General features: G+C 72.6%; 33 protein-coding genes (2 of these 33 cut by a window edge). 22 read left to right on the top strand and 11 right to left on the bottom strand.

Annotated elements, in window-relative coordinates; all coding sequences use genetic code 11:
• Positions 1-188: the beginning of an alpha/beta hydrolase gene (locus tag BJY18_RS06510; protein WP_184778574.1), read on the bottom strand. The gene continues 679 nt to the left of window position 1, outside the view; only the first 188 of its 867 coding nucleotides appear in the window; its start codon is at positions 186-188; its stop codon lies off the left edge, out of view.
• Positions 189-356: 168 nt separating this feature from the next.
• Between BJY18_RS06510 and BJY18_RS06505 the strand changes: the two genes are divergently transcribed.
• From BJY18_RS06505 to BJY18_RS06460, 10 genes are read left to right on the top strand one after another with little or no spacing between them, the layout of a single operon-like run.
• Entirely contained in the window at positions 357-968 is a 612-nt protein-coding gene (locus tag BJY18_RS06505) for a VOC family protein (protein WP_184778572.1), read from the top strand.
• Positions 965-1222: an LSm family protein gene (locus BJY18_RS06500; protein WP_184778571.1), complete on the top strand. Its 258-nt coding sequence runs from the start codon at positions 965-967 to the stop codon at positions 1220-1222. Before BJY18_RS06505 ends, BJY18_RS06500 begins: the two co-directional genes overlap by 4 nt.
• Positions 1219-2481, top strand: coding sequence for an alpha/beta hydrolase (locus tag BJY18_RS06495; protein ID WP_184778569.1), 1263 nt, complete (start codon positions 1219-1221; stop codon positions 2479-2481). Before BJY18_RS06500 ends, BJY18_RS06495 begins: the two co-directional genes overlap by 4 nt.
• 5 nt (positions 2482-2486) lie before the next feature.
• The gene (locus BJY18_RS36700) at positions 2487-3059 is read left to right on the top strand and encodes a flavodoxin family protein (protein WP_184778567.1); all 573 of its coding nucleotides are present in this window, start codon (positions 2487-2489) and stop codon (positions 3057-3059) included.
• A complete protein-coding gene (locus tag BJY18_RS06485; protein WP_184778565.1) occupies positions 3056-4180 on the top strand; it encodes an FAD-dependent monooxygenase in 1125 nt (374 codons plus the stop codon). Before BJY18_RS36700 ends, BJY18_RS06485 begins: the two co-directional genes overlap by 4 nt.
• Positions 4181-4212: 32 nt before the next feature.
• On the top strand, positions 4213-5883 hold the full coding sequence (locus BJY18_RS06480; protein WP_184778563.1) for an AMP-binding protein: 1671 nt from the start codon (positions 4213-4215) through the stop codon (positions 5881-5883).
• Positions 5884-5905: 22 nt separating this feature from the next.
• Positions 5906-6895: an AraC family transcriptional regulator gene (locus BJY18_RS06475; protein ID WP_184778561.1), complete on the top strand. Its 990-nt coding sequence runs from the start codon at positions 5906-5908 to the stop codon at positions 6893-6895.
• A 59-nt stretch (positions 6896-6954) separates the two neighbouring features.
• Entirely contained in the window at positions 6955-8139 is a 1185-nt protein-coding gene (locus tag BJY18_RS06470) for a cytochrome P450 (RefSeq protein WP_184778559.1), read from the top strand.
• Positions 8136-9086 carry a PDR/VanB family oxidoreductase gene (locus tag BJY18_RS06465; RefSeq protein WP_184778557.1) on the top strand — a complete coding sequence of 317 codons (951 nt, stop codon included), beginning with the start codon at positions 8136-8138 and terminating at the stop codon, positions 9084-9086. The genes BJY18_RS06470 and BJY18_RS06465 overlap by 4 nt, the downstream gene beginning before the upstream one ends.
• A gap of 60 nt (positions 9087-9146) precedes the next feature.
• Positions 9147-10313: an SMI1/KNR4 family protein gene (locus tag BJY18_RS06460; protein WP_184778555.1), complete on the top strand. Its 1167-nt coding sequence runs from the start codon at positions 9147-9149 to the stop codon at positions 10311-10313.
• A gap of 31 nt (positions 10314-10344) precedes the next feature.
• Here the strand turns inward: BJY18_RS06460 and BJY18_RS06455 are convergent, their stop codons facing one another.
• Together BJY18_RS06455 and BJY18_RS06450 are read right to left on the bottom strand one after the other, a co-directional pair.
• Entirely contained in the window at positions 10345-11145 is an 801-nt protein-coding gene (locus BJY18_RS06455) for an alpha/beta fold hydrolase (protein WP_312873756.1), read from the bottom strand.
• A gap of 88 nt (positions 11146-11233) precedes the next feature.
• On the bottom strand, positions 11234-11803 hold the full coding sequence (locus tag BJY18_RS06450; RefSeq protein ID WP_184778552.1) for a TetR/AcrR family transcriptional regulator: 570 nt from the start codon (positions 11801-11803) through the stop codon (positions 11234-11236).
• Between the two features lie 259 nt (positions 11804-12062).
• On the opposite strand from BJY18_RS06450, the gene BJY18_RS06445 reads away from it, so the two are divergent.
• Together BJY18_RS06445 and BJY18_RS06440 are read left to right on the top strand one after the other, a co-directional pair.
• Entirely contained in the window at positions 12063-16403 is a 4341-nt protein-coding gene (locus BJY18_RS06445; protein ID WP_184778550.1) for an nSTAND1 domain-containing NTPase, read from the top strand.
• 218 nt (positions 16404-16621) lie between these two features.
• Positions 16622-17566 (top strand): hypothetical protein, encoded by a 945-nt coding sequence (locus tag BJY18_RS06440; protein ID WP_184778548.1) that lies wholly within the window; start codon positions 16622-16624, stop codon positions 17564-17566.
• Here the strand turns inward: BJY18_RS06440 and BJY18_RS06435 are convergent.
• From BJY18_RS06435 to BJY18_RS37700, 3 genes are read right to left on the bottom strand one after another with little or no spacing between them, the layout of a single operon-like run.
• Positions 17557-18411, bottom strand: a complete 855-nt coding sequence (locus tag BJY18_RS06435; RefSeq protein ID WP_184778546.1) for an aminoglycoside phosphotransferase family protein — start codon at positions 18409-18411, stop codon at positions 17557-17559. The genes BJY18_RS06440 and BJY18_RS06435 overlap by 10 nt on opposite strands.
• Before the next feature lie 9 nt (positions 18412-18420).
• On the bottom strand, positions 18421-18555 hold the full coding sequence (locus BJY18_RS37380; protein ID WP_281393644.1) for a hypothetical protein: 135 nt from the start codon (positions 18553-18555) through the stop codon (positions 18421-18423).
• A gap of 4 nt (positions 18556-18559) precedes the next feature.
• Complete coding sequence (locus BJY18_RS37700; RefSeq protein ID WP_184778544.1) at positions 18560-19504, bottom strand: Lrp/AsnC family transcriptional regulator; 945 nt, start codon at positions 19502-19504, stop codon at positions 18560-18562.
• Between the two features lie 180 nt (positions 19505-19684).
• On the opposite strand from BJY18_RS37700, the gene BJY18_RS06425 reads away from it, so the two are divergent.
• From BJY18_RS06425 to BJY18_RS06400, 6 genes are all read left to right on the top strand, one after another.
• A complete protein-coding gene (locus BJY18_RS06425) occupies positions 19685-21196 on the top strand; it encodes a peptide MFS transporter (RefSeq protein ID WP_184778543.1) in 1512 nt (503 codons plus the stop codon).
• Positions 21193-22401 (top strand): metal-dependent hydrolase family protein, encoded by a 1209-nt coding sequence (locus BJY18_RS06420; RefSeq protein ID WP_184778541.1) that lies wholly within the window; start codon positions 21193-21195, stop codon positions 22399-22401. The genes BJY18_RS06425 and BJY18_RS06420 overlap by 4 nt, the downstream gene beginning before the upstream one ends.
• 1171 nt (positions 22402-23572) lie before the next feature.
• Complete coding sequence (locus tag BJY18_RS06415) at positions 23573-24208, top strand: helix-turn-helix transcriptional regulator (protein ID WP_246458785.1); 636 nt, start codon at positions 23573-23575, stop codon at positions 24206-24208.
• 122 nt (positions 24209-24330) lie between these two features.
• Complete coding sequence (locus BJY18_RS06410) at positions 24331-27084, top strand: helix-turn-helix transcriptional regulator (RefSeq protein ID WP_184778537.1); 2754 nt, start codon at positions 24331-24333, stop codon at positions 27082-27084.
• Entirely contained in the window at positions 27081-29861 is a 2781-nt protein-coding gene (locus BJY18_RS06405; RefSeq protein ID WP_184778535.1) for an AAA family ATPase, read from the top strand. Before BJY18_RS06410 ends, BJY18_RS06405 begins: the two co-directional genes overlap by 4 nt.
• A gap of 9 nt (positions 29862-29870) precedes the next feature.
• Positions 29871-32609: an AAA family ATPase gene (locus BJY18_RS06400; RefSeq protein WP_184778534.1), complete on the top strand. Its 2739-nt coding sequence runs from the start codon at positions 29871-29873 to the stop codon at positions 32607-32609.
• Positions 32610-32941: 332 nt separating this feature from the next.
• On the opposite strand, the gene BJY18_RS06395 is transcribed toward BJY18_RS06400, so the two are convergent.
• Positions 32942-35641, bottom strand: coding sequence for a helix-turn-helix transcriptional regulator (locus tag BJY18_RS06395; RefSeq protein WP_184778532.1), 2700 nt, complete (start codon positions 35639-35641; stop codon positions 32942-32944).
• A 215-nt stretch (positions 35642-35856) separates the two neighbouring features.
• On the opposite strand from BJY18_RS06395, the gene BJY18_RS06390 reads away from it, so the two are divergent.
• On the top strand, positions 35857-38622 hold the full coding sequence (locus BJY18_RS06390; RefSeq protein ID WP_184778531.1) for an AAA family ATPase: 2766 nt from the start codon (positions 35857-35859) through the stop codon (positions 38620-38622).
• A 5-nt stretch (positions 38623-38627) separates the two neighbouring features.
• Here BJY18_RS06390 and BJY18_RS06385 read toward each other — a convergent pair whose 3' ends face one another.
• From BJY18_RS06385 to BJY18_RS06370, 4 genes are read right to left on the bottom strand one after another with little or no spacing between them, the layout of a single operon-like run.
• Positions 38628-40169: an MFS transporter gene (locus BJY18_RS06385; RefSeq protein ID WP_184778528.1), complete on the bottom strand. Its 1542-nt coding sequence runs from the start codon at positions 40167-40169 to the stop codon at positions 38628-38630.
• The gene (locus BJY18_RS06380; RefSeq protein ID WP_184778527.1) at positions 40166-41101 is read right to left on the bottom strand and encodes an ACP S-malonyltransferase; all 936 of its coding nucleotides are present in this window, start codon (positions 41099-41101) and stop codon (positions 40166-40168) included. Before BJY18_RS06380 ends, BJY18_RS06385 begins: the two co-directional genes overlap by 4 nt.
• A 34-nt stretch (positions 41102-41135) precedes the next feature.
• Positions 41136-42542 carry a class I adenylate-forming enzyme family protein gene (locus BJY18_RS06375; protein ID WP_184778525.1) on the bottom strand — a complete coding sequence of 469 codons (1407 nt, stop codon included), beginning with the start codon at positions 42540-42542 and terminating at the stop codon, positions 41136-41138.
• Positions 42543-42558: 16 nt separating this feature from the next.
• A complete protein-coding gene (locus BJY18_RS06370) occupies positions 42559-44247 on the bottom strand; it encodes a flavin monoamine oxidase family protein (protein WP_184778523.1) in 1689 nt (562 codons plus the stop codon).
• A 313-nt stretch (positions 44248-44560) separates the two neighbouring features.
• Here BJY18_RS06370 and BJY18_RS06365 point away from each other — a divergent pair, with 313 nt between their 5' ends.
• The 3 genes in view from BJY18_RS06365 to BJY18_RS06355 are tightly spaced (at most 15 nt apart) and all read left to right on the top strand, a layout consistent with a single transcriptional unit that may run on beyond the window.
• Complete coding sequence (locus BJY18_RS06365) at positions 44561-50881, top strand: type I polyketide synthase (protein ID WP_184778521.1); 6321 nt, start codon at positions 44561-44563, stop codon at positions 50879-50881.
• On the top strand, positions 50881-51177 hold the full coding sequence (locus BJY18_RS06360; RefSeq protein ID WP_221460263.1) for a hypothetical protein: 297 nt from the start codon (positions 50881-50883) through the stop codon (positions 51175-51177). Before BJY18_RS06365 ends, BJY18_RS06360 begins: the two co-directional genes overlap by 1 nt.
• 15 nt (positions 51178-51192) lie before the next feature.
• Positions 51193-57671: the 5' portion of an SDR family NAD(P)-dependent oxidoreductase gene (locus BJY18_RS06355; RefSeq protein ID WP_184778519.1), read on the top strand. It continues 3487 nt past the right edge of the window; the window shows 6479 of its 9966 coding nt (coding positions 1-6479); the start codon lies at positions 51193-51195; its stop codon lies beyond the right edge, outside the window.

Here is a 57671-nt window from a genome sequence, read left to right as displayed (position 1 = left end):
GAGAACACGCGAAACCCGGCCGTCTCGGCGAGGTCCAGCAAAGAGTGGCCGGCCACATGGAAATACCCGGAGTTGTATCCCCCGCCGTGCAGGGCCACGACCAGCGGGGAACCGGGCGCGTCGCCGGTGGTCGTGAGCCCGGTGATCGTCCGCCCGTGGACCGGAAGTTCCAGTTGTTTCGTGGTCATGTCCCGCCGCTCCTTCGCAGCCCGTGGTCCTGACAGGAATGTCGTAATGCTGACGTAAACGTCCAAGCGCGTCAACATCGCAACGTTACACAAGCGTCAGAAGATTGACGCTAGCGACAGAGCGACTTACGCTTCCGGTATGGAACCCGACCCGGAAGGAGCTCACGGATGACATCCCTGGAGCCGGAACTGCTCGCCCACACAGTGCGGGGCGTCGACCACGCGGCGTTTCCGACGTTCGATCCCCGCGCCACGATCACCTTCTACCGCGACGTACTGGGTTTCCCGGTCGTGCACGCGACCTGCGCGCTCGGATGGGGACCGGGTGATCACCCGGACTTCATCCACTTCTTCTTCGACATCGGCAACGGTGACCGGCTGGCGTTCTTCTACTACTTCGGGGTGGCGCCCTACCGGGACACCGGGATTCCCGAGCTGCTCCACCGTGCCCGGCACCTCGCGATCCACGTCGACGGGGAAGCGGACCTCGCGGAGTACCGGCGCCGGCTGGACGCGAGCAACTGGCCGTGTGAGCTGCAGGTGCGGCACGAGACGGTCGAATCGATCTACGTCACCGACCCCAACGGGTATCTGATGGAGATCACCCGTCCCCTGCGGGCGATCACTCCCGAGGACGACATCGACGCCGCCCTGAGCGTCGACGCGCTCATGGAGGTGGCCGGTGAGCCCGAGCCCAGCCTGGAGAAGTTCTTCGCACGCAAGGCGAAGCTGATCGCGGACCGCTACGAGGGCGAGCCTGAGCTGGTGACCTTCGCATGACCACGCTGTTCGTCCTCGACGTCGAGGACTTCCGCCCGCTGGCCGAGGTCGCCGGCAAGGATCCGGACGTGACCGTGCGGCGGCGCGGCCCCTACCTCGAGGTCGCCGCACCCGGTTCGATCCGCATCGACCGCAACGCCGCCGGGCGCCGCAATGCGGTCTGGTTCAGCTCGGTCGCCGCGGTCGAGGATGGCCGGGTAGCCCGCTGGGACCGGGAAGAGCTGGTGATCGAGCCCGACGGACCCGAAGAATGAGTCCGCTGGCGGTGGACCGGCTGGGCGCGGGCCGCGACGTCCACACGGCCGAGGCGCCCGACGGTGTCACGGTGAGCACGCACCAGCTGACCACGTTCGACGGCGCCAAGGTCGAGGGCGTGCTGTATGCCCTCGACGGGGCGGCGACGGTGGTCACCGTCATGCATCCGCGCCAGTCGGTGACCCACCATCCGATGATCCCACTGCTCCTGCGTGCCGGCGTTTCGGTCTGGACACAGGGCACCCGCTCGCCGAACAACGACCTCGCCCTCGTCCACGAGCAGGCCCTGCTGGACGCGGCGGCGGGGCACGTGTTCCTCCGGGATGCCGGGTTCGGGACGGTGCTTGCCTTCGGCCACTCCGGCGGGGGGACACTGTCGGCCTTCTACCTCGAGCAGGCCACCCTCGCGCCCGAACTGCGACTGGACGTGACACCGGCCGGAAGGCCCATCGCACTGGCCGGCGCGCGGATGCCGATCCCGGACGGTGCGGTCTTCCTCGCCCCGCACCCCGGGCAGGGGCAGGTGCTGCAGAACTGCGTAGACCCGTCCGTCGCGGACGAGTCCGATCCGCTGTCGGTGGATCCCGCGCTAGACATGTACTCACCACGCAACGGGTTCGCGGAGCCTCCGACGCCGAGCCACTACGGTGGAGGATTCCTCCGCGCCTACCGTGCGGCCCAACGGGACCGGATCGCCCGGATCGACGCGCGCGCCGTCGAACTCGCCGCCGAGGCGGCGCGGGCCCGTGCCCGGTTCGGCCGCACCCGGGATCCCGCCGACCGGCGGACGGGAGCCGCTCCGCGGATCATCACCACCTACCGCACCGACGCCGACCCGTGCTACGTGGATCTCTCGATCGATCCGAACGACCGGCACTACGGCTCGCTGTTCGGCCGCCGCCCGGACCTGATCAACTACGGTCTGGTCGGTTTCGGCAGGCTGACCACTCCCGATGCCTGGTTGTCGACCTGGTCGGCGAATCACACGAACGCGGACTTCGTGCGGTGTGCGGCCGGCGTCCGGCGGCCGGTGCTCTACCTCGAGTTCAGCGGCGACCAGGCCGTGCTCCCCACCGCCAGCGCCCGGATGTTCGGGGCGCTGGCCGCTGAAGACAAGGTCCACCAGGTCGTGCGGGGCCAGCACTTCGGCCAGTCCCTCGCTGAGGGCGAGCCCACCGGATACGCCGCCGCGGCCGTGCACATCGAACGCTGGCTGGCCGACCGGTTCGCCACGGCACCACCACGGAGAACGAGGTGAAAGAAGTGGGCTCCATCGGAGTCGTCTACGACAGCGGCTACGGCCATACCGCCGCACAAGCCAGGGCAGTGGGGGAGGGCGCGGCTTCGGTCCCCGGTATCGACGTCGCGCTGTACTTCGCCGAGGAAATCGCCGCCGACCCTCGTCGGCTCGGACACTGCGACGCCCTGATCTTCGGCACCCCGACCTATCTGGGCAGTGGCTCGGCGATCTTCAAGACCTTCATGGAGGCCAGTGCGAAGATCTGGCTGGATCAGGGCTGGAAGGGCAAGCTCGCCGCGGGGTTCACCAACTCCGCAGGCCACTCCGGAGACAAGCTCGCCACCCTCACCCAGCTCTGGCTCTTCGCCATGCAGCACGGGATGGTCTGGGTGGGGCTCGGCCTGCTGGACGGCAACGGCCGCAGCACCGGATCGGACGCCGAGCTGAACCGGCTCGGTGCCTATGCCGGCGCGATGGCGCAGTCCAATTCGGACCAAGGGCTGGAAGGCATGCAGGACAGCGACTTGCGCACGGCTTCGGCGCTGGGCGAGCGCGTGGCGCGGCAGGTCGCCACGTGGCAGGGAGGTGGACGGTGAACATTCTGGTGATAGGCGGGGGACCCGCCGGCCTCTTCTTCTCGATCATCGCCAAACGAGCGGTGCCGGCCGCCACGATCGAGGTCCGGGAACAGAACCCGGAAGGGGTGACCTACGGCTGGGGTGTGGCGTTCAGCGAGAGCGCGGCCGGTGCGCTCAGGCCCGCCGCACCGGATGTGATCGATGCACTCACCGCCGGCATCCGGCACGACCGGATGGTGCTGAGCCTCGATGGCGCCGATGTGCCGGTCCAGGTCGGTCGCAGTCACCTCAACGCCCGCTGGTCCCTGCTGGCCACGCTGGAGAGGATCGCGGTCGAGGCCGGGGTGCGGATCGAGCACGAGAGCGAAGCCGCGGTGACCGAAAGCGAGCTGGCCCGCTGGGACCTCGTGCTCGGCGCCGATGGGGTGAACAGCCGGACACGCGAGCACTTCGCCGAGCACTTCCTGCCCAGCGTCGAACTGGGCAGCAACTGGCTTGCCTGGTACGGCACCCGGAAGCCCTACCCGCCGTCGATCATCCTCCGCAACAGCGAGTACGGGGTCCTCATGGCCCATGCCTCGGGATTCTCGGCCGAGATGAGCAACTTCACGGTCGAGGTCGGTCAGGAGACCTTCGACCGGCTCGGATTCGCCGACCTGGCCGAGGACGAGTCCCGCGCGCTGTGCGAACGGCTCTTCGCGGACTCGCTGGCCGGCGCGCCGCTGCGGAGCAATCACTCGCCTTGGTTCCGGACGAAGTTCGTCAGCTGCGCACGGTGGACCCATCGCAACCTCGCGCTGATCGGGGACGCCCTGCACACGGTGCATCCGTCGGTCGGGTCCGGCACGCGGTTCGCGATGCGGGACGCGGTCTACCTCACGGAGGCGCTCGCCGGAGCGCGGTGGGACGTGGAGGTCGGTCTCAAGGAGTTCGAACGGGTGCGCAAGCCCGTCGCGGATGCCTTCCAGGCCGCGGCGAAGCGCAGTATCGCCTGGTACGAGGGGCTTCCGTCCCGCACCATCACCCACCCGACGAAGTTCGCGATCGAGTACCTGATGCGTACCGGACGGGTCTCCTACCGTGATTTCCGGCGGGAGAACCGTGATGTCGTCCTCGGCTACGAGCGCGATCTTCGTTGACCATGCCGGCGCCTCGAGAGGAGAGACACGCCATGACGCTCGCTCCCGACACCTCCGGGAAGCTCGTCCGCTACCCGGCCGAGGAAGAGGACCGCTACGTCGGCGAGGGCCTGTGGGAATCCCCCACCATCGCCGAGCACTTCCACAGCATCGCGCAGGAACACGGCGGGCGGGACGCCCTGGTCTGCGGGGACCACCGCCTGACCTTCGCGGAACTGGACCGCATCACCGACCGGCGCGCCGCGGGTCTGCATCGGCTCGGGCTGGAGCCGGGTGGGGCGGTGCTGCTGCAGGTGCACAACACCGTGCACACCGTGATCGGCTGGTACGCGCTGCTCAAGGCGGGTCTCGTGCCCGTGTGCACCCTGCCGCTGCATCGCGGACACGAGATCGCGGAGATCGCGCGGCAGACCCGCCCGATCGCACACCTCGTCGCCGCCCGCGATCCCCGTTTCGATCTCGTCGGGTTCGCGTTCGACCAGGCCGAGGCAGCCGGGGCGGAGCGCACGATCCTCGTGTCCGACGGCCCTGCCTCGCACCCCCGCGCCGTCGAACTGGACAGCCTCGGCGACGACATCGACGGTGCCGAGGCTCGCCGGACCGTCGAAGGCATCCAGGCCGGGCTCGGCATGCAGTCACTCGCCGTGTTCCAGCTTTCCGGTGGCACCACCGGGGTACCCAAGGTGATTCCGTGCCTGCAGGCCCCGTACTGGCACTACGGCGCGAGCCTGGCACGTGCGATGGGGTGGGGGCCGGGGGACCGGATCGCGTTCCTGATGCCGATCGTGCACAACGCGGGTGTCATCATCGGCCTGCAGGGCCCGCACAGTGTGGGAGCGACCCTCGTCCTGGGAGCTCCGAACGCCTCGGCCGCGCTCGACCTCGTGGCCGGAAACGGGGCGACCGACGCGCTGCTCGGTCCGTTCGTGTTCGACCTCGCCCTGGATCCGGGCCTGTCGGACGCGACCGCGCTGCGGCGGGTGCTGTTCAGCGGCAAGAAGGTACCCCGCCGGCACATGGAGGTCCTCGAGGCACAGGGAATCTGGGGCGGGCAGATCTTCGGGATGAGCGAGGGACTCTGCCTGAGCACCCCGCTCGACTTTCCGCTCGACGCCAGGGTGGCGAGCGTCGGCGTGCCGATCTCGCCCGCGGACGAGGTTCGGCTGTACGAGCCGGGAACCGAACGGGAAGTGGCGCCCGGCGAGGTGGGTGAGCTCTGCGCCCGAGGCCCGTACACCCTGCACGGCTACTACGACGCGGCCGCGCACAACCGGCGTGCCTTCACCGCCGACGGCTTCTATCGCAGTGGAGACCTGATGGCGGAGCGGACGGTCGCCGGCGTCCGGTGCTACACCGTCGAGGGCCGGATCAAGAACATGATCAACCGGGGTGGCGAGAAGATCAACACCGAGGAGATCGAGCTCCTGCTCGGTTCCCACGACGCGATCGCCGAAGCGGCCCTCGTCGCGATGCCTGACGCGCGGCTGGGTGAGCGGGCCTGTGCGTTCGTCGTGACCCGTGCCGGCGTGCACATCGATCTCACCGAGGTCCGCGCCCACTTCGAACGCCTCGAGGTGGCGAAGTACAAGTGGCCGGAGCGGGTTGTCGTGGTGTCCGAAATGCCGCGGGTGAGCCAGGTCGGCAAGATCGACCGCTCGCGCCTGCGGGAGATCGCCGCGACGCTCGCGGCCGAGCCGGGGTAGTGGCGGGCGAACGGAGCATCGGGTGAGCACCACGGTACCGCTGCACCGGCACACGAGGGTGTGGACGACGGACATCGACGAGGCCCAGTCCGCGGCCGGGCAGGTGATGTCGTCGCACCGGCTACGCGTCAGGGACCCCGAGGAATTCGGTGCGCGGCTGCACGCGGTGGAGATCGGCTCGTCGACGTTGTTGTACGCCACCTACCACGGCGAGGTCGCGGTGACCGGGCTCGCGCCCATGGAGTACTACACGCTCCAGCTCATTCTCGCCGGAGCTGTGGACGTCGTCACGGACTTCGGCGAGCAGCGCGCCGGACAAGGGCAGGCATGCGTTGTCTCTCCCGGTGAACGGGTGCGACTGCGCTTCGCGGCCGGAACCGTGCAGATCGCCGCGAAGCTGCCGCGGCACGTGGTCGAGCAGGGCTACGCCCGCCTCGGGGCCGAGCCGCCCGGCCGACTGGTTTTCGGGCTGGCGGTGGCCGACGACGCACCCTGGCCCGGGCAGCTGCGGCTCGCCGTGACCACAGTGGACCGCTTCGACACGGGTGTCTTGCCGCCGGGCGCCGGTCGTGAACTGGAACGCATGCTGGTGACGTCGCTCCTGCTCAGCCAGCCGCACGACCACGCCGGGACGATGTTCCGCGGCGGCGGCACCCGCGGGTACCGTGCCGCGGGCACCGCCGCCGAAGCACTCACGGCGGATCCTGTGCCGTACCGGGCCCCGGAGGAACTGGCTTGTGCAGCGGGAGTGAGCCTGAGAACGTTGCAGGAAGGCTTCCGCTCCCGATTCGGTACGACGGTGACGGGCTACCAGCGCGAGCTGCGGCTGGAACGCGCGCACCGAATGTTGTCCACAATGGACGATAAATCGTCCGTCGCCGACATCGCGCTGGCGTGTGGGTTCTTCCATTTCGGCCGATTCGCGCGTGACTACCGGCTGCGGTACGGGACCACGCCGTCGACCACCCTGCGCTCCTCGCGCACGGCGGACAGGGCCGCGCGGAGCGGATAGACCGCCGAGGCGCCGGTACCCACACTGGGTGCAACGGCAGTACGGCCGAAGGAGAAGCGATGAACAACGAAGATCTCGCACTCGATCATCTCGACGCGACCTTGTCCACAAAGGATGTCCGGAAGGCCCATGCGGAAATGCGGGAACTCTGCCCTGTCGTGCACAGTGGCCGGCACGGGGGATTCGACTTCCTGACGCGTTACGAGAACGTCCGTGCCGCGTTGACCGACCCGGACTCGTTCTCCTCGGCCGATGGGGTGCACGTCCCGGCCAATGCCGAGCTCCCACCGGTCCCGGCGCTGGAGTTCGACGAGCCGGACCATGCGCAGTGGCGCAGGGTCCTCGACGGTCCGTTGACCCCGCGCGCCGTACGGGCGTTCGAACCGGTCATCACCGAAGTCGCGGACCTGCTGATCGACGAGTTCGCGACCGCGGGTGCGGCCGACCTGGTCGAGCGGTTCACCGAGCCACTGCCCGCGATCGTGATCGGGCGGATGATCGGTCTCGGGCAGGCCGAGGCGGTGCGCGCCCGCGGCATCGCGGCGAGCCTGTTCGCCGCCATGGGTTCCGAGGAGTTCCCGGACCGCTTCGCGGAGTTCACCGAGCACACCCAGCGCTGGCTGGCCGAGCGCCGGGACAACCCCCGCGATGACCTGCTCACCGAGATGGCGAGCGGTGTCGTCCAAGGTAAGGAGATCGACGAGGCAGGCGCCGCCGGGCTGCTGCTGGCCTACATCGTCGGTGGCCATCACTCCACGGGCTCGGCACTCGGCGGGCTCATCCGGCACGTGCTGACCGTGCCCGGGCTGCGCGACGACCTCCTCGCGGACCGGCGCGCGCTGCCCCGGGTGGTCGAGGAGAGCCTGCGGCTGACCACGCCGCTGCAGCTGTTCGCGCGTACGCTCCGCTGTCCCGTCCGGATCGGCGACCAAGACCTCGCCGAGGGCGGCCGGGTCCTGCTGGACCTCGCCGCCGCGAACCGGGACCCGCGGGAATTCACCGACCCGGAGGAGTTCGACCGGCAGCGGACCCGGAACCGGCACGTCAGCTTCGGTGCGGGAATCCATGTCTGCCAAGGCCAGCACCTCGCCAGGGCCGAGCTCCGGATCAGCCTCACCCGCCTGCTCGACCGGCTGCCGGACCTCAGGCTCGACGGACAGCCGGTCGAGAGCGGGCTGGTCGGCGGATCCTTGATGACCCACTTCGCGTTGCCGGTCGTGTTCACCCCGGAGAGCGCCGCATGAGCCGAGCCACACACCTGCCGCTCCGCGTCGGCAGCCGGACGACCGTGGCACTCGACGTGGTCGAGTTCGAGCTGTACCCGGTCGAGGGTGGTGCTCTGCCACGGTGGCGTCCCGGCGCTCATGTCGATGTCGTGACCGGGGCGGGAGCCGTGCGCCAGTACTCGTTGTGCGGCGACCCCGCGGACCGCGGGAGATATCGGATAGCTGTGCTCCGCGAGCACGACGGGCGTGGCGGATCGGCGTGGCTGCACGAGCAGCTTCACCAGGGCGACCTGATCACCGTCGGCGGCCCCCGCAACCACTTCCGCCTGGAACCGGGTCCGAGCTACGTGTTCCTGGCCGGCGGGATCGGGATCACCCCGCTGCTGACCATGATCCGTCAGGTGGACGCCTACGGCGCGAGCTGGTCGCTGCACTATGGCGGCCGGACCCGTGGGTCCATGGCCTATGCGGAGGATCTGCAAGCGATCGACGCGCGCCGGGTGCACCTGATTCCCTTCGACGAACGCGGCCTGATCGACCTCGCTCTCGCTCTCGACTCGGTGGGCCCGGAAACCCACGTTTACTGTTGCGGCCCGGAATCACTGATCCGCGCGGCCGAGGACGCTTGCGCACGCCGGGGGTTGCGACTGAGGACAGAACGGTTCTCGCCGAAGGCGCTCGCCCCCTCCACCGCGGACACACCGTTCGCGGTGCGGATCGCCTCGACCGGCGCCGAGGTGGTGGTGCCGGCAGGCCGTTCCATCGCCGACGTGCTGGGCGAAGCGGGCGTCGATGTGCTCACGTCGTGTGCGGAGGGCACGTGCGGAACCTGCGAAACGGCCGTCCTCGACGGCTGCCCGGATCACCGTGACTCCGTCCTGACGGAGGAGGAACAGGCGGCGGGAGACCGGATTCTGCCCTGTGTCTCCCGATCTCGCACGCGCTGCCTCGTGCTCGACCTGTGACCAGCCGGCCGGGTCCGGTGGTGCCTGCCCGGACTGCGTGGGCTGTGACAAGCTGCGGGGATGGAGTGGGAGCCGTGGCTGCGTCGGTGGAGCGAGGAATGGGTGAGCGTCGCGGAGCCGGACGAGGTCGAACCCGAGGTCCGGGCGGATCGGTGGCTCGGGTTCGCGCCGGCGACCGAGAGCGAGGTCGTCGCGGCCGAGGCGCGGCTGGGGATGCGGCTGCCGCCCTCGTACCGGCAGTTTCTGCGCTGCACGAACGGATGGCGGGACGCGGGCAGCTTCGTGTCCCGGATGCGCGACACCGAGTCGGTCGGCTGGGTGCGCGATTTCGAGCCGCACTGGGCGGAATGGGAGGAACTCACCGACCAGGACAACGCCGACCCGGGCAACGGCAACCGGTTCACCCGCGGTCTGCTGCTGTCGCTGGAGGCCGACGCCGGGATCCTGTTCCTCGACCCCGGCGACGTCGATGCCTCCGGTGAATGGGCCGCGTACAGCCTGTTCTCCTGGCGTGCCGCGCCGCCGGTCCGGTTCGCCTCGTTCGCCGCGCTGATGGAGCACCTGTACGCCGAATTCCACCAGATGCACCAGCCCGAGGGGGAGACCCGGGACGAGTGGGAGACGCAGGTCGAGCACGCCCGGACCCGCGCGCTCGCCGGCGAGGCCGACGGCGCCGACGAGGTGCTCGCCGAGGCCGAGGAGTTCGGCCTCGAGCGGGCCACGGTCCTGCGTGTCCAGATCCTGCTGCTGTCCGGCGACCACTACGAGGCGGGGACACTGCTCGGGAGGCTGCTGCATCCGGCGTTCCTGACCGAGGGCTTCCTCACCGATCCGGTGTTCACCGAGGAACTGCTGCCGTATCTGTTCCACGAGCATGCCCGCGTCGCCGGGAGCGCCCGGAATTCCGTCCTGCAGAGCGCGATGGTCGGCGAGCGGCCGGAAATCCTGGCCATGATCGCCGAGCACGAACCACGGTTCCGGGCACCGGCGCACGCCCTCGGCTACGGCAACGCGGACTTCGACGCCCCGGTGCGCCGGGCCCGGACCGCACACGCGGACGATCCCGAAGCACTGTGGACCGCGATCCGCGAGGCCATGCCCCACTGGCGGCCCCGCACACCCGACCACATCGCCCCGGTCGCGCTGCTCGGCGATCCGGTCCTCGCGGCGGCGATCACTCCCGAGCGCGGCCGGGAACTGTTGACCACGCCCCGAAGTGCGGAGTAATGCCCGGGTGATCGTCCCGAAAGCCGGGGGATCAACGGTTTTCGAGGAGTGCCTTGAGCGCGCCGGCGAACTGCGTGGGGCGTTCGACGGGCCCGAGATGGCCACCGGGGACCTCGGTGAGCGGAAGCCGGAGCCTGGTGGCCAAAGCCGCGGCGGCCCGGTAGGGAAGCTGGCCCCGGGAGTCGATGCCGGCGACGGGGACCAGCCGCGGACCGGCCGCACCGAGCGCGGCCACATCGGGCTCACCGGTGGTGAACGGGAGCAAGATGTGTTCCAGGAACTGCGATTGGAGATCGCCGAGCCGGGGAAACAGTTCGGCCAGTTCGGGGGTGGGGGGTTCGGGAAGCGTCCCCGCGTAGGTGTCGAGCCAGTTGCCGAGGTGGCGCAGATCCGGGGTGTCCCTCCCGGGTTCCACGGCCGTCATGGTCTCGGTCATGAGCCGGGCCGCTTCTTCCGTTTCCCCGGAGCGGGCGGCTGTTCGCGCCGCGGCGAGCGCGTCCCGGTGACGACCGGCGTCCGGCAGCAGGGCGAGCACCGGGGGCTCGTGCACCACGGCGAGGCGGAGGCTGTCGGGGTGGCGGGCCAGCAATTCGAGGGTGGTGATGGCGCCGGCGCTGAAGGCGAACACCGCCGGCGCCTCCTCGAAGAGTGCCTCGATCAGGCCGAGAGCATCCTCGGCCTGCACCTTCGGTGACTGGTCGCCGTGCTCGGTGCCCGGCCGCGCCGAAGCCACGCGGCTGGACATCGCGACGACGCGGTAGCGGTCGGCCAGATGCGTGGTGAGCCCGTCCACGATGCCGGCGTGGCCCGGACCTCCGGGCAGGATCAGCACCGGGGGACCGTCGCCGCGGTCGCGGTAGTCCAGCGGAGTGCCGTCGAGGGTGAGTGTCGCGGTGCGAATGGAGTTCTCCTGTCAGGGATCAGATGTCGGACCAGTGCGCGAGAGTGTGGTGGAGCGTGTCGACCGCTCGGCGCCACGACGCGTCGAGATCGCGGCCGGAGGTGAAGCCGCCGGCGGCCTGCAGGTCGCTGAAGCCGTGCAAAGTGCTGCGCAGCAACCGGACCGCGTCGGTGGCATCGGGTTCCGGCAGGTCGTAGCCGCGCAGCAACGCGTAACAGACCTCGACGATGCGCGCCACGCCCGCCGACGCGGCGGCGTTTTCGGACGGCACCGGGTACCGGGTGGCTGCGTACCGGCCCGGATGCCCGGTCGCCAAAACGCGGTAGGTGTCGGCGAAGGCAGTCAGGGCGTCGTGCCGGGAGCGTCCGGCCACGGCCGCGCCCAGAGCTTCGGCCCATTCGGTGAGCGCGAGCAGCGCCACGCGTTCCCGTACGTCGGCGAGGCCCCGGACGTGGGTGTAGAGGCTGGCGTCACGAATGCCCAAACGCTTCGCGACCGCGGCCAGCGTCAGGTTTTCGAAGCCGATCTCATCGGCGAGATCGGCGGCAGCGGTCACCAAGGTGCCCGGGGTGATGCGCACACGCGACATCTGTTCCTAACCTCCCTAGGTGTCATCCTAAGATACACAGGAAGCACGGATATGGGTAGCGCTGGTCGACGAGCAATCCGGGCGGGAAGGTGCTGTTTTCGAATCCTTTGTGGACCGAGGAGGAGTCGCGCGGGCCGGCGCACGCGACGTCGGCCACGGTGGTCGCGCGGTCTGGTACGCATCGCTGTCGCGCCTGTCCGGGAGTGCGGGCGGTTCCGGAGCAGCCGGGCCTCGGCCCGCGCCTGGCTATAATCGCGCCATGCCGCTGCTCGTTGATCTTCTCGGGGCACTGCACGTGACGGTCGACGGGCGGGAACTCGAGCTGGGGGCACCGCGGCAGCAGGCACTGTTCGCGCAGGTGGCGACCCGGTGCGACCAGGTGGTCTCGCGGACCGAGCTGATCGACGGCATCTGGGGTGCGCAGCCGCCGAGCAGTGTGCGCGGCAGCGTCTACACCTACGTCTCCCAGCTGCGCCAGGCGCTGGCCGGCGACCGGAAGGTGGCGACGAAGGAGTCGGCGCTGATGAGCGTCGGTTCGGGCTACCGGCTGCGGGTGGACCCGGAGAACGTCGACAGCCGGCGGTTCGAGAACGCCTTCCGGCAGGCGGCCGAGTCGCTGGCGGGCGGGGACGTCGAAGCGGCGATCGAGAGCTGGGACGAGGGGCTCGGCCTGTGGCGCGGGGAACCGCTGGCCGGGCTGCCGGGCCCGTTCGCGGAGAGTGAGCGCGCGCGGCTGTCGGCGTTGCGGCTGGCCGCCATCGAGGACCGGGCCGAGGCGCTGCTGGGGCTGGACCGGGAATCGTCGGCTGGTCTGGACCTGTCGGGAGTCGTGGCGGAGAACCCGCTTCGGGAACGCCTGCGCGCTCTGCACATGATCGCGCTGTACCGCGGGGGACGGCAGGCCGACGCCCTCGAACAGCACGAGCAGTTCCGCCGGATGCTCGCCGACGAGCTGGGCGTCGATCCCGGGGCCGAGGTGCAGGAGGCCTACCAGCGGATCCTGGTGGGCGACCCGGCGCTGGCCGGCCCCGCCACGGACCGGGTCGCCCGGGTCGCCGGGCGCCGGGCGGTCCCGGCGAGCGAGCGCAGCCCGTACCCGGGCCTGCTGTCCTTCTCCGCCGGCAACGCCCAGTACTTCTTCGGCAGGCAGCGGCTGACCACCACACTCGTGGACCGGCTCGGCGATCCGTCCGGCGGCGGGCCGATCGCCGTGATCGGTGCGTCGGGTTCGGGCAAGTCCTCCCTGCTGCGGGCCGGTCTCGCGTCGGCGATCGACGGGATGGACCTGGCGACGCCGCGCCGGTGGTCGTGGCTGCTGATCACACCGGGCAGCAAACCGGTGGAAGCACTCGCCTCGGCGCTGGCGCAGGCGACCGGCCGCCCGCAGACGGAGATCCTCGGCTACCTCCAGGACAGGCCCGCGGAGCTGGCCGCCCTGCCGGCCACCGGCGACCGGCCGGTCGTCATGGTCGACCAGTTCGAAGAGCTGTTCACGCTGTGCGAGAAGGAAAGCGAGCGCCGCGCGTTCGTGCGGGCGCTAAGTGCGGTGAGCACGCCGGCCGAGGACGTGCCGGTCCCGCCGGTCTCGGTGGTGCTCGCGGTCCGCGCCGACTTCTACGGGCACTGCGCCCAGCATCCCGAACTCGTGGGGTCGCTGGAACGTGCCCTCGTGGTCGGCCCGATGACCGGCGAGTCGCTGCGGGAGGCCATCGAGGCGCCGGCGGAGCTGGCCGGGCTGGAACTGGAACCCGGCCTGGCCGACCTGGTGCTGCGCGACCTGAGCGCGGAGGAGGACGCGGGCGGAGCCCTTCCGCTGCTGGCCCACGCCCTGCTGGCGATCTGGCAGGACCGGGACGGCACCCGGCTCACCCTGCGGGCCTACGCCGAGGTCGGCGGCGTCCACCAGGCCATCGCTACCACCGCCGACACGACCTATGCCCGGTTCGACCCGTTCGGGCGCGAGATGGTGCGCCGGATGCTGCTACGCATGGTGTATGTCGGCGAGGGCGTGGAGCCCACTCGCCGGCGGGTCGACCGGGTCGGCCTGATCGAGGGGTCCGGTGACCCCGCGACCGCAGCCGCGGTGCTGGACGCGCTGGCCAGGGCGCGGCTGGTCGTGCTGGACGAGGACACCGCCGAGATCAGCCACGAGGCGTTGCTGCGCTCGTGGCCGAGGCTGCGCCAGTGGATCGCGGACGACAGCGAGGGACTGCGTCTGCACCAGCAGCTCACCCAGGACGCGGCGGCCTGGCAACGGGAGGGCAAGGACGAGTCCGCGCTGTACCGGGGCACCCGGCTCGCCATCGCGAAGGAGTGGGCCGACGCGCTGCCGGACGATCGCGCGCTCGCCCCGGTCGAACGCGAACTGCTCGCGGCCAGCGTGGCACGGGAGGATCGCGAACGGCAGGCCGCGGCACACCGGACCAGGCGGTTGCGCCGGCTGGTCGCCGGATTGACCGTCCTGCTGGTGGTCGCGGTCACCTCGACGGTGATCGCGCTGACCGAACGCAGCACGGCGGTGCGGGAGCGAGCCGATGCGACCTCTCGCCAGGTCGCGCTGCGGGCGGACTCGCTGCAGGCTGCCGATCCGGCGCTGGCGGCGCAGCTCAGCCTCGCGGCGTACCGGATCTCGCCGACGACGCAAGCTCGCGGCAGCCTGCTCACGACCTCCGGGGTGCCGCCGGCGACCAGGCTGCTCGGACACACCGGGGGAGTGGCCGCGTTGTCGTTCAGCGGCAACGGAAAGCTGCTCGCGAGCGCGGGCAAGGACAAGACGGTCCGGGTGTGGGACGGGCGGACGCGCACCGAGCTGGCCACCGTGCGCACCGCGAGTGACGCGTACGGGGTGGCGCTCAGCAAGGACGGCGGGCTGATGGCGGCCGGCACCGCCGGGGGCACGGTGCTGCTGTGGGACATGCGCGATCCCCGGCATCCGGCACAGCTGGCCGCGGGACGCGGGCACACCGACACCGCGGTGGCGGTGGCCTTCAGCCCGGACGGGCGGAAGCTGGTCAGCGCCGCCGCCGACAAGACCCTCCGGCTGTGGGACGTGGCCGGCCGGCAGCTGCGTTCGCCCCGGGTCCTCGCCGGACACGAGAAAGCCGTCACCTCCGTGGCGTTCAGCCCGGACGGCCGGCTGATCGCCAGCGGCGGTTACGACACCAGCGTCCGGCTCTGGAACGCGGCCGACGGGACGCCGGCGGGCGTGCTCGCCGGGCACACGAACGCGGTGACGGGGGTGGCGTTCAGCCCGGTGGGCCACCTGCTCGCCAGCGCTGGTTACGACGAGACCGTCCGGCTGTGGGACACCACGAGCCGTTCCCCGGTCGCGAGCCTGACCGGTGCCACGAGTTTCCTCGAGGCGGTGGCGTTCAGCCCGGACGGGCGTACGGTCGCCGCCGGCGGCGACGACCACAACACCTTGCTGTGGGACGTCGACGCGCGGCTCAAGGTGGCCACTTTCGCCGCGCCGTCGACCATTCGCGCGGTGGCGTTCAGTCCGGACGGGTCCGGGATCGCAACCGGAGCGGCGAACTGGGCGGTGACGCTGTGGGACGTCCGGGCCGCCGAGGTCAACGGGCGCGCGACGTCCGGCTGGAGCATGGCGTTCACCGAGTCCGGCAGGATGCTCGCGAGCGGGCACTACGACGGCACGGTGCACCTGTGGAACATGGCCGATTCGCGGCACCCGCGGGAAGTGGCCGCGTTGCCCCCGCACGGTGACGCGGTCACCTCGGTCACCTTCAGCCCGGACGGCCGGCTGCTGGCCGACGCCAGCTACGACCACACGGTCCGGCTGTGGGACGTCTCCGATCCGCGTCGCCCGGTCGAATTGTCCACTGTGGACGCTTCGGACGGGCAGCTGGAATCGGTGGCGTTCAGCCCGGACGGCCGTACGCTCGCCAGCGCGGGCGACGACCACCTCATCCGGTTGTGGGACGTCTCCGACCCTCGGCACGTGAGGTCCGCGGGTCCTCCGCTGGCCGAGCACACCGACGTGGTCAGTTCCGTGGTGTTCGGCCGCGACGGGAAAACCCTGGCCAGCGGCAGTTACGACGGCACGGCCCGGTTGTGGGACGTGTCGGATCCACGGCACGTGGTCCCCGGGGCGAAGCTGTCCACCGGCCAGTCCGCGCCGATCCGGGGCATCGCGCTGGCACGGGACGGGCACACCCTCGCGACCGCGGGAGACGACCACGCCGTCCGGCTGTGGGACGTCAGCGCCACCCCCGTGCTGCTCAGTTCGTTGACCGACCACACGAACACGGTGACCTCGGTGGCGTTGAGCCCGGACGGGAAGCGTCTCGCGAGCGCCAGCTGGGATCGCACAGTGTCCACTTGGGACATCAGCGACCCGCGCGAGCCCACGATGTCCGCCAGCCTGTCCGGGCCTGCCGGCAACGTGACCGCGGTGGCCTTCAACCCGGGTGACGGCAGCGTCGCGGCCGGTGTCGCGGACGCGCCGAACGTCGTCTGGCAGAACGATCCCGAGTCGGTCGCCGACCAGATCTGCGCGACGCGGGGCACCCCGATCAGCCCAGCGGAGTGGGAGACCTACGTCGGCGACGGCTCCCTGGTCGATCCGTGCGCGGGACCCTGACACGGTCTGCTGTGGACGGTGCGGGACCAAGCGTGCGCCCCGGCGGCTGAGGAGCTGCCGGATCCCGTGCGCAAGCGCCCGTGGGCACGGCCCGCCTGGTGCGTGAAGCGGACACCCGCTGGCGCGAATGCCGGGCCCGGTTACTGCCAACGGGTCGATCTTCGCCCGCGCGGGCACCGAGGTGGTTTCGACGAAGATCAGCGGGCTATCTCCTCGGGGTGAAACGGAATGCTTTCGACCGGCGCCTGCTGCTCACGACCGCCCTCGCGGCAGTGGCCACCGGCGCGTGCGGCGCACCCCGGCAGGTGCCGTGGGCTGCCCTGTCCACCCCCGCCCCGTCCACTCCCGTCTCGCCCTCGCCGCCGGCTCCCACCACGACCACCCCCGCCCCGGGGCCGGTCGAGACGCATCTCCTCGTCGGCTTCTGCGGGACCCCCGGCAGCCCGCAGCTCGGCCGGATGACCGGTGATCTGGCGGCCGCGAGCCGCGCACTGCGGGACCGGATCGCCACCTTCCCGGCGGACCGGCCGATCACCCCGGTCGTCGAGCTGATCGCGACCACGGCACAGCGGTCGCCGGGTGCGGACGGCAGCTACCGCAGCCGGTGCGCGGACGAGACGGTGCAGGAGTACCTCGACGCCGCCCGTGCGGTGCAGGGCTTGCTGCTGCTCGACATCCAGCCTGGCCACGCCGATTTCCTGCCGGAGGTGCAGGCGTACGAGAAGTGGCTGAGAGAACCCGACGTCGGGGTGGCGCTGGACCCCGAATGGGCGGTGGCGCCGGGAGTCGTGCCGGGGGAGGAGTTCGGGCACACCACCGGCGCGGTGCTCGACCGGGTGGCCGGATATCTGGGCGACCTCGCCGGTGCGCACCGGCTGCCGGAGAAGGTCATGGTCTACCACCAGGTCGCGGCGTCGGTGGTCGGTGACGAGGAGCTGCTGCGTCCGCACCCCGGGGTGTCGGTGGTGAAGGTGGTCGACGGCATCGGTTCGGCCGCCGCCAAGACCTCGACCTGGCGAACGCTGACCAGAACCATCCCGGACCAGGTGTACCCGGGTTTCAAGCTGTTCTTCGACGAGGACACCCGGCACGGGGCGGCGTTGATGACCCCCGAGCAGGTGCTGGCTCTCACCCCGACGCCCGCCTACGTGGTCTACGAATGATCCGGCCCGCCGGTTCCCGAGGCATGGGCCTCCAGCCAGGGGACGATCGCGGCGACGAAACCGTCCGGATTCGTCATCGGGCGGCCGTTCATGGCGGCGACCAGGTGTTCGGCACCGAACAGGGCGTCCCAGGTGCGGGCGCGGCGGTAGGTGGCGGCGGGGACCGCGCGCCGGACGTTGTCCCAGCCGTGCCAGGCCATCAGGGCGGCGTCGAGGGCGGGATCGCCGGGCATGGCCAGGTCCCAGTCGAGGATCCCGAGCAGCTTGCCCTCCGCCGACCAGTGCACGTTGGAGCCGCCGAGATCGCCGTGCACCAGGGCATCGGCGACGGGCTCCATGGCCAGCGCGGCGTCCAGGCGCCGCCGGCCCTCGGACTGCCAGCGACGGGGCAGGCGGGGCAGGATCTCCTCGGCGAGGACCGTCGACCACGACGGGCCCAGCGCCCGCTCGTCCAGGGCCGCCAGCAGCGCATCATCGAGTGGCACCGAGCGTACGGCCGCCAGCACCTCGGCCACCTGCGCCGGATCGCCGACCCCTTCGGGCAGGGCTGCCCCGTCGATCCACGAGACGGCCACGGCGGCCCGGTCGCCGAACATGGTCACCGGAGTGAGCGGCTCCGGTACCTGGCACGGCAGACCGGCCGATGCCAGCATCCGCAACGCCGTCATCCGGCGGGGCATCGCCGCGGCGGCCAGCGCCCGCCTGCTGACCCGGACGGCCGCGACACCGGGGATCAGCAGCACATCGTGGACATTGCCGTCGGCAGCGACGAAAGCATCGTCCAGCCGTAGGCCGGGCAGCAGCGCGGAGGCGATCGCCAGCAGGTCCTCGGCGGCCTCGATCATCTCCGAAAGCTACAACAGCGGCTGCTCGCCGCCGGTGGTGCTGGTTCGACGCGGCAGGCCGGACAGCAGAGCCATGCCGGACAGCAGAGCCGCCTGTGACAGTGCCACCACAGCGGCCCCGCGTTCCAGGACTCCGGGCCGCACCGCGTCAGGCTGACGACGGTGCCGGGTCGGCGACGGCGAGCGCCCGGTCGTTCTCCTCCTTGACCGCCCGCAGGTGGGTCCAGGACTCGACAGTGCGCATGCCGGGTAGCTCACGCAGGCGTTCGAGCGTGGCGAGCACCTCGTCGGGGGAGCCCGCGCGGATACTGCCGATCCCGTTGCACCAGCCCACTCCGGTGGCGAAACAGTCGATGTTCCCGAACTCGACGATCCGGCGTGCGACCGGCTCGGTCTCGCCGGTCACGTGCACCGCGAACCCGACGGTGTGGGTGCGGGTCGAGGGGCTGAGCCGGACCAGCGCGCCGACGTGGACGATGCCGGACTCGATCAGCCGGAGCACCCGGGCACGCGTGGCTCCCGGTGAGAGGCCGGTCGCCTTCGCGAGCTCGGTGAACGACGCGCGCCCGTCTTCGCGCAGCTGCGCGAGCAGCGTGTGGTCGGAGCCGTCGAGCTCGATGTCGGTGAGCGGTCCCGGGCTCTCCAGCGGCCCGGGCGGGAAGTAGGGGTCCTTCCAGATGCGCAGATACGTGATCGCCTGCACCGCGCGGACGCCGGGCACGGCCTGCACCTGGGCCAGCCCGCGGGAGAAGGATCCCAGGTCGGCGGCCCGCAGTTCGGCGGTCACCGCGAACCGGCCTGCCGTGGTCGTGACGAACGAGGTCTCGTCGAGCGCCGCGACCCGCTCGGCGACCGGTCCGGCGGCTCCCTCGGTCTCGATGATCACGTGCCCGAGCTGGTTGAGCCCGAACACCGCCGGATGGATCGCGCCGACCAGCCGGAGCCCGCCGTCCTCGATCAGCCGTTGCACGCGGGCCTTGGTGGTGGAACGGGCGAGCCCGACGAGGCGGGCCAGCGTCTCGAACGACGCGCGCCCGTCCTCCTGCAGTGCACGGACGAGCAGGTCGTCCACGTCGTCGCTGATCCCTCGCACGGGGAGAACTTAGCCGATGTCGCGCGCGTCGGCGAATTGTGCAGCTTGACGACCCATGGAACAGACGAAGCGACGGCACTATGAGAGGGAAAGCGTCGAATTCTCTCTTGATTGCGCCACAGGGCGGCTGTACCGTCTGCGGCCATCAGGGTCGTGGCCGGCCCGGAAGGTGCGGTGGGTATGGGGAAGACGGCGACGGACCGGGCGTTCTTCGGTCAGCCCCGCGGCCTGGTGGGGCTGTTCTTCGCCGAGGCGTGGGAGCGGTTCTCCTACTACGGCATGCGTGCGCTGCTGCTCTACTACATGACCGACCGGCTGGCCGAGGGCGGGCTCGGCCTTCCAGCGGACAGTGCGAAGCCGCTGATCGCGGTCTACGGATCGGCCATCTACCTGGCGGCGATCCTGGGCGGCTGGGTCAGTGACCGGTTGCTCGGCGACCGCAAGGCCACCCTCGTCGGCGGGGTCCTGATCATGTGCGGGCACCTCTGCCTCGCCGTCCCGGCCGGCGCCGGCGCCCTGTTCGCCTCGATGGTCTTCATCGCCGTCGGGACCGGGCTCCTGAAGCCGACGATCTCGTCGTCGGTCGGCGACCTCTACGCGGCAGGCGATCCGCGGCGGGACTCCGGTTTCAGCATCTACTACATGGGCATCAGCGTCGGTGCGGTGGCCGCGCCGCTGGTCGTCGGCACCGTCGGCCAGAACTACGACTACCACGCCGGTTTCGGGATCGCCGCGGTCGGCATGGCGCTCGGTCTCCTGGTCTATCTCCGGTCCCAGCGGCACCTCAGCCCGGTGAGCAGCCGGCCGAAAAACCCGTTGCGGCTGGCCGAGGTTCCGCGGCCGCGCCTGATCGCGGTGGTCGCCGGGGCCGCCGCGCTGATCGGGCTCGTCGCGGTGACGGTCGGCACCGGGGTGCTGGACGTCGACGGCATCGTCGATGTCATCAGCGTGCTGGCGATCGCGCTTCCGGTCGGCTACTTCACGGTCATGCTGCGCAGCGCGCGCACCACCGCGGCCGAGCGAGCCCGGGTGCGTGCCTACATCCCGATGTTCGTCGCGGCGGTCGCTTTCTGGTGCATCCAGGAGCAGGGCGCGACGGTGATCGCGCAGTACGCGGAGGAGAGCACCGACCTCGACGCGTTCGGGTTCGCGATCCCGGCGTCGTGGTTCCAGTCGGTCGGCTCGCTGGTCCTGATCGTGCTCACCCCGCTGTTCGCGGTGCTGTGGCTGCGCCTGGACCGCTCGCCCCGGTCGCCGTCGACCGCGCACAAGTTCGCCGTGGGACTCGCCATCGCCGGCCTGTCGTACCTGCTGCTCGTGGTGCCGGCGGCGCATCCGGGGCAGACCAACCCGTTGTGGCTGGCCGGAAGTCTCGCCGTGGTCACCGTCGGCGAGATGTGCCTGTCGCCGATCGGGCTGTCGGCGACGACGAGGCTGGCGCCCGCGGCGTTCGCGACGCAGACGATGGGGTTGTGGCTGTCGTCGAACGCGGCGGGCCAGGGCATCGGCGCCCAGCTGGTGAAGTTCTACGACCCCGGTTCGGCGGCAGGCTACTTCGGCGCGCTCGGCGGGGGCGCGGTCGTGCTGGCGCTGGTGCTGTTCGCGCTCGCCCCGCTCATCCGGCGGCAGGCATCGAGAAAGGGAGCCACCATGGACGACGATCAGGCGGCAGTGCACGGGGCCGGCCGGTGAACCGCATCGTGTTCCGGGGCGGCACCCTGTTCGACGCGGTGTCGCGGTGCGCCGATTCGGCGGACGTGGCCGTGGAGGACGGCCGGATCGTCGAGGTCGGGACCGGTCTGCAGGGCGACGAGGAGGTCGACTGCACCGGCCGGGGAGTGCTGCCCGGCCTGATCGACTGCCACGTGCACCTCACGATGACGAGTCCGGACCTCTTCGAGAGCGTGCAGGAGCCGTTTTCGCTCCAGTTCTACGAGGGCGCGCGGAACATGGCGCGGACACTGGCCGCGGGCGTCACCACGGTCCGGGACGCCGCGGGCGCCGACCTCGGGATGCGCGTGGCGCAGGAACGCGGTCTGATCGCGGGGCCCCGCATGCGGATTTCGCTGAACATGCTGAGCCAGACCGGGGGCCACGGCGACCCGTGGTGGCCCTCCACGTGTGTGGTGGACCTGCTGCCGCCGCATCCGGGCCGTCCGCCCGTGGTCGTGGACGGCCCGGAGGAGATCCGCCGCAAGATCAGGGAACTCGTCCGCGCGGGCGCCGACGTCATCAAGGTCGCCACCAGCGGAGGCGTCGTCTCGGGCGGCGCGGGGCCGAGGATCCCGCACTTCCGCGACGACGAGATCGCCATGATGGTGACCGAGGCGTCGGCGGCCGGGCTGCACGTCATGGCCCACGCCCACGGCGAGGGCGCGAAGGCCGCCGTCCGCAACGGGGTCCGCTCCATCGAACACGGCCACTTCCTCGACGACGAGACCCTGGAGATGATGGCCGCGCGCGGTACCTGGCTGGTCCCGACGCTCAGCGCCGGAGTCGGCCTGCGGCACGCGATCGAGGCCGGGACCGGCTATCCCGACCACGTCGTGGAGAAGATCAAGCAGCGCACCGACGGCAGTGTCCGGCGCGCCGTCGAGGCCGGCGTCCCGATCGCGATGGGCACCGACGCGCCGCTGTACCCGCACGGCGAGAACCTGCTGGAACTCGAACTGCTCGTCGACCAGGGCCTGAGTCCGGCCGACGCCCTGCACGCCGCCACCCTGTCCGCGGCGAACCTGATGGGACTCGGCGACACGCTGGGCTCACTGACCCCCGGCAAACGAGCCGACCTGGTCCTCGTCGAAGGCGATCCGCTCGACGTGGCGGGCCTGGGCAAGCGAATCCTGGCGGTGTACCAGGACGGCCGCCGGGTGCACGAGGCCGACCACGCTCGCTGATCGGTCAGCCCGCGCAGGCGGCCCACTCCAGACTCTCCGCCGGGTAGTCGCCCGCCGCGCCCGCGGGCTCGGCCGGAGCTGCCTGATGCCGGGCGTCGCCGTGGCTCGGCGACCCGATCCGCGGGGCCGGCGGTCGCGGCGATCGGGTGGCGGGGGCCCGGTCGAGCATTGCAACCGAGCGGCGATGGCCGAGCGGCGAGGGCGAGGTCGAGCACTGCGATTGAGCGGCGAGGGGGCCAGGTCGAGCACTGCGAGCGAGCTGTGAAGGCCAGGCCCAGCGCTGTGATCGAGTGGCGATGGCGAGGTAGAGCATTGCGATCGAGTGGCGAGGGCCCGGCCCAGCGCTCCGATCGAGTGGCGAGGTCGAGCATTGTGATCGGGCGGCGAGGTCGAGCATTGTGATCGAGTGGCGAGGGCCAGGCCCAGCGCTCCGATCGAGCGCGCGAATGCCCGCGTTCCCAGAAGGTGTGAAGCCGCGGTCACCGGCGTGCCGTACGGGAGGGCTGTGGCGCTGCGCCCGGGCGGGCGGCCTCGCGGAGTGTCTGGCTTCCCTGTCACCCACCGTAATCTTCTGGCCGGTCATTCCGGCCCGCGAGCTGTTGTCATGCGGTGGCGAACATGAATACTGTTCGCCACCGACAGTTTTCCTCTTAAGTGAAACTTAAGGTTACGGCCGCTTCCTGGTACCGTGACGGGGAAAGGTCTCGGCGGTAAGAACGGGTAATTCCGATGCCCGAACGTCCACTGTGGTGGTTCGGCAATTGTGTGGAAAGTGTTCGCTTTCCGTTCCGCCGGTCGTCGTCCGGGGGACCTCCGGTTCGGTGCGGGTGGCAGCCGCCGGGCCGAGTCGGGGATTTGACCAGGTAATTCGCCGCGAAAGGCGGCACCGAACCTTCGGTGCGGCGGGCCCCGCACGGCGGGTTCGGGCAGCCACGAACTTCGGTCCGGCTCGGCGGGAATTCGTTGACCGTCCTGTTCGGCCGTTCGTAGTATTGCGCCGTCGCCTTGGTGTCGCGGCTTTGAATATTGCTCGGACTTCGCAGAGAAAGGGCTTTCCATGGCTGTCACCCGAACGATTTCCCCGTTGGTGCCACGCCGTGCCGACTCGGGCCGATCGGCGTTGTCGGGTGCGCGGCCCGGAACCGTCGGCGAGTTCGCCGAAAATGCCGACATGCCACTGGCGGTCCTCGGTACGGGACTCCGGCTCGCCGACGGGAACGCCGCTTTCCACCGATGGCTCGGTGCTGCCGGCACCGTGCTGGGCGAGCCGTTCCCCGAGCTTGTCGCCACCGCGCCCGCGTTCCTGCGGGAGCGGTTGACCCGGGTCGCGCAGGGCCGGGACCAGCACTTTCGCGGTAGCATCTCCGGTCTCGTTCCGGTCGGGGCCGACCGGGTGACCATCGTGGCCGCCCGGATATCGGCGCCTGGCGAGACGATCCTGCTGACCATCGTGCCCGAAGCGGTGCCGCCCGGCCCGGCCCGCTCCGGCGGCGACCGCCCGGTCTCCGGGATCGAAGCGAAGATCCTGCAGGGCATCGCCTGCGGGCTGTCCAGCCTCCAGATGGCCTCGCGGTTCTACCTGAGCCGGCAGGGCATCGATTACCACGTCGCCCGATTGCAGCGGAAGTTCAATGCGGGCAACCGCGTCGAGCTCATCTCGCGGGCCTTCGCCACCGGGCTGCTCGATTCGACCACGTGGCCCCCGCAGGTCCCGAGGTCCCGCGTCGCGCCCGGGTCCTCGGTGCTCGGCGACCCGAAGCCGACGCGCCGCTCATATGAGCGCGCCGTGCTCGGTAGTGAGGGATAACCCCTGGAGGGGGCCGGGACCTCTGTTCGGTGAAGCGATCACACGATGAGATGGGAGTCAGCGAGCAACCGTGCGCTCTGCGTGACCGGTAACGGCTCTGGGGGAGAACGGGGAGGCGTCGGATGGTGGATCCGGAGGCGACGAGCACCAGGCCGAAGCGGGCCGGCCGGAGCGGGCCGAAGCTGGCCGGGCGCGATCCGGAACTGCGCTGGCTCACCGCACGGCTGAGCACCGGAGAACCAGCCACCGGAGAACTGAGCACCGGAGAACCGGGCCGCCCACCCGTCGTCCTGGTGGTGCGGGGCCCGGTCGGCATCGGCAAGACCAGCCTGGTCGAGGCCGCGCTGGCCGAATGCGGGGCCGCCGTCGTCTGCCGCACCACGGGCACCGTGGACGGCCGGGCCTGCCAGGGGCTGCTCGCCGGGCTTCGGGAAGCGGGTGCGCCGGTGCCGGACCCCGATCCCCGTGCGTTCGAATCGTGGTACGCCGAGTTCGCGGCGTGGGCCGCCGGGCAGGCCGGAGTCGTGCTGGTCGTCGACGACGCGCAGTGGTGCGACGAGCCGACGTTGCGGTGGCTGACCCTGCTGGCCCGGCGCGCGACCGCGCTGCCGTTGCGGATCGTCCTGGTACGCGGGGGCGTCACCGATCCGGCCACCGCCGAAACGCTTTCGGACCTCGAATGCTGGTACAGCACCGAAGTCCTCGACCTCGGGCCGCTGCCCGCGGAGGCCGTCGCACGGCTGGCCGCCGAGGCCACCGGCCCGCTGGCCACCCGGCACTGGGTCGAACCGTCCGGCGGCAACCCGTTGCTGCTGCGGGTCATCCTCGACGAGCTGGGCAAGGTGGCGGCCGGAGTGGCGCCGCTGGCCGGCGGCCCGGTCGACGCCGGGCTCGTCCGGTCGCTCTTCGGGTGTTTCCCCGGCTACGTCCGCGCGGTCGCCACCGCGATCGCCGTCCTCGACGGTCAGGATCTCCTCCTCGTGGCGCGTCTGGCCGAGGTCCCGCTCCGCACCGCCGAGGCCGCCGTGGAGATGCTGCGGGCCCAGCACGTCCTGGTGCCCGGCGGGCTGGCGTTCCGGCACGATCCGGTGCGGACCGGACTGCTGGCCGATCTCGAGCCCGGCGAGCCGGCCCGGCTGCGCCGGACCGCGGCCTTCCTCCTGAGCGACGCGGCCTACCCGGCCGACGTGGTGGCCGAGCAGGTGCTCGAGCTCGGCGATCTCGAACCGTGGATGGTCGACCTGCTGCGCGACGCCGCGAACAACGCCTGCGAGCGCGACGCGCCGTGGGACGCCGTGCGCTTCCTCCGTCCCGCGTGGGTGGCCCGTCCGAACGACCCTGGCCTCGCCGTCCAGCTCGCCGAGACCGTCGCCGAACTGGATCCCGGTAGCGGGTTCGACCTGTTGCAACGGGCTATGGAGCTGCAGGACGATCCCGCCGAGCGTGCGGGGACCGCGGCACGGCTGGGCCGGCCGGCGCTGGTCGCCTGGCGTTGCGCCACCGCCGTCACCCTCGTCGAAAGCGCGCTGTCCGGGTTGCCCGCCGACGCGGATCCCCAGCTACGGCCCCATCTCGAAGCGCTGGTGCGGCTGGTGGGCATCGAGGACCGCACGAGCCTGGCGAAGCTGGGGGAGCGGCTTCGGTCCGACGCCGACGGCCTCCCGGACGACCACGTCGAAGCGGGCGACCTCGCGGTGCGCGCGGTGATCGCCGCGCTCGAGGGCACAGAGCCCCAGCAGGCGGCGGACTGGGCACTGCAGGCGGTTCGCGGCTACGACGTGACGGTCGACGACTCGGCGGTCAGCGCGGCCGTCCTCACCCTGCTCCTGAGCGACGAGGTCGACGTGGCCCACGACGAGCTGACCCGGGCGGTCGAGCTGGTACCCGCGCAGCGCAGCGAATACCTGGCCTTCCGCGGCCTGCTCGGGCACTGGTGCGGTGATCTGACGTCGGCCGCGGCCGACGCCGAACGGGCCTACGCCCTCGGCAGCCGCACCGAAGGCCGCGCCGGTGGCGTGGTGCCGCCGATCGCGCTGGCGACAGTCCTGGCCGAGCGGGGGGAAACCGGGCAGGCCCGGCGGTTGCTGGTGAGAGCCGACACCCCGCAGATGCGGGAGCACACTCTGCTGCGGCCGTGGTTCCAGCTCGTGGACGCGCGGGTGCGGTGGGCGGAGGGCGACCACGAGGCCGCGCTGGCGGAGTTCCGCCGGTGCGGGGAAAGTCTCGCCGAGGTCGGCATCGGCAACCCGCTCCTCGCGCCGTGGTGGTTCGAGGCCGCGTGCCTGCTGGCCGAGGACGGGCAGTACGAGGCCGCCGCGGAGTTCGCCGCCCAGGGAGCCGAACCGGCGCTGCGCTGGGGCACCGCGCGGGCGGTCGGGATGGCCCGGCTCGCCGCCGGCGTCGCCGCGCCGCCTGCCGAGCGCGCCGGCCTGCTCGAAGAAGCGACCGCGATCCTCGCCGGCTCACCCGCCCTGCGTGAGGACGCGCTGGCGGAGCTGGAACTCGGCCGCTCGCTGGTGGACGCCGGCGACACGGCGGCCGCCCGCGCACGGCTGCGCCGCTCGGCCGAGCTGAGCCTGCGCAGCGGCAACCGGGGTCTGCTGCGGCGCGCCCAGCAGACCGCCGCCGAGGCCGGCATCCCCGGCCAGGCCTCGCCGCTGGCGTCGCTGAGCCCGGCCGAACGGATGACCGCCGGGCTGGCCGGCAAGGGCGCGAGCAACCGGATCATCGCCGAGCGGCTGTTCGTCACCGTCCGGACCGTCGAAACGCATCTGACGAGTGTGTACCGCAAACTGCGGATCACCGGCCGGGCCGAGCTGGCCGGTGCGCTCGGGCAGGCCGCCGCCGAACCCCGCCGGTGGGGCGTGGCCCGGTGAACGCGGTCGGTAGCGCCGAAAAGGCCGAAGCGCCCGCCGCCGAGCACTTGGTCGAGCGCGAGGCCGAGCTGGACACGCTCACCGACCTGATCCACGAGCTCGAGCACGGCCGGGGCGGGGGTTCGGCGCTGGTCGTCGGTCCGCCCGGCAGCGGCCGTACGGCGCTGCTGGGGCGGGCCGCCGCCGTGGCCGCGCGACGGCAGGTGCAGGTGTACACCGCCCGCGGCTCGGCGACCGAGGCGGAGCTGCCCTACGGCGTGCTGTCCCAGTTGCTGGCCGGCGCGCCCGACCTGGTCGATGTGCCCTGGCTGCCTGCCGTGCTCGAGAACGACGCGGACGTGCCGATGCTGCACGAGCTGCTCCGCAGGCGGGTGCTGGAATCGGCTCGCCGCTGTCCGGTGCTGCTGGTCGTCGACGACCTCCTGCTGGCCGACGAAGAGTCGGCCACCTGGCTCGCCGGGCTCCAGCGCAGGCGGGGCCAGGCGCCGGTCCTGATCCTCGCCGCCCACGCCGGTATGCCGGACGCCGACGACGACCCGGGCTCGCTGTGCCCGGCCGGCCTGCGCGGTGAGAACCGGCGGCTCCTGCGGCTGCGGCCGCTGAGCCCGGCCGCGGTCGCCCGGATGGTGCACGCGATTCCGGGACCACGGGTGCCCGCCGGTGAACTTCACGCCATGACGCAAGGGAATCCGGCGCTGCTCACCGAAGTGCTGGCCCGGTCGGCGGCCCGGCCGGGCAGCGGTGCCGGGATCGGGGTGATCACCACGGACGTGCGCAGGCAACGCGTGCTGGGCCTGCTGGCCCGGCTGCCGGCGGACCTGGCCGCGCTGGTGCGGATGATCGCGGCCGTCGGCACCCTCGACGAGGCCAGCCTGCGCTCGCTCGCCGGTCCGATCGGCATGCCGATCGGACGGGCCCTGCGCGTACTGTCCGACCTGGGCCTCATCGGTGCCGGCCCGGCCGAGCCGATGGACCCGGACGTGGTGACGTGGGTGCTGGCGGTCACCGGCCCGCACGAGCGGGCCCGGATCCGCCGCGACGCCGCCGACCTCGGCCACCGGCGGGCGGCGCCCGAGGAGGAGGTCGCCGAACTGCTGGTCGGGTCCGAGCCGGTCGGCCAGGCGTGGGCGCTGGAGACCCTGGACGCGGCGGCGCGCCGTCGCCGGGAGGCGGGCGACCACGCCGGCGCCGCCCGCTTCTACCGGCGCGCTCTGGCGGAACCGGCCACCGACGGCACGCTCGCGCGGCTGCGCCTGGACTTGGAGATGGTCGAGGCGTCGTCCTGCCCGTTCACCGCGGATCTGCGGCTGGCGAGGGCGATCCCGGTCGCGGTCGACGGTGACTCCGTCCGGACGCGGCTGTCCGTCGTGGACCTGATGCTCCTGCGCGGCACGCGCGAGCAGGCGCTGCGGGAGCTTGCCGGGCTGAGCGTGGCGCCCCTCGGCGAGGACGAGCGAGCGGATCTGATCGCCCTGCACTGGCTGGCCGAAGGCACCGGCCGCGGCGCGAGCACCCTGGGCGTGCCCGCCGTGGCCGACGTCGACCCCGCGTCGATGAGCCCGGCACAGGCCGCCGCGGCGGCCTGGCTGACCATGATGGCGGGCCGGGACAGCCGGGCGGCGCGGCGGCTGGCCCGGCGGGCCGGGGAGACATGGCACACCCGGACCCCCCTCTACGCTCCCTGGCTCGCGCTGGCAGCGACCTTCGGTCATACCGACGACGTGCTGGAAGCACTTTCGGTCTATGACGCACTGGTCGCGGCCGGCACGGTCGCCGGCGCCCGCGTCCCGGTGCTGCTGGCACTCACCGGGCGGGCCTGGATCGACCTGCAGCGTGGGCGGGTGCGGGCCGCGCAGGAGGCGCTGGCCGATGCCTCGGCCGCCGTCCCTCCGGACGGCCGTCCGCCCACCGCGGCCGGTGCGCTGAGCATGATCGCGATCGCCGCGGCGCTGACCCGGGGCGACCTCGACGCCGCCCAGCGTGCGGCGGGCGCGGTGACCGGCGGCGGTTCCGGCGGTGGCGCCACGACGCCGTTCGTGCTGTTCATGCGGGGAATGCTGGAACTGGACCTCAAACGCCACCGGCGCGCGCTCGGGATGTTCCAGGAGTGCGGACGGCGGATGCAGGCGCTCGGCTGGGCCAACCCCGCCGTGGTGCCGTGGCGCTCGCACGTGGCCATCGCCGCCCAGGCGCTCGGGGACGAGCACACCGCGGCCGCGATGATCAGCGAGGAGTGGCGGCTGGCCCAGGCGTGGGGCACCCGCACCGCGATCGGGCGCACCCACCTCGGCGCCGGCGTCGCGGTGCGCTCGGAGGACGCGGTGTTCCGGCTGACCCAGGCGGTCAACGCGCTGCAGCAGTCCCCGTCCCGGGTGCTCTACGTCGAGGCGCTGCTGCTGCTCGCCGCGGCGCAGCTCAACCGCGGCCAGACCACCGGGGTGGCCCGTCAGCTGCGGGAGGCCGAACGGCTCGCGACCGCCTATCGGCTCGACTGGGCGACCACCCGGATCGCCGATCTCCGTAGCCGGCTCTCCGACCGGCCGCGCCCGCGCTCGACCTACCGGACGGCGTCCCGGCGCTGGCGGTCCCTCGCGCCCGGCGCCACCGACCTCGTCCGCCGGGTCCTCGCGGGCGCCGCCAACGCGCAGCTGGCGAGCGAACTCGGAATCAGCAAGCGCGCGGTGGAGCTCCGGCTGACCACGATCTACCGCCAGCTGGAGGTCACCGGGCGGACCGAGCTGCGCGAGCTGTACGCGGCGCTGGACAAGGAGCTCTGATCCGGCGTCATGATGATCGAGCGCGAGGAACACCTGGCCGCGCTCGGCGCGGCGATCGCCCGTGCCCGCGAAGCCGAAGGCCAGCTGGTCGTCATCCGCGGCGGGCTCGGCACCGGCCGGTCGGCCCTGCTGCACGCCGCGGGGGAGGAGGCGGCGGCCCGCGGGCTGCAGGTCGTGCGGACGGTGGCGACTCCGCTGGAGCGGGAGGTCGACTACGGCGTCGTCCGGCTGCTGCTGGATCCGCTGCTGGAGTCGGGCTGGCGGGGGGAGCTGCCCGCCGAAGTACGGCTGGAGCGGCGGTTCCCGCCCGCGCCGGCCGACGGCAGGCGCGGGCACCTCGTACTGCACGAACTGCTCGGGCTGTTCGCCAAGGTGGTCCGTGAGATCGGCCCGGTGGCCCTGCTCGTGGACGATCTGCAGTGGGCCGACCCGGCCTCGCTGCGATGGCTGGCCTACCTCGCCCACCGGCTCGGCCGGATGCGGGTCCTGCTCGTGGCGACCCTGCTGGAGGGCGACGGCGGCGCGGACGACGTCGTCGTCGGGGACATCGTCCACGCGGCGGCGCGGCGGATATCCGCCACCCCGCTCTCGCCCGCGGGTGTCCGCGCGTACCTGACGCTCCGGTGCGGAGAACCGCCCGAGGACGAGTTCGCGGCAGCGTGCCACGCCCGGACCGGCGGTCTGCCGATGCTGCTGGAGGCACTGGTCAACGCCGTGCTGGGGCACGGGTTGCGTCCGGTCGCCGAGGTCACCGCCGAACTGCCCGCCCTGTGGTCTTCGCCGGCCGCGGCCCGGCTGTCGCGCTGCCTGCGTGCCCAGCCCGAAGCGGTCCGCACGGTCGCCAAGGCGATGGCGGCGCTCGGCGAGGCGACCGAGGCGACGGTGATCGCCGAGGTCGCCGGGCTCGACCTGCCGGACTTCGACGCCGTCGAACGCGCCCTGCGCCGCCTCGGCGTTCTCGAGGATCCGGCCGGCAGCGGGCTTTTGCGGTTCTGCGGGACGATGACCGGCGACCTGATCGCCGACCAGCTGACCGCGGACGAGCAGGACCGGCTGCACCTGCGCGCGGCGAACGTGTACTACCGCCACGGTCGCCCGGTGGAGCAGATCGGGCGGCAGCTCCTGGCCACCGTCGCCGAACCCGAGCCGTGGGCGGCGCAGGTGCTGCGGACCGCGGCCGGCGCCGCGCTGGCCGGCGCGGAACCCCGCACAGCGGCACAGTACCTGCGGCACGCGCTGGCGCACCCCGGAGCCGATCGCGCCGAGCTGCTGGTCGACCTCGCGGCCGTCGAACGTGGCTACGACCTGACCGCCGCGCACCGGCACCTGCACCAGGCGCTGGGGCTGCTGCGGGATCCGGTCGACCGCGCGTTCGCGCTGTGCCTGCTGCCGGTGGTGGTCGGACCCCGGCTCGGACCGGACCTCCGGCAGGTCCGGCGGGTGTTCGGCGAACTGCGCGACGTTCCCGGCCCGGACGCGGCCGAGGCCGCGCTGCGCATGGAGTCGCGGCTGCGGTACCTGGAGCGTGGTGTGCCCGGCGCCGGGGCCGCGGCGGCCGGGCGGCTGGCGGATCTCGGACCGGCGCCCGCCGAAGGGTCGCCGGCGCAGCGGGAGCTGGTGGCGGTGCTGCTGCACCTGGTGGCCCTGGGCGATGCCGCCCCGCGCGATTCCGTCGTGGACCTGGCCAGGCGGGTGCTGGAACGCGAACCCGGGTCGCCGAACCAGATGTACTCGACGCTTCCGCTCGTGGTGCCGGTGCTGGCGGCGGCCGACGCACTGGAGGGCGTGGAGTCGTGGGTGGCCGCGGCCGGCGGCCGGGAGGAGAACCCGGACCTGCCGACGCTGGTCGCCTGGACCGGGCAGGCGTTGGCGGCGCAGGCGTCGGGATACCTCGGCCCGGCCCGCGACCGTGCGCTCGCCGTACTCACCGCGGCCGGTCCCGGCTGGTTGGGCCTCACCTCCGCGGTGCTGCTGGTGCTGATCGGGATCGCCGTCGAGCAGCGCGACGCGGCGCTGGCACGGCTGGTCGTCGAGCACTGCGCGCCGGAGCACGAGCCGTGGCTGAAGTCGCTGGCGCACGGCGGGCTGGCAGTGACCGAAGGCAACCACACGGCGGCGATCGAGTACTACCTGGACTGCTCGCACCAGCTGGGGCGGATCGGGCGTGCCTACGGCGTGCTGCTGCAGGTACGCGCGAAGATCGCACTGCTGCTCGCGGCGACCGACCAGCCGGAGCCGGCCGAGGCGGTCGCGCGCGAAGAGGTCGACCGGGCTCTCGCGTGGGGAGCGCCATCGGCGGTCGGCCGGGCACTGCGGATCCGGGCGACGTTGCTCGACCGCGACGAGGAAGCGGTGCCGATGCTGCGCGAGGCCGCGGAGGTGCTGGCCCGGTCGGCGGACCGGCTGGAGCTGGCCAGGGTCCTCGTACTGCTGGGCGAGCGGGACACCGGCGTGGAGGCGCGCGAACACGCCGAAGAGGGCCGGCGGCTGGCCACGGAGTGCGCGGCGACGTGGCTGATCCGGCCGTCGATGGAGGCGGTCGAGGCCCCCGACGGTGGCCCGCTCACCGCGACCGAGCACCGGGTGGTCGAACTGGCGATGGCGGGCAGCCGCAACCGGGACATCGCGGAGCTGCTGGCGGTGACGGTCCGAGCGGTGGAAAAGCACCTGACGAGTTCGTACCGCAAGCTCGGGATCTCGAGCCGGACCCAGCTGGCGGCGGCGATGCGAGGGCACCGGGCGGGGTGAGGACCCGGGGTACCGCCCGGGTGGCTTGGCGGGTTTCTGGGGCGGAGGCCTGTCGAGGCGTCGTCGGTGGACCGGCTGGGCGGGTGCTTGCCGGGGTGGCTTGGGTGGGTGCTTGCCGGGGTGGCGTTGCGGGTTGGTTGAACGCGTACCGCCGGGGAGCGCTCAGGTGGGCACGGGCCGGGGCGCCGCCGTGGACTGTCCAGCCGGGCACCCGCCGTAATCTGAACGCGCACTCGCCGCGTGCGGCTGCGGGTTGCTCAGGTGGGCACGTGCCGGGGCGCGGCCGTGGGGCCGGATGAACGCGCATCCGCCGGAGTGCCGCGGCGCGCTGCTCAGGCGGGGACTGGCGCTGCGGTGAGGCGGCCCTGCAGCCAGGCCGCCGCCAGCTCGACCCGGGAGTGACAGCCCGTGCGCTCGAACACCGCCGTCAGGCGGGCTTCCACCCGTTTCTCGCTGATGCGCAGCGCCGCCGCGATCTGCCGGTTGGTGCGGCCGTCGGCCACCAGTTCGGCGATGCGCCGCTCCTGCGGGGCCAACGCCGCGCGGTCGGCGCGGTCGCGGGGCACGGCGATCCGGCGCCGGTCCAGCAGTTCCGTGACCGGGGCGATCGCCGCCACCGCGCCCAGCCGCTTCAGCGTGCGGTGCGCCTCCAGCAGCCACACTTCCGGGGCCGCGCTCAGCTCGCCGAGTGCCAGGCAGGCCTGCGCGATCCGGAACACGTCGCCGGCCTGCCGCGCCAGCTCCAGTCCGGCACGGACGGCGGTCTCGTCCTCGCGCACCAGACCGCCGTACACCAGCAGCGTTTCCCGCACCGAGGCCGTCGGGCGATATTCGGCGAGGCGCTCGAGCTCCGCGAGCAGCCGCGTGGCCCCCGCGTCGTTCCCGCCCGACCGCGCACAGCGCAGGAGCCGGGCAAGGAGGAATTCGGCGCCTGCGTACACCCCCTGCGCGCGACAGGCGGCGTACTCCTCCCAGCCCCGTTCCAGGGCCTCGTCGAGGTTCCCGGCGAAGCGCCGCAACGCGGTGCGCACGCAGGCGACGTAGGCGGCGGATTCCGGGCACGGCACGCGGCGCAGCCACCCGGCCGCGCGGTCCTGCTCGCCGCGCTGGGCGGAGATCTCCGCGGCCACCACGCTCGCGAACCGGTGCCGGCGCGGGGACTTCCACCGCAGACGGCCGCCCTCCAGCGCCCGCGCCAGCGACAGCGCCGTGTCCCACTCACCTGCGCGGTAGGCACGCCGGACCGCGTGCCAGCCCGCCGCGAAGCCGGTTTCCGGCGGGTGGTAGCGGCCGGAGAGCCGGGCGTCGAGCACGCTGACGAAGTCCAGGACGCCGGCGGCCTCGGCTGCCGGCCCGTCGGCCCGGTCGCCGGGTAGGCACTCGAGCAGGACCGCCAATCCCGTGCCGAACAGACCGGTGCCGGAGTCGTCCAGTGCGTGAGCCGCGGCAGCGACAGCTGCCCGATCGTTCCGGCCGACCGCATCGGCCAGCCGCGTGGCCGTGGTGCCGAGCGTGGTGGCGAGCGGCCGGACGACGTCGAGCTCGGGCAGCCGGTGCTCGTGCGCGAGGGCCGCCAGCCACCACACGAACGCGGTGGCGGCGGTCGGTACGTCGAACCCGGGATGGCGGATTCGCGGCGCGAGAACGGTCGCGAGGTCGTCGGCCAGCGACCGGTATTCGCCGGTCGCGAAACTGCTTTCGAGCACCTCGCGCAGCGCAGCGGGACAGCGGGGGTCGCCGGGATCGAGCAGCCGCAGGGCGCACACCCGGTACCGGCGTGCGGTCGCCGGATCGGCGGCACCGGCGGCAGTCAGGAGCAGGCCCGCCGCTTCGGTATCCACAGTGGACGGTAAAAGTTCGGCGAGGTGCCGGGCGATCGCGGCGGGTTCGACCTGCACCCCCGCCCGCCGCAGCGCGAGCAGCCGGCGAGCGGCTCCGGCGTGCAGCTCGTGGTGCCAGCGCGGGCCGCGCTCCAGCCGCAGCCGGTCGGCCAGCGCGGGCACGGCGAAGTCGACCGCTCCGCCTCCGCCCAGTCGCAGGACGCCCACCCGCACCAGGTCGTCCAGCACCGGACCGGCCGTGGACAGCGGCAGTCCGGCCGCCGTGGCGAACCCGGCCAGGCAGTCGAGTTCCGCGCCTTGCTGCTCGGTGAACACGGCGACGACGGCGGCCAGCCGGCGCGCGGCCGCGCCGAGCCGCCGCAGCCGCTGGGACAACGGGTGCTCCGCCGGCAGCGTGATCGGCCGCTCCGGGTCGGCAAGGCAGACGTGGTCGTCGACCACGGCGAGCCGGCCGCCGTCCCGCAGCGCGGCGACCGTCAGCTGGACCGTGCCGGGATTGCCGAACAACGGACCCAGTGCCCGGCGCAGGGCTGTGACCAGCCCGGGATCGACGGCCGTGCGCCCCTTCGCGGTCGTCCAGGCCGGCAGCAGCGCGGTCGTTTCGGCGTCGGTCAGCGGGCGCAGGTCCACGGTGCCGTCGGCGACCGCGAGCAGCCTGCCCGCCGGACCACCGGACGGCTCCGGGCCCGGAGCGGTGGCGACCGTGACCGCACCGGCCGCGCGGCCGCCCTCGGCGACCAGCGCCAGCACCGCGGCCACCTCCGGCGGAAACCGGTCGAAATCGTCGAACAGCAGCACCAGCCGCTGGACCGGCGTCAGCACGCTCAGAATCGACAGCAGGTCGCCGGCCACCAGCAACGGGCGAGACCCCGGCGTGGCACGGAGCCTGCTGCGCAGCCGCATCGCCGCGCGGCTGCGGCTCGCCGGCTCGGGCCGGTCCGGTGCGGTGAGCAGCTCGGCCAGCGCGCCGCCCAGCCGCGTGAGGGCGGTGGCCGGATCGGCCCCCGCGGGTACTGCCAGCACCGCGGCCCCGGCCCGTGCTCCTCGCTCGGCCAGCGCCGCCAGCGCGGCGCTGCGTCCGGCACCTGCCGGTCCGCGCACCACCCACACCGCACCCGGGCCGGCCAGCAGCCGGTCGAGTACGGCGAGCGCGTCGTCCGGTCCGGCGTTCGGGACGTCCCTGCCTCCCATGATCTCCTCGGCTTTCTCGTCCGCCGGGGACGAGGCGCTGCGGCGGCGCGGATCTCGGCTGATGATCTTCCCGAGCCGAGCGTGGCGGTCCGCGGCCGGGTTCGTCCAGCCCGGTCACCGCCTCCGGTCAGCACAGGCACCGTTGTTGCCTCGGCGCACCCGGTCGGCTGACCGGGAGAAACGCCGCCCGTGCGAGAGCTGTTCCACTGGACCACATGACCGTGGAGATGGGCGCTCGGACGGGCACCGGAGCCGAGGAGGTCAGCGCCCTCGCCGAAGAGGTGGCGGTCGGCGGCACCCCGCTCACCGTGCTCGCGGGCGAGCCCGGCAGCGGCCGGAGCACGGTGCTCGACCGGCTCGCCACCGAACTGGCGGACTCGGCGACCGTGCTCGTGCTGCACTTGGCCGAACTCGACCGGGAACTGTCGTTCGGTGCGGTGTTCCGCCTGCTGAACCAGCTGGCGGCGGGACGGCCGGACGACGAACCGGCCGTGCCGCCGGTGTCGGCCGTGCTTGCTCAAGTGAGCGCTGTGCCCGGGCCGCGGCCGGATGCCGCCGCGATGGTCGCGACCGCGCTGCCACCCCTGGTGCGGGCCCGCGGTCCGCTCGTCGTCCTCATCGACGATGTTCAGTGGCTGGACGCCGGTTCCGCGAGCCTGCTGGAGCCTCTGCTGCGGCTGTGCGCCGGCGAACCGCGGATCGCGGTCGTGGCGACCCTGCGCCTCGGGCGCGAAGTACCCGGGAGTGCGCCGGCCGTCGCCGCGTTCGCCCGCCTGCGGGCCGAAGGCCGTGCCCGGCTGCGGCTGCTGCGGCCGTTGTCCCGCAGCCGATCGCGCTCGCTGGTCGCCGCGTTGATCTCGGCGCGGCCGAGTGCCGACCTGGCCGACGAGCTGTACACCGCGGGCCGGGGAAATCCGGCTGCGCTGACCGCGCTGGTCCACGGCTACCGCGCGGCCGGAGCGATGCGGATCGTCGACCGCACCGGCTATCGCGTCGACTGGATCGACCCGCCGGTCCGGACCGCCGCCCATCCGCTGCTGCGCGCCGTCACCGACGCCGGCGACGAGGTCCGCGAGGTCGCCGAAGCCATGGCGGTCCTCGCGCCGCTCGGCACCTGGGCGGCTCCGCTGACCGCCGCGGCGCTCGGCCGGGACGAAGCCCGCGTCCGGGCGGCGGTCGACGGCCTCGTCACCCGGCGCGTGCTGGTCCGCCATCGCGACGGCAGGCTCTGGTTCCGGGTGCCCGCCGTCCGCGACGGCCTGCTGTCCCGGCTGGGTCCCTACGCGTGGCGCAACCTCGCCGCCCACGCCGTGCACGCGGCGTGGGACGGCACTGTCCCCGCGCCCGGCGACGACGTCCTGCTCGACTGGGTCGCCCAGGCCGGTTCGCTCGTCGACGCCCGGCGTGCCGCGACCCAGCTGCTGGAGCACGGCAGGCGGGTGCTGCTCACCGACGGCGTCAAGGCCGAACGCTGGCTGTCGGCGGCGGTCGCCCGCGCCACCACTCCCGCGGAGCGTGCCGGGGCCCTGTTGCTGCTCAGCGGAGCGCGGGCACTGCACTACCGGCGGGCCGAGGCGGGCGACTGCGCCCGCCTGATGTTGCGCGACCACGTCGCGCACCTCGCGCCGCACCAGGCGCAGGAGCTGTCGATCGTGTTCATCATCGGGCTGAGCGTGCGCGAGGAACACGGCGAGCTGGCCGAGATCGCCGCCGGCACCTCGCCGGTGCTGCCGGACGATCCCGCGCTGATGGTCATCAACCAGGCGTTCGCGCTGATGATGTCCGGCCGCTGGATCGAGGCGCGGGAGCTGCTGGAGCGGCGGCGCGCGGCGTGGAGCGGCAGCAACACGGTGACCGCGGACTTCGGGACGATGTTCCTGGCCGGCTGCGGGGTCGTGCTCGGCGACTCGTCCCGGCTGTTCGCGCTGGTGGCGAACCCGGACCTGTGGCGCTCCGGTCACCTGCCGACCCACTGGTTCGAGCAACGCCGGTTCGAGCTGGACATGCTGCTGCAGCTCGGCGAGTACCAGCACGCGCTGCGGCGGATGGCCGCCGCCGGGCTGACCGTCGAGCAGCTGTCCGGGCCCGACCGGTTCCTGATGCACTACCTCGGCGGCGACTGGCCGGAGGCGCTGGAGCTGGCCCGTCGCACCCTGCTGGAGGGCACCGCCCCGTCCCGTCCGACGCACAACACAGTGGTGTGCGGTGCGATCCGCGTCCTCGGCGCACAGGGCTGGCTGATGCGGGCGCGGGCACTGGCCGCCGACGCCCGCGACCTGCCGATGTCACACGTCATCGACCACGCCGAGTTCACCGTGCTGCGCAAGCTGGGCGACGCCGAAGCCGCCGACGCATCGCTGTTCGCGGCCGTCCGCAGCGCCGACGCGGGCGGCTACCTGCTGGGCACCGAGGAGCTGTGGACCGACCTGGCACGGTCGGCGGTGCGGCGGAACAACCGGCGGGAGGCCGAGCACTGGCTGGAGCGCTCGAAACGAGCGGCGACGCGGCTGGACACCGCCCGCGCGCACGTGTGCCATCAGCTCGCCCGGGCCACGGTGTACCGCGACCTGGGCGCTGCCCGCAGGGCCGTGGAGATCGCGCGCGAACACCGGAAGGTCCCGTACGAGACGGCGACGGCGTTCCTCTGGGCGGCGCTGGCCGGGTACGACTCCGAGCGGCTGCTCACCGAGGCCTACGACCTGTACGGCGAGGTGGGCGCCTGGTTCTGGCGCGCCCGGCTGCGGAAAATCCTGCGCGGGCACGGGTTTGCCGGCCCGGGCCGCGCGGAGGCGGCGGCGGAGAACGAACGCCTGCTGGCCATTCTGGTCGCCGAGGGACTGACCAACCGCCAGCTCGCGGTGGTGCTCGAAACGAGCGAGAAGAGCGTGGAGGGCCGGCTGTCGCGGATCTTCTCCCGCACCGGCTACGGCTCCAGGGTCGAGCTGGCCGCGGCGATCCTGACCGGGGAGTACCTGTCCTGAGCCGGTCACTTCGGGGTTTCCACCGGCCGCGGATCGTCCATCGGGTTCTCGATCACCTTCGGTACCCGCCGCAACGACCGCAGCGCCACCACCGACAGCACCACCATCACGACGGCACTGCCCAGCATGCTCACCCGGATACCGCCGACGAACGACTGCTCGGCCGCCGCCCGGACCGCGCTCGCCACCGGCTCCGGCAGGCCCTCCGCCACCGCGGCGGTCGCGCTGAACGATTCACGCACCTGGTCGGCCAGTACGGGGGATACGCCGTCGGGCAGCACCAGCTCCGCTTGGTAGACCGCCGACAGGACGCTGCCCACCACGGCGATGCCGAGCGAGCCACCGAGTTCGTACGCCGTCGAGGAGATCGCCGCCGCGGCGCCCGCGCGGTCGCGGGGCACCGTGCCGAGGATCGTGTCGCCGGTGACCGTCAGCGTCAGCGCGGCTCCCGCGCCGAACGCCACCTGCGCCGTCAGCACCAGCGCGTACGACGTGTCCGTCTGTACCAAGCCGAACAGCGCGAACCCGAGCGCGGCCAGCGCCAGCCCGCCGGAGACCGCCTTGGCGCGGCCGAAACGGCCCACCGCTTTCGCGGCCAGCACCCCGCCGGCGATCAGCGCGGCCATCGCGCCGGGAACGAACGCCAGTCCCGAGCGCAGCGTGCTCCAGCGCAGTACGAGCTGCAGATACTGGCTGGTGATCAGCGCGAATGCCGACATGGTGAACACCGAGATCAGGTTCGACCCGACCGACGCGGAGAATCCGCGGCGGCGGAACAGGTCCAGGTCGATCAGCGGCTCGTCGAGCACCCGCTGGCGCCGGGCGAACCCCAGCAGGCAGCCGGCGCCGAGCACGAAGGCACCGAGCACCTCCGGGTACCACAGCCCGGCGTAGAAGGCGCCCTTGATCCCGTAGACGACCGCGACCACGCCGACGATCGACAGCCCGATGCTGAGCGGGTCCAGCCGCAGCCGCCGCCCGCTGCGGGATTCCGGTACGAACCGGGCCGCGAGCAGGATGAGCGCCGACACCGGGACGTTGACCAGGAACACCGAGCCCCACCAGAAGTGCTCGAGCAGCACGCCGCCGACGATCGGGCCGATCGCGAAGCCCGCCGCCGACACTCCGGCGCCGGCGCCGACCGCCGCGGTCCGGGCCCGCTGGGTCGTGAACACCGCGCGGAGCAACGAAGACGTCGACGGGAGGACCGCCGCGCCGGCCACGCCCAATAGCGCACGGGCGCCGATCAGCGCCCACACCGTCGGCGCGGCGGCGGCCAGCAGCGACCCCACGGCGAACGCGGTGATGCCGATGACGAGCACCCGCCGCCTGCCGAAGCGGTCCCCGAGGTTGCCCATGGTGACCAGGAGCCCGCCCATCGCGAACCCGTAGACGTCGGCGATCCACAGCAGTTCTTCGGACGACGCGCCGAGCTGGGTGGTCAGCGCGGGCACGGCCAGGTGCAGCACGGTCATGTCGATCGCGACCATCAGCTGCGCCAGGCAGGACACCGTGATCGTCGCGACGTTCCGAAGGCGGCTGCTCATGCGGCCACCGCCCCGGTCAGGCGCGGCCGTCGCCGCGGGGTCAACGCCTCGCGGACGTCGGCGCGCAGCAGGGTGAACTGCCCGGTCAGGCCGGGCAGACGATGCAGCAGGTGGTCCGGACCGGCGACGAGGACCCGGCCGACGCCGAGCCGGGCGAACCGGTGGACCAGCTCGGGCAGCCGCACCGCGTTGACCGTCGACTCCAGCAGGAGTGCGGCCGCTTCGTCGCCGGTCCGGACCGGCTCTCCGTCCTGATCGGACACGATCGGCAGGGCCGGGTCGGCGAACCCGAACCTGCCGAAGACTTCCGCCAGCTCGTCGCGCAGCGGGCCGAGCACCCGTGCGTGCGCCGCCGGCCGCATGGTGGTGAGCGCGTACCCGCCTGCCGCGCGGACGCGCCGGACGAACTCGCCGAGATCGTGCTCGGCGAGAGTCACCAGATGCGCCTCCGCGTCGAACCGGCCGGACAGTTCGTGGCCGATCCCGTCGAGGACGTCCGTGAGCACCGCCTCCGGGGTCCGGACGACGAACTGGCTGACCAGATCCTGGTGCGCCCGCTCGAAGTACGCGCGTTCGCGCCGCGCCACTTCCGCGACCAGCCGCACGAGGTCGGCCAGCGGCAGCGCGCCGGCGCGCACCACGGCGGCGCGTTCACCGAAGCTCGCCCCGCCCACGGCGACCGGGTCCAGGTCGTGCTCCTGCTCGGCCCGCTCGGCCACCGCGAGGGAGGCGAGCACGAACGCGAGCTGGGTGTGCTCGGTGTACTCGTCGTCCTCGCGGGCCAGCGGGTCGAGCAGGGAGTGGCGCAGGGCCCGCTCCGCCACGCCGAGCAGCCTCCGGGCCCGGTGATCGATGACGAGGAACCGGCCCAGCATCCCGGCGCGGGCCGGGCCCATGCCGGGAAAGAGGACGGCGTCGGCGGTTTTGTCCATGGTGCACACCCAGTTTCGGCCGGAGATTCGTGAGCTACTCGGCGGCGGCGAACCGCTCGATCTGTTGACGGTCGGGTTTCCCGTTGCGGTTCAACGGGAACTGCTCGGTGACGAGCACCCGGTTCGGCTGCTCGGCCGGCGGCAGCACCCCGCGGATGCGGTCCTGCCAGTAGTGCGGATCCCGCAGCGCGTCGTCCTGGACGACGAACACCAGGCTCGACCCGCGGCGCCGATCGGGCAGCGCGACGATCTTCGCCGAGCAGCCGTCCTCGGCCAGCCGGTGCTCGATGACGTCCGGGTGCAGCGTGTGACCGTTGCGGTGCACCGCCCGTTTGCGGCCGACGACGAACAGGTTCCCGTCGTCCTCGACCCGGCCGAGGTCGCCGGTGGCGTACCAGCCGCGTGCGGCCGGGACGATCCGGCCCGCGCCGTCGAGATAGCCCTCCATCAGGTCCGGGTCGAGCACGAACAGCTCGCCGACCTCGCCGGCGGGCAGGGCGGTGCCGTCCTCGGCTCGTACCTCGATCGCCAGTCCTTCGACGACCTGCCCGCAGCCGTGCGGGTTTTCGAGGTTGGCGAAGGCGACGTTGCCCATTTCGGTGCTGCCGTAGCTGTCGAGCAGCGTCAGGCCGAACAGCTCCTCGCCCTGCTCCACCACGGCCCGTTCCAGCGGGGCCGCGCCACTGCAGAGCATCCGCACACGCGCGAAGTCGTCCTTGAGTGACGGGCGCTTGGCGATGATGTTGAACAGGCTGCGGTAGGTCGACGGGGTCGCGTCGACGACCGTGGCCCCCGCCCAGCCGGCCAGCCGCAGTGCCCGGTCGGGACGGCGGTAGGGCGCGATCACGAACTCGCAGTCCCGCAGCCACGCGATGAGCACCATCGACAGGCCGTACTGGTGGTTGAACGGCAGCAGCGGCAGCAGGACGTCGCCGGCGCGGTGCCCGACCAGGTCGGCGTTGCGCTCCAGGTTCTTCAGGAACTTCGCGCCGTTCTTCGCCACGCCCTTGGGCACGCCGGTCGAGCCGGACGACCACATCACCAGGCTGTCCGGAAGCTTCTCCCACACGTCGAAGCGCAGATGGACGTCGTCGGGGACGCGGTCGGCGGCGGCGACCATGATCTCGTAGACGTATTCCGCGGGCGCGTCCGCCGGCATCGGCGCGTCGCCGTCGACCACGGCGAGCGCGACCCCGGAGGACTCGATCGTCTCGGCGGTGCGCTCGGCGTGCTCCATGTGGTCCACGAGCACGATCGACGCGCCGACGTGCATCAGCGCGAGCAGGACCGTCAGATAGCCCAGGGTGTTCTCGGCCTTGAGCAGCACCCGGTCGCCGGAGCCGACGCCCCGGTTGCGCAGGACCTCCGCCACGCGCAGGGCCTGCTGCTCGAACGCCGCGCCGCCGGTGACCGCGTCGGGGGAATAGATCTTCGCGAACATGGGAAGTCCTTTCCGCTCAGTCGAGGCACACCGGGGCGATCTCGTCGAACACGTCGCCGGGGCCGGGGTTGTCCGGGTGGGTCGCGCCGCCGAGGTGGTCGACGACGCCCCAGACGGCGTTCAGTGCCGCGGTGACCGCGCTTTCGGAGAACCCGGCGATCCAGGCGACGTCGTCGCCGGCGAGGAAGAAGCCGCGGTGGTGCGGGGCCGCGTCCCGCTGCATGAACTGGGTGGACAGCCGCCGCTGGTAGCGGTAGCCGCCGGGCAGGCAGGACTTGAAGGCGCCCTTGAAGTGCGGCTGGGTCTCCCAGGTGACGGCGACCGGCGGGCCGATCACGTGGGAGCGGATGTCCACGCCGGGGTAGATCTTGGCGAGCGCGTCGAGCACCGCGTCGAACCGCTGCTCGGCGGTCAGCGACGCGACCTTCAGCGAGTCGTCGTTCCAGGTGTAGGACAGCAGCATCACGCCGGGCTCGTCGGGCCCGTTGTCGATCAGGTAGACCCCGCGCGGGAAGCGGTCGGTGAGCGTCGTGCTCATCACGTCCCGCCCGGTCGCCGGGTCCTTCTCGAGCCAGAACGGCCGGTCGGTGACGACGAACAGCTTGGAGGCGCCCATGTAGTGCGTACGCTCCAGCGCGGTCCACGTCGCCTGGGGCAGCAGGTTCTCGTCGGCCTTGATGCCCGAGAACAGGTTCCAGTTCTGCGCGGCGAAGATCGCCGCCGGGTAGGAGCGCACGCCGCGGGCGGAGTCCTCGACGGTGAACCCGCGGCCGGTCCGGTCGATCCGCACCACGCCGGGGCGGGGCTCGCCGCCGTGCAGCTTGGCCAGTGACGTCCCGGCGGGCCAGTGCGCGAGGTCGGTGGGTTCGTGGGTCCAGAGCCCGAGCGGCAGCTGCTGGGCGCCGCCGAGGACGCGGCGGTGCTCGTCGTCGGTGTCGGTGCACACGACGCGCAGGATCTCCAGCACGGAGTTGGGGAAGTCGGTGTCCCAGCCACCGCAGCCGAAGCCGACCTGGCCGAAGATCTCGCGGTGCTCGAAGGAGCAGAACTGCGGTGACGAGGCCAGGAATTCGTGGAACGAGACGGTGTCGAACTTGGCCACCAGGTGGTTCCACAGCGCCTTGATCGTCGCGGTGTCGCGGCGCCGGATGGCGTCGGTCATCAGCGACATGTCCGCCTGCTCCTGCAGGGTCTTCGTCCAGGCGTCGTTGACCTCCCGGTAGACCGCGGGCAGGTCGGCGGCGGTGCGGGCCCAGTGGCTCCGGCCGTGCAGGTTGATCACCGTGCTCGGCGAAGCGGCCGACAGCGGGTTCGGGAACGGCGTGGTCTGCAGCCCCAGCTTGTCGAGGTAGTGGAACATGGTCCCGGACGACGGCGGGAACCGCATCGCGCCCAGGTCGAGGACGGCGTCGGGGTGGCCCTCGAGTGTCACCGAGCGCATCCGGCCGCCGAGGTGCCCGGCCTCGTAGATCGCCGGCTTCAGGCCGAGCTTCATCAGCTCGTAGGCGGCGACCAGCCCGGACAGGCCGCCGCCGATCACCGCGACCTCGGTGCCGAGCGCGTGCTCGGGCAGCCGGCCGAGACCGGCGGGGTGCTTGACCCAGTCGTCGTAGGCGAACGGGAAGTCGGGGCACAGCATGCTCGCCGGGCCCGCCTCGGTCCGCGGGCCGGGCCGCAAGCGTTCTTCGACGGGGGGCATGATCATCGGCGTTACCTCCGGCTGTGGGTTGGGGTCGCGCGGGCCCCGTGGACGGTCGCGCCGTCCGGGAAGGAGACCCTTCGCTGTCGCCGGCGTGGCCGTGGCCACGGGTCTCGGCGCTGAAATCCGGTTCGCCGGTGGCCACGTTAACGATTCCGCGAGTGGGTGCCGGATACGTTTTTCCACCGCCCGCCCACGACCGGGGAACCGGCGCCCGGTTACCCGGCGGTGGAACAGTTCCTCCCCGGCGGCGGCGTCCGTGCGGCTAGCTTGACCGGCGAGATCCTGTGCCGGGTGACCCGAGGTGGCGAGTGCGCGCATGAGCGAGCTGGATTCCCTGCGGCGGCTGGAAAGCCGGCCACGTCCCGAGCGGCTGCGGACGCTGCTCGGCGTGGTCCGGCGGGCGACGGCGGCGGTGCTCGACGGGCCGGTGCCCGCGGCCGGCCGCACGTTCGCCGACCTCGGTTTCGACTCGCTGCTCGCGGTGCGGCTGCACGAGCGTTTGTCCGCCGAGACGGGTCTGGAGCTGCCGGTGACGCTGGCCTACGACCATCCGGACCCGGAGGCGGTGGCCGGATTCCTGGACGAGTCCCTTTTCGGCACCGGCGCCCCGGCGGCCCTCGAGCGCCGCGAAGGGGACGAGGACGATCCGGTGGTGATCGTCGGGATCGGCTGCCGGTACCCCGGCGACGTGCGTTCGCCCGCCGACCTGTGGTCCATTGTGGACCAGGGGCGGGACGTCATCACGGAGTTCCCCACCGATCGCGGGTGGGACGTCGAGGGACTCTACGACCCCACACCGGGCGTTCCGGGCAGGACGTATGTGCGCCACGGCGGTTTCCTGCACGACGCCGCCGAGTTCGACGCCGGGTTCTTCGGTGTCTCGCCGCGCGAGGCACTGGCGATGGACCCGCAGCAGCGCCTGGTGTTGGAAACGGCGTGGGAAGCCTTGGAGCGCGCCGGAATCGACGCAGGCGCGCTGGCGGGCAGCCTCACCGGGGTGTTCGTCGGCGCCGAGCCGCAGGAGTACGGCACGCGGCTGGCCGACGCGCCCGACGGCCTCGACGGGCACCTGCTCACCGGCAGCGCGCCGAGCGTCGTCTCCGGCCGGATCGCCTACACGCTCGGCTTGCAGGGCCCGGCGCTCACCGTGGACACGGCGTGCTCGGCGTCGCTCGTCGCACTGCACCTGGCCGTGCGCGCCCTGCGGGCGGGGGAGTGCACGCTCGCTCTGGCCGGCGGCGTCGCTGTGCTCGGCTCGCCGGGGCCGTTCGTCGCCTTCTCCCGGCAGCGCGGCCTGGCGCCGGACGGGCGATGCAAGCCGTTCTCGGCCGCGGCCGACGGCACGGCGTGGGCCGAGGGCGCGGGCATGTTCGTCCTGGAGCGGCTGTCCGACGCCCGACGGCACGGCCACCCGGTCCTCGCCGTGGTCCGTGGGTCCGCGGTGAACTCCGACGGCGCGTCCAACGGCCTGACCGCGCCGAACGGTCCTTCGCAGCAGCGGGTGATCCGTGCCGCGCTGGCCGACGCCGGGCTGTCCACCGTCGACGTCGACGTCGTCGAAGCGCACGGCACCGGCACCACGCTCGGCGACCCCATCGAAGCGCAGGCGCTGCTGGCGACCTACGGACGCGACCGGGCCGAGCCGCTGCACCTGGGTGCGGTGAAGGGGAACCTCGGGCACACCCAGGCGGCCGCGGGCGCGGCGGGGATCATCAAGCTCGTCGAAGCCTTCCGGCACGAGCTGCTGCCCCGGACCCTGTACGCGGACGAGCCGACCCCGGCCGTCGACTGGTCTTCGGGCGCGGTCGCGCTGCTCACCTCGGCCGTCGCCTGGCCGCGCGTCGGGCGGCCACGGCGAGCGGCAGTATCGTCGTTCGGCATCTCCGGCACCAACGCGCACCTGATCCTCGAAGACCCGCCGCCGGGCGGTGAGCCCGAGCCGGCGCCGCCGGTGCCGTCGCCGATCGTCGTCGGCTTCTCCGCCGCCGACCCGGAGGCGCTGCGCGAGCAGGCCGGCCGGCTCGCCGCGCTCGATGCCCACCCGGCCGATCTGGCTTTCTCCCTCGCCCGCAGCCGCGCGACCCTGCCCGAACGCGCGTTCGTGGCCGCACGGGACCGGACGGACCTCGTGGAGGCGCTGCGGGCGTTCGACGACCGCGTCCTGCGCGGTGGCCCGCTGCCCGAGGCAGCCGACCTGGCGTTCCTGTTCACCGGCCAGGGCGCGCAGCGCGTGGCGATGGGACGTGAACTCTACGACGCGTTCGACGGCTACGCGGAAGCGTTCGACGAGGTCTGCGCCCACGTCGATCTGCAGCTGGACCCTCCGCTGCGGGACGTCGTGTTCGGCGATTCCGGACTCCTCGACCGCACCGACTACGCGCAGCCCGCGCTGTTCGCTGTCGAAGTCGCGCTGTACCGGTTGCTGGAAAGCTGGGGCGTGACACCGGCATATCTGTGCGGGCACTCCGTCGGCGAGTTCGCCGCCGCGCACGTGGCCGGCGTGTTCTCCCTCGCCGACGCGGCGATGCTGGTCACCGCGCGCGGCAGGTTGATGCGGGAGCTTCCCGCGGGCGGCGCGATGGTGTCGCTGCGGGCATCGGAGGAAACGGCCCGAGCGCTGCTGTCCGGTCACGAGGACCGTGCCGGGATCGCCGCGGTCAACGACGAGGAGTCCGTGGTCCTCTCCGGTGACGAGGAGGTGCTGCGGCGCGCGCTCGCGTCGTTCGACGGCACGACGAAGTGGCTCAACGTCAGCCACGCCTTCCACTCGCCGCTGATGCGGGACATGGTCGAGGAGTTCGGTCGCGTCGCGCGGTTGGTCGACTACCACCCGGCCGCACTGCCGATCGTTTCCACGGTCACCGGCGGGATCGGCGGCCACGACAGCCCCGAGTACTGGATCCGGCACGTCGAGGCGCCGGTACGGTTCGCCGCCGCGGCGCGCGTGCTGCGCGAAGCGGGTTGCGGCACGTACCTCGAACTCGGGCCCGAAGGGGTGCTGTCGGCCCTCGTCGAGGACGGTGTCGCGCGGCCGTTGCTGCGCCGCGACCGCCCGGAGGTTTCCGGATTCCTCGCCGCGCTCGGCACCGCACACGTGCGTGGAGTCGACGTCGACTTCGCCGCCCTCGCCCCGGGAGGCCGGCGGATCGACCTGCCCACCTATCCGTTCCGGCGGACCCGGTTCTGGCTGGCCCCCGGCGGACGGGCCGACGCGCGCGGGCTCGGCCTGCGCCGCGCCGGCCATCCGCTGCTGGGCGCGGTGGTCCCGGTCGCCGACGGCGACACGGTTTTCACCGCACGACTGTCCACCACCGACCAGCCGTGGCTGGCCGGGCACCGCGTCGGCGGCGAGGTGCTCTTCCCGGGCACCGGATTCCTCGAACTCGCCCTGCACGCCGGCGCCGAGACCGGCTGCCCGGCCGTGGAGGAGCTCACGCTGGGCGCGCCGCTCGTCCTCACCACCGCCGCCGAAGTCCAGGTCGTCGTGACGGCACCGGACGAAGACGGCCGCCGCGCGATCACCGTCCACTCCCGACCGGAGACCGGTGAGGAGTGGACGCGGCACGCGACCGGCACGCTCACCGCGGCCGTCCCGGACGAGGTGGTGCCCGTCGCTTGGCCGCCGCCGGGGGAACCGCGCGAACTGGACTACGACACCCTGCCAGGGTTCGGCTACGAAGGCGTGTTCCGCGGGCTTCGGGCCGCATGGGTGGACGGTGACGACGTCTACGCCGAGGTCTCGGTCGAGGACAGCGGATTCGGCATCCACCCAGCCCTGCTGGATTCGGCACTGCACGCGCTGTTCCTGCGCGAGTCGGCGGAGTCCGCGGGCGGGTTGCCGTTCTCGTGGTCCGGGGTCCGCCTGCACGCCGGCGACGCGAAAACGGTGCGGGTGCGGCTTTCCTTCACCGCCGGGGACACTGTGTCCCTGGTCGCCGCCGACCCCGCGGGGGCGGTCGTGCTGAGCGTCGGCGCCCTCGTCGTCCGGCGGCCCGCCGCCCGCGGGCCGGAGCTGCCCGCCGGGCTGCACACCCTGGGATGGGCGGCGGTCCCGGCGGCGGAACCGGTGCCCACCGTGACCTTCCCCGCGACGCACCCGGGCAGGCCCACCGTGCTGACCGTCGGCACCGACGGCGATCCGGTGATGGCGCTGCACGAGGTGACCGCACGGGTCCTCGCCGTGCTCCAGGACTGGGTACTCGGTGATGAGTCCACTTTGGTCGTCCACACGCGACACGACGACCCGGTGGCGGCCGCGGTGTGGGGCCTGGTTCGCAGCGCGCAGGCCGAGCACCCGGGGCGTTTCGTCCTGGTGGCGGGTGAGCCCGCCGACGTGCCGATGGCCGTCGGCACCGGGGAACCGCAGGTCGCGGTGCGCGACGGCGTGCCGCTGGTCCCGCGGATCGCCGAAGCGGGCGGCGTTCTGCTGCCGCCGGAGCAGCCTTGGCGCCTCGGGAAGGACGGAGAGGGCACGGTGGACCAGCTGATCCTGGAACCGGCGCCCGAGGAACCGCTCGGTCCGCTCGGGGTGCGGATCGCCGTGCGCGCGGCCGGGCTGAACTTCCGGGATGTCCTCAACGTCCTGGGCATGTACCCGGGCGAGGCCGGGCCGCTCGGCTGCGAAGTGGCGGGCACCGTGCTCGAGGCAGGCGTCGATGTCACCGATCTGACCCCCGGCGACCGCGTGATGGGCGTGGTGCACGGCGGCATCGGTCCGGTCGTGGCCGGCGAGCGGCCGATGCTGGCCCGCGTCCCGGTGGACTGGACGGATGAACAGGCCGCGACGACGCCGCTGGTCTTCCTCACCGCGTACTACGCTCTGGTCGATTTGGCCGGTTTGCGAGCGGGGGAGTCGATCTTGGTCCATGCTGCTGCTGGTGGAGTGGGGATGGCGGCCGTGCAGGTGGCGCAGCACCTCGGTGCCGAGGTCTTCGGCACCGCGAGTGCGGGCAAACAGGCCGTGCTGCGCGAGGCCGGGCTGGACGGGCAGCACATCGCGTCGAGCCGGACGCTGGAGTTCGCGGAGCGGTTCAGCGGGATCGATGTGGTGCTGAACGCGCTGGCCGGGGACTTCGTCGACGCGTCGTTGCGCACGATGGCGCCGGGTGGCCGGTTCCTGGAGATGGGCAAGACCGACGTCCGTGCTCCCGAGGGCGTCCGGTACCGCGCGTTCGACCTGATCGAGGCGGGTCCGGAGCGGACCGCGCGGATGTGGGACGCGCTGATCGACCTGTTCGAGTCGGGTGCGTTGCGGCCGTTGCCGGTGCGTTCGTGGGATGTCCGGGAGGCGCGTGAGGCGTTCCGTTTCCTGAGCCACGCCAAGCATGTCGGCAAGATCGCGCTGACGATCCCGCGTTCGCCCGATCCGGCGCGCACGGTGCTGGTGACCGGTGGCACCGGCGGGCTCGGTGCGGTGATCGCCCGGCATCTGGTGACGAAGCACGGGGTGACGAAGCTGCTGCTGACCAGCCGTCGCGGCCCGGCCGCCCCCGGCGCCGCCGACCTGGCGGCCGACCTGCGCGGCCTGGGTGCGCAGGTGCGGGTCGAGGCCTGCGACGTCGCCGACCGGGACGCGCTGGCGGCGCTGCTCGACGGGGTCGACCTCACCGGGGTCGTCCACGCCGCCGGTGTTCTCGACGACGGCATCCTGACGGCGCTCACCCCCGAGCGGCTGTCCGGGGTCCTGCGGCCGAAGGCCGACGCGGCCTGGCATCTGCACGAGCTCACGAAGAACCGCGACCTCGCCCTCTTCGCGCTCTACTCCTCGGTGTCCGGTGTCGTCGGATCGGCGGGGCAGGCGTCCTACGCCGCCGCGAACACGTTCCTGGACGCGCTCGCCGAGCAGCGCCGGGCCGAAGGGTTGCCCGCCGTGTCGCTGGCATGGGGGTTGTGGCGCGAAGGCATGGGCAGCGAGCTGGCCGATGCCGATGTCGAACGCCTTGCCAGGGAAGGGCTTCCACCGTTGACCGTGGAGACGGGGCTGAAACTGTTCGACGCTGCCCTCGCCGGAGGCTTCGCCACGGTGCTGCCGATCGAACTCGACCGCGGCGCGCTGCGCGCCCATGCCCGGACGACCGAGGTCGCGCCCGTTCTGCGCTCCTTGGCGAAGGTCACCACGCGCCGGGCCGCGAGCACGGCGCGACAGGAGACCGGCCTCCGTGACCGGCTCGCCGGTCTGCCCGACGACGAACGCCGGGCCGTGCTCGTCGACCTGGTGCGGCACAACGCCGCCGGCGTCCTCGGGCACGAAGCGGGCGGCGCCATCGACCCGGCCCGCGCGTTCAAGGACCTGGGCTTCGATTCGCTGACGTCGGTGGAGCTGCGAAACCGGATGAATGCCGTGACCGGCCTGCGGTTGTCGGCGACCGCGGTCTTCGACCACCCGACCGTGGCCGCGTTGGCCGCACACCTGCTGGCCGAGCTGGCGCCGCCGTCGGTGGATCCGGCGGACGCGGTGCTCGCCGAACTCGACCAGGTGGCGGCGCGCCTTTCCGAGGTCGAGGACGACGGGCGGATCGCGGCGCGGCTGCGGGCCATGCTGGACGGCTTCGCCACGTCCGAGGGCGGCGCCCGGCTGGCGGACGCGACCGCCGACGAGGTCGTCGACTTCCTGGCCACCGAGCTGGGCATCTCCTGATGGCGGACAAGAAGAAAGCGGACAAGAAGAAAGCGGACAAGAAGAAAGCGGACAAGAAGAAGGCGGGCAAGAACAAGGTGGACCAGCAAGCCGTGGCCCGGGTGCTCGGCGAGATCGAAAAGCTGAGCGAAAGCCTGCGCGAGCTGAGCCCCGAGGAACGCAAGAAGGTCGCCAAGCCGCTGAAGAAGCTGCTGCTGGCCTACGCCGCCGGGGACGGCGACAAGGAGTTCGACGACATGCTCTTCGATGCCGCCGTCGACAAGGTCTTCGACTTCCTCACCGATGAGATCTTCTGACACTGCGAGGGTGTGATGGCGGACCAAGACAAGCTGCTGGACCTGCTGAAGCGCGTCACGGGTGACCTGCACCGGACCCGGGAACGGCTGCGCGAGGCCGAGTCGAGCCGGCACGAACCGGTCGCGATCATCGGGATGGACTGCCGGTTCCCCGGCGGGGCCGACTCGCCCGCCGCCCTGTGGGACCTCGTCGACCAGGGCCGCGAGGGCATCGGCGAGTTCCCGGCCGACCGCGGCTGGGACACCACCGGGCTGTTCGACGACGACCCCGACCACCGCGGCACCACCTACGTGCGCACGGGCGGGTTCCTGCCCGGCGCGGGCGGGTTCGACGCCGAGTTCTTCGGTATCTCCCCACGCGAGGCGCTCGCCATGGAACCGCAGCAGCGGCTGCTGCTGGAAACGTCGTGGGAGGCCGTCGAACGCTCCGGCATCGATCCGGAAGCGCTGCGCGGCAGCGACACCGGCGTCTATGTCGGGGTGTCCGCGCAGGAATACGGCCCACGGCTGCACAATCCGGGCGACACCGTCGACGGCTACCTGCTCACCGGCACCACCTGCAGTGTCCACTCCGGACGCATCGCCTACCAGTTCGGGTTCGAGGGCCCGGCGGTGTCGATCGACACCGCGTGCTCCTCGTCGCTGGTCGCGGTGCACGCGGCGGTCCGCGGCCTGCGCGCGGGGGAGTGCTCGCTGGCCCTCGCCGGCGGCGTCAACCTGATGGCGTCGCCGGGCATTTTCGTCGACTTCGCCCGCCAGCGCGGCCTCGCACCGGACGGGCGCTGCAAGTCCTTTTCCGACGACGCCGACGGCACCGCGTGGGCCGAAGGCGTCGGCGTGCTGGTGCTGGAGCGGCTGTCCGACGCGCAGCGCAACGGGCACCGGATCCTCGCCGTGGTGCGGGGTACGGCGGTGAACTCCGACGGTGCGTCGAACGGCCTGACCGCGCCGAACGGCCCGTCGCAGCAGCGGGTGATCCGCGCCGCGCTGGCCGACGCCGAGCTGTCCACTTCGGACGTCGACGCGATCGAGGCGCACGGCACCGGAACCCGGCTGGGCGACCCGATCGAAGCCGAGGCGCTGCTGGCCACCTACGGTGCCGGCCGCGAGCGGCCGCTGTTCCTCGGCTCGGTCAAATCGAACTTCGGACACGCGCAGGCCGCGGCCGGCGTCGCCGGGATCATCAAAATGGTGGAGGCGATGCGTCACGGTGTGCTGCCGCCGACGTTGCACGTGGGCACGCCGAGCCGCGAGGTCGACTGGGCCGCGAGCCCGGTTTCGCTGCTGACCGAGCGCACGCCGTGGCCGGTGGGCGAGCAGCCGCGCCGGTGCGCGGTGTCGTCGTTCGGGATCAGCGGGACGAACTCGCACATCGTCCTGGAGCAGGCGCCGGAGGCGGTCGCGGCCGAGCCCTCCCCGCCGCCGGCGGTGGTGCCCCTGCTGCTGTCCGCGGCGACCCCGTCCGCGCTGGCTGCGCAAGCCGGCCGGCTGCGGTCGGTGGCCGGAACGGTGGATCCGGTCGACGCGGGGCGGACGCTGGCCCTGGACCGGGCCGCGCTGCCGTACCGGGCGGTGGTCGCCGGGGCCGATTGGGAAACGCTGTCGGCGGGGTTGGCTGAGGTGGCTGAGGGGCGCGGGCTTTCCGGTCGGGTTGGGTCTGGGAAGTTGGCGTTTGTGTTTTCGGGTCAGGGTTCGCAGTGGGCTGGGATGGGTTCTGGGTTGTATGGGGCTTTTCCGGTGTTTGCGGCGGCGTTTGACGAGGTGTGTGCGTTGTTGCCGGATGTGGGGGATGTGTCGCGGACGGAGTGTGCGCAGCCGGCGATTTTTGCTTTTGAGGTGGCGTTGTTTCGGTTGGTGGAGTCGTGGGGTGTGGTGCCGGATGTGGTGGTGGGGCATTCGGTGGGGGAGATTGCGGCTGCGCATGTGGCTGGGGTGTTGTCGTTGGGGGATGCGGCGCGGTTGGTGGTTGCGCGGGGTCGGTTGATGCAGGCGTTGCCGGCTGGTGGGGTGATGGTTGCGGTGCAGGCGTCGGAGGGTGAGGTTGCTGAGTATTTGACGGAGGGGGTGTCGTTGGCGGCGGTGAATGGTCCGTCGTCGGTGGTGTTGTCGGGTGTGGAGGGGCCGACGTGGGGTGTGGTGGAGAGGTTTGCGGGTCGTCGGGTGAAGCGGTTGGAGGTGTCGCATGCGTTTCATTCGGTGTTGATGGAGCCGATGTTGGATGAGTTTCGTGGGGTTGTTCGGGGTTTGTCGTTTGGTGTGCCGCGGATTGCGGTGGAGTCGACGGTGCGTGCGGGTGGGGATTGGTCGGATCCTGAGTATTGGGTTGAGCATGTGCGTGCGACGGTGCGGTTTGCTGATGCGGTGGGTCGTCTTGATGGGGTGACGGCGTGTGTGGAGGTGGGTCCGGATGCGGTGTTGAGTGGGTTGGTGGAGAACGGGATACCCCTTCAACGACGCGACCACGACGAGCCGCAGCACCTCGTCACGGCGCTCGGCCGGCTGCACACCCTCGGCGTCCCGGTCGACTGGGCCGGCTACTTCGGCGGCAGCGGGCAGTTCACCGAACTGCCGACCTACCCGTTCCAGCACGAGCACTTCTGGCTCGACCAGGACGACGAAGCCGACGTGACCTCGGCCGGCCTTGCTGCCGCCGACCATCCGCTGCTCGGCGCCGCGGTGTCCGTCGCGGACCACGACGGCCTGCTGCTCACCGGCCGCCTCTCGCTCGATCGCCATCCGTGGCTGGCCGACCACGTGGTCGCCGGCCGCGTCCTGGTGCCGGGGACCGCGTTCGCCGAGCTGGCCGTCCGTGCCGCCGATGAGACCGGCTGCGGCGGTGTCGAGGAGCTCGTGCTGCAGGAGCCGCTGGCGCTCGACCGCGGTACCGCGCCGGAGGTCCAGGTCGTCGTCGGCGCGGCCGACGAGTACGGCCGCCGCCCGGTGTCGATCCATTCGCGGCTGCCCGAGCACTCGTGGACCACTCACGCCACCGGCACCCTCGGCCATCCGCCGGCGTCCACTGTGGACTTCGCGTGGCCGCCGGAGGGTGCCGAAGCCGTCGACCTCACCGACGCCTACGACCGGCTCGCCACCGCCGGGCTCGCCTACGGCCCGATCTTCCGGGGCCTGCGGCGGGTCTGGCGCCGGGGCGCCGAGATCTTCGCCGAGGTCGCCGTGCCGGACGAGGACGAGGCCGCGAAATTCGGTCTTCACCCGGCTCTGCTCGACGCCGCGCTGCAGGCCACCGCCGTTCCGGGCGGGGCCGACCAGGGCGCGGTGCCGTTCGCCTGGCGGGACGTCGTCCTGCACGCCCGCGGGGCGACCGAGCTGCGGGTGCACGCCCGTCCGGAAGCCGACGGCGCGCTTTCCTTCGAGCTTGCCGACGGGACCGGTGCCCCGGTCGCTTCGATCGGCGCGTTGAGCGTCCGCGCGGTCACGCCGGCGTCGGCGCCGGTCCGCGACGGGCTCTACCGCCTCGATCTCGCGCCGCTGGTCCCCGCCGCGGCCGAGGTCACCGTGGCCGATGTCTTCGAGGTCCCGTCCGGTGCGCCGCTCGAAGCCGTCATCGCGACCCTGCGCGCGGTGCAGCAGTTCCTGGCCGCCGACAGTGACGGCGTCCTCGCCGTCCTGACCACGGGAGGCGCCGCCGACGGCCTGGTCCGCACCGCGCAGGCCGAGAACCCGGACCGGATCGTGCTGGTCCACGGCACCCGCGCGGATCTGGACACCGCACTGGCCGGTGGCGAACCCGAGGTCCACGTCCGGGACGGCAGGCTTTTCGCTCCACGGCTCGCCCGAGTCGCCGGCCCCGGTGGGTCCACGGGGTCCACTGTGGACCCCGTGCACACCGCGGGGACCGTGCTGGTCACCGGTGGCACCGGTGGGCTCGGCGCCGAGCTGGCCCGGCATCTGGTCGCCACTCACGGCGTCCGGCACCTGCTGCTGGTCAGCCGCCGTGGTCCGGCCGCGCCCGGCGCCGAGGCCCTGGCCGCCGAACTCGCCGAGCTGGGTGCGGACGTCCGGGTCGAGGCGGCCGACGTCGCCGACCGCGACCAGGTCCGCACCCTTCTGGACCGCGCGGAGCCCCCGGTCACCGGTGTCGTCCACGCGGCCGGTGTCCTCGACGACGGCGTCGTCACCGCGCTCGGCCCGGAGCGGCTGGCCGCGGTCTTCCGGGCCAAGGCCACCGCCGCGGAGGTCCTCGACGAGCTGGCCGGCGATCTCGACTTCTTCGTGATGTTCTCCTCCGTCGCGGGGGTGTTCGGCTCGCCCGGCCAGGCCGCCTACTCCGCGGCCAACGCCGCGCTGGACGCCCTCGCGGCCCGCCGTCGCGGGGCCGGAAAGCCCGCGCAGTCCCTGGCTTGGGGGCTCTGGCAGCAGGGCATGGGCGCCGGGCTCGCCGGCACCGACCGCGATCGCATCGGCCGCGACGGTTTCGGCGCCCTCGACGTCGCGGAAGGACTGGCGTTGTTCGACGCGGCACTGGCCGACGGGGGAGAGGTGCTCGTCCCGGTCCGGTTGGACCTCGCCGCGGTCCGCGAGGCCGCGTCGGGCGTGCCGCCGTTGCTGCGCGGGCTGGTCCGGGCGCGGACGCGCCGGGCCGCGGCGCGCGGCGCCGGAACCGACGGACTCGCCGCGCGGCTGGCCGCCGTACCCGAAGCCGACCGCGAGCCCCTGCTGATCGACCTTGTCCGCACGCGAGTGGCGGCGGTACTCGGACGGGCGGGCGCGGACACCGTGGAGCCCTCGCGGCCGTTCAGCGAACTCGGCTTCGATTCCCTCACGGCCGTCGAGCTGCGCAACGAGCTGTCGGCCGAGACCGGGCTGCGGCTGCCGGCGACACTGGTGTTCGACCACCCGTCCCCGGCCGCGGTGGCCGCGTTCCTGGCCGGTCACCTGCTCGGCACCGAAGAGAAGACCGAGGAGAAGACCGTCGTCCCCGCCCAGCGTCGCGGCCCGGCCGACGAACCGATCGCCATCGTCGCCATGGCCTGCCGGTACCCGGGGGGTGTGCGGTCGCCGGAGGACCTGTGGGACCTCGTCGACACCGGCACCGACGCCATCACGCCGTTCCCCGTCCGCCCCGGCTGGGACGTCGAGGGAATCTACGACCCCGAGCCCGGCCTGCCCGGCAAGACCTACACGCGCGAAGGCGGTTTCCTGCACGACGCAGGCGAGTTCGACCCGGAGTTCTTCGGCATCTCGCCGCGTGAGGCACTGGCGATGGACCCGCAGCAGCGCCTCCTGCTGGAGGTCAGCTGGGAAGCCCTCGAACGCGCCCGGCTCGACCCGCTTTCACTCAAGGGCAGCCCTACCGGCGTGTTCGCCGGGATCATGTACTACGACTACGCGGCGAAGCTCGCGAGCGTCCCCGACAGCGTCGCCGGGTTCCTCGGCACCGGCACCTCGGCCAGCGTCCTGTCCGGCCGGGTCGCCTACACCCTCGGCCTGGAAGGCCCTGCGGTGTCGGTGGACACGGCGTGCTCGTCCTCGCTGGTCGCCCTGCACCTCGCGGCCCGCGCGCTGCGGGCCGGCGAGTGCACGATGGCACTCGCCGGTGGCGTCACCGTGATGGCCACGCCGGAGACCTTCCTGGACTTCTCGCGCCAGCGCGGCCTTTCCCCCGACGGGCGCTGCAAGTCGTTCTCCGCCGACGCCGACGGCACCGGCTGGTCCGAGGGTGCCGGTGTGCTCGTGCTGGAACGGTTGTCGGACGCCCGCCGCAACGGTCACCCCGTGCTGGCGGTGGTGCGCGGGTCGGCAGTCAACCAGGATGGCGCGTCGAACGGCCTCACCGCGCCGAACGGTCCTTCGCAGCAGCGCGTCATCCGCGCTGCACTCGCCGACGCCGGGCTGTCCACTTCGGACGTCGACGCGGTCGAGGCGCACGGAACCGGCACCCGGCTCGGCGACCCGATCGAGGCGCAGGCCCTGATCGCGACCTACGGAGCCGAGCGCGACGAGCCGTTGTGGTTCGGGTCGGTGAAGTCGAACCTTGGCCACACCCAGGCCGCCGCGGGCGTCGCCGGGATCATCAAGATGGTGGAGGCGATGCGCCGGGGCGTGCTGCCGCGCAGCCTGCACGCCGCGGAGCTGTCGTCCGAAGTGGACTGGGACGCCGGGGCTGTGTCGCTGCTGACCGAGGCCCGGTCGTGGCCGGAGACCGGGCGCCCGCGCCGGTGCGCGGTGTCGTCGTTCGGGATCAGCGGGACGAACTCGCACGTCGTCCTGGAACAGGTGCCCGCGGAGCCACCCCGCGAGCCCACGCCCGCCGGGGTCGTCCCGTGGGTGCTGTCGGCGAAGACGGACGCGGCGCTGGCCGAACGAGCCCGTGCGCTGATGCCGCTGGTCGGAACCGCCGATGCGGACGTCGCGTTCTCCCTGGCGACCACGCGGACCGCGCACGAGCGGCGGGCCGCCGTCGTCGGCGACCTGTCGGCGGGGTTGGCTGAGGTGGCTGAGGGGCGTGGGCGTTCCGGTCGGGTTGGGTCTGG

This window comes from Amycolatopsis jiangsuensis (assembly GCF_014204865.1).
Classification (GTDB): Bacteria; Actinomycetota; Actinomycetes; order Mycobacteriales; family Pseudonocardiaceae; genus Amycolatopsis; species Amycolatopsis jiangsuensis.
This window is presented reverse-complemented; position numbering and strand designations above follow the sequence as displayed.

Bases quoted from the DNA above. Each gene is read 5' to 3' on its own strand.
- BJY18_RS06505 (WP_184778572.1), top strand. From the start codon at position 357: ATGACATCCCTGGAGCCGGAACTGCTCGCCCACACAGTGCGGGGCGTC.
- BJY18_RS06500 (WP_184778571.1), top strand. From the start codon at position 965: ATGACCACGCTGTTCGTCCTCGACGTCGAGGACTTCCGCCCGCTGGCC.
- BJY18_RS06495 (WP_184778569.1), top strand. From the start codon at position 1,219: ATGAGTCCGCTGGCGGTGGACCGGCTGGGCGCGGGCCGCGACGTCCAC.
- BJY18_RS06480 (WP_184778563.1), top strand. From the start codon at position 4,213: ATGACGCTCGCTCCCGACACCTCCGGGAAGCTCGTCCGCTACCCGGCC.
- BJY18_RS06470 (WP_184778559.1), top strand. From the start codon at position 6,955: ATGAACAACGAAGATCTCGCACTCGATCATCTCGACGCGACCTTGTCC.
- BJY18_RS06465 (WP_184778557.1), top strand. From the start codon at position 8,136: ATGAGCCGAGCCACACACCTGCCGCTCCGCGTCGGCAGCCGGACGACC.
- BJY18_RS06460 (WP_184778555.1), top strand. From the start codon at position 9,147: ATGGAGTGGGAGCCGTGGCTGCGTCGGTGGAGCGAGGAATGGGTGAGC.
- BJY18_RS06450 (WP_184778552.1), bottom strand. From the start codon at position 11,803: ATGTCGCGTGTGCGCATCACCCCGGGCACCTTGGTGACCGCTGCCGCC.
- BJY18_RS06445 (WP_184778550.1), top strand. From the start codon at position 12,063: ATGCCGCTGCTCGTTGATCTTCTCGGGGCACTGCACGTGACGGTCGAC.
- BJY18_RS06435 (WP_184778546.1), bottom strand. From the start codon at position 18,411: ATGATCGAGGCCGCCGAGGACCTGCTGGCGATCGCCTCCGCGCTGCTG.
- BJY18_RS06425 (WP_184778543.1), top strand. From the start codon at position 19,685: ATGGGGAAGACGGCGACGGACCGGGCGTTCTTCGGTCAGCCCCGCGGC.
- BJY18_RS06415 (WP_246458785.1), top strand. From the start codon at position 23,573: ATGCCACTGGCGGTCCTCGGTACGGGACTCCGGCTCGCCGACGGGAAC.
- BJY18_RS06410 (WP_184778537.1), top strand. From the start codon at position 24,331: ATGGTGGATCCGGAGGCGACGAGCACCAGGCCGAAGCGGGCCGGCCGG.
- BJY18_RS06400 (WP_184778534.1), top strand. From the start codon at position 29,871: ATGATGATCGAGCGCGAGGAACACCTGGCCGCGCTCGGCGCGGCGATC.
- BJY18_RS06395 (WP_184778532.1), bottom strand. From the start codon at position 35,641: ATGGGAGGCAGGGACGTCCCGAACGCCGGACCGGACGACGCGCTCGCC.
- BJY18_RS06390 (WP_184778531.1), top strand. From the start codon at position 35,857: ATGACCGTGGAGATGGGCGCTCGGACGGGCACCGGAGCCGAGGAGGTC.
- BJY18_RS06385 (WP_184778528.1), bottom strand. From the start codon at position 40,169: ATGAGCAGCCGCCTTCGGAACGTCGCGACGATCACGGTGTCCTGCCTG.
- BJY18_RS06380 (WP_184778527.1), bottom strand. From the start codon at position 41,101: ATGGACAAAACCGCCGACGCCGTCCTCTTTCCCGGCATGGGCCCGGCC.
- BJY18_RS06375 (WP_184778525.1), bottom strand. From the start codon at position 42,542: ATGTTCGCGAAGATCTATTCCCCCGACGCGGTCACCGGCGGCGCGGCG.
- BJY18_RS06370 (WP_184778523.1), bottom strand. From the start codon at position 44,247: ATGATCATGCCCCCCGTCGAAGAACGCTTGCGGCCCGGCCCGCGGACC.
- BJY18_RS06365 (WP_184778521.1), top strand. From the start codon at position 44,561: ATGAGCGAGCTGGATTCCCTGCGGCGGCTGGAAAGCCGGCCACGTCCC.
- BJY18_RS06360 (WP_221460263.1), top strand. From the start codon at position 50,881: ATGGCGGACAAGAAGAAAGCGGACAAGAAGAAAGCGGACAAGAAGAAA.